The sequence below is a fragment of the Micromonospora sp. CNZ285 genome, assembly GCF_004637285.1.
Genome location: NZ_SPQD01000001.1, coordinates 5,303,247 through 5,359,061 on the forward strand (window position 1 = coordinate 5,303,247; position 55,815 = coordinate 5,359,061).

Sequence of the window (55,815 nt, forward strand, 5' to 3'; positions counted from 1 at the left end):
CCGGCTCGGCCGGCCGATCCAGGTGGCGGTCACCGTGCGGGTCGCCGACGACCCCGGTGCCCGCCCGGCCGGCACCGTCTACCGCAGCAGCCCGGAGCCGCTGCCCGAGCACGACGGCGCCGCTCCGCTGCCCGGCTTCGACCAGCCCGGCCCGCCCGTCTCCGCCCCGGCCTTCCCGTCGCCGCGCCCGGAACCCGGGTACGCCGAGGCCGGGTACGCCGAACCGCGCCCGGAGCATCCGCTCGACGAGCCGGCGCCGCGCCAGCGGTCCGCCGACGGCGGCCGCCCGCACCTCATCCCGGCTGGCCGGGACGCACAGGACACGCTCTTCAGCGCCGCGTTCGCCGAGCCGGTACGCACCGCGCCCGAGCGCCGCGCCTTCGACGAGCGCAACCGCATCGAGCCGCCCGTGCCCGACGCCGGCGGATACGAGCCCCGCTACCGGGAGAGCCCGCCCGCCGACCCCGCGCCGATGCGCGGCCTGCCCCGCGACGGCGCCACCGACAACGGCCCCGGCCGGGGTGGCGCCGACCACCGCCGTCCGGGTGGTGGCGGCCAGGCCGACCGCAGGCTCCCCGGCGGTACGGAGAGCGGCGGCAACCGGCTCAACCCGAAGTACATGTTCGAGACGTTCGTCATCGGCTCGTCCAACCGGTTCGCGCACGCCGCGAGTGTGGCGGTGGCCGAGTCACCGGCGAAGGCGTACAACCCGCTGTTCATCTACGGCAGCTCGGGGCTGGGCAAGACCCACCTGCTGCACGCCATCGGGCATTACGCCACGACGCTCGGCAACGCGCGCTCGGTCCGGTACGTCTCGACCGAGGAGTTCACGAACGACTTCATCAACTCGCTGCGCGACGACAAGACGAGCGCGTTCCAGCGCCGCTACCGGGACGTCGACATCCTCCTGATCGACGACATCCAGTTCCTGGAGAACCGGGAGCGGACGCAGGAGGAGTTCTTCCACACCTTCAACACCCTGCACAACGCCAACAAGCAGATCGTGATCACGTCCGACCGCTCGCCGAAGCAGCTGGCGACGCTGGAGGACCGGCTGCGTACGCGCTTCGAGTGGGGTCTGCTCGCCGACATCCAGCCGCCGGACCTGGAGACGCGGATCGCGATCCTGCAGAAGAAGGCGGCCCAGGAGCGGCTGTTCGCCCCGCCGGACGTGCTGGAGTTCATCGCGTCCCGGGTGTCGAACTCGATCCGCGAACTGGAGGGGGCGCTGATCCGCGTCACCGCCTTCGCCAGCCTCACCCGCTCGTCGGTCGAGCTGTCGCTGGCCGAGGAGGTGCTGCGGGACTTCATCCCGGACGGCGCCGGCCCGGAGATCACCGCGGACCAGATCATGGTGTCGACGGCCGACTACTTCGGCGTGAGCCTGGAGGACCTGCGCGGCCACTCCCGCTCCCGGGTGCTGGTGAACGCACGGCAGGTGGCCATGTACCTGTGCCGGGAGCTGACCGACCTGTCGCTGCCCCGGATCGGGCAGGCGTTCGGCGGCCGGGATCACACCACGGTGATGCACGCGGACCGCAAGATCCGTCAGCAGATGGCGGAGCGGCGCTCGCTCTACAACCAGATCGCCGAGCTGACGAACCGCATCAAGCAGAACACCTGACCGCTCCCGCCGCCCGGCTCCTCCAGCGGTGATCAAGGAGTTTGTGTAGGTAGAACGCCTCATCCCTGCCCCCAACTCCTTGGTCAACAAGAAGGGGCAGACGCGCGAGCGCACGTCCCCGCAGATCTTGGAAGCTTGACGCCCTCATAGGGGCCGTTTCGTACCAAGATCTCGCCGGAGCTGCGCGTCACACCTCAGAGGTGACCTGAACGCCGTCACGGTCCTGCCCTCGCCGGCCGACCGTTTGCGTCGATCATGAGGTTAGCGGCGACAAACCGGACGCCAGATGCCGCCAACTTCATGATCGACCCGAGCAGGGCTGGGCGAGGCAGGCGGAGTCGCGGGAGGGGCGGCGTGACCTACGCGACCTTTTCGGCGCCGACGCGGCGGGCTCGGGCGGGTGGCAAGTAGCCGACAGCGGAGAACTGTTGACCCTCGACCCGGTGGAGGGCCCAGGATCTGTCGTGTGTTCGTCCACAGCTCGTACCCATTGTCCACAGGCCCTGTGTCACAGGCGGTGGACAACCACGCTTCGCACTCGGCCGGTTACCCACAGACTGTGGACAACTCCTGGGGACGACGCTGTGGACGCCTGGGGATGACGGTCCCGTTGTCCCCAGACGGCGGGTCGCCTGTGGGCGAGCTGTTGAAGGTTCTGGGGACGACGGCTGTGAACGTCTCCGGCGCTGTCCACAGCGCTGGGGAGAAAACCGGTGGATTACCGGTGGACAACCGGTGGACAGCCGTGGAAAACCCGGCGGCCGGCGAGGGCTGTGGACCGGGACACGAGTTTTACCCCTGGTTCTCCACAGCCAAACCACCGGTGGATAACGTGTCTGACCTGCGCGGACGGCGGTTCTCCACAGTTTGCACAGGTGCGATGAAGACGATGAGTTATCTCTTCTAAACAACAAAAACCAATCATCACCGTTGGACTTCCTGTGGATCGGGCCGGAGCACTGCCGTCGGTAGTCGCCCGGGGCACCTGGATCCACGGGGTCGGGCGCACAGCCGATGCCCCAGCGCCTTAAGGTGCGATGGGTACCCGCACGGTCGGGCGGGACGGGTGGCAGCGGTCGGCATGAGAGAGTTGTCGCTGACGTCGACGCGGAGGCATTGATGAAGTTCCGAGTGGAGCGCGACGCGCTCGCCGAGGCGGTCGCGTGGACCGCCAAGAGCCTGCCCAACCGACCCTCCGTACCGGTGCTGGCCGGGGTGATGCTCCGCGTCACCGACGGCAACCTGCAGGTCTCCGGCTTCGACTACGAGGTCTCCAGCCAGGTGACGGTCGAGGTGCAGGGTGACGCGGACGGCGCCGCCCTGGTCTCCGGCCGCCTGCTCGCCGAGATCACCAAGGCCCTGCCGGCCAAGCCGGTGGACATCGCCGCCGTCGGCGCCCACCTCGAACTGGTCTGCGGCAGCGCCCGGTTCACGCTGCCCACCATGCCGGTGGAGGACTACCCGACGCTGCCGGAGATGCCGGAGAGCGCCGGCACCGTCGACGCCGCCGCCTTCGCCGCCGCCGTGGCCCAGGTGGCTGTCGCCGCCGGCCGCGACGAGACGCTGCCGATGATGACCGGCGTACGGATCGAGCTGAGCGGCAGCACGATGGCCATGCTGGCGACCGACCGTTACCGCCTCGCGCTGCGCGAGATGGAGTGGAACCCGGACGACCCGGAGGTCAGCCTCAACGCGCTGGTGCCGGCCCGTACGTTGCACGACACCGCGAAGGCGCTCGGCCCGCTCGGCGGCCACGTCACCATGGCACTGTCCTCCGGCGGCGCCGGTGAGGGCATGATCGGTTTCTCCGGTGGCACCCGCCGCACCACGAGCCGGCTGCTCGACGGCGCCAACTACCCGCCGGTGCGCTCGCTGTTCCCGGCCGACCACAACGCCGAGGCCCGCGTCGCCGTCTCCTCGCTCATCGAGGTGGTCAAGCGCGTCGCGCTGGTCGCCGAGCGCACCACGCCGGTGCTGCTCAGCTTCAGCGCCGACGGTCTCGTGGTCGAGGCGGGCGGCACCGAGGAGGCCCGGGCCAGCGAGGCCATGGAGGCCACCTTCAGCGGCGAGCCGCTCACCATCGGGTTCAACCCGCAGTACCTCATCGACGGCCTGGCCAACCTGGGCGCGCAGCACGCCCTGCTCCGGTTCGTCGACGCGTTCAAGCCCGCGGTCATCTCCCCGGCAGGCGAGGATGGCGAGGTCATCCCGGGGTACCGGTACCTCATCATGCCGATCCGCGTGTCCCGCTGATCGCCGCAGCACGACCCTGACGTACGGAGGTAGGAGCAGATGCAGCTCGGCCTGGTAGGACTCGGCCGCATGGGCGGCAACATGCGGGAGCGGTTGCGCGCCGCCGGGCACGAGGTGGTCGGCTACGACCGCAACCCGGAGATCAGCGACGCCGCGAGCCTGGCCGAGCTCGCCGAGAAGCTCCAGTCGCCCCGCGCGGTGTGGGTCATGGTCCCCGCCGGCGTCACCGACGCCACCATCGACGAGCTCGCCGGTGTGCTCGGCGAGGGCGACATCATCATCGACGGCGGCAACTCCCGGTTCAGCGACGACGCCCCGCGCGCCGAGCGGCTGAACGAGCAGGGCATCGGCTACATCGACGTGGGCGTCTCCGGCGGCGTCTGGGGCCGGCAGAACGGGTACGCGCTGATGGTCGGCGGCGCGCAGGAGCACGTCGAGCGGCTGATGCCGATCTTCGAGTCGCTCAAGCCCGAGGGCGAGTTCGGCTTCGTGCACGCAGGCCCGGTCGGCGCCGGCCACTACGCCAAGATGGTGCACAACGGCATCGAGTACGGCCTGATGCACGCGTACGCCGAGGGCTACGAGCTGCTTGCGGCCTCGGAGCTGGTGACGAACGTCCCCGGCGTGTTCAAGTCGTGGCGCGAGGGCACCGTCGTGCGTTCCTGGCTGCTCGACCTGCTGGACCGGGCACTCGACGAGGACCCGGAGCTGGCCGAGCTGAGCGGCTACACGGAGGACACCGGCGAGGGCCGCTGGACCGTGGACGAGGCGGTCCGGCTCGCCGTGCCGCTCAACGTCATCACCGCGTCGCTGTTCGCCCGGTTCGCCTCCCGGCAGGACGACTCGCCCGCGATGAAGGCCGTCGCCGCGCTGCGCCAGCAGTTCGGCGGCCACGCCGTCCACAAGCGCTGACCGGTATCCACAGGCTGTGTACGTCCGCCGGCTCGAACTGGTCGACTTCCGCTCGTACGAGCGCGTCGGCGTCGACCTGGAGCCGGGGCCGAACGTGCTCGTCGGCGCGAACGGCGTCGGCAAGACCAATCTGGTCGAGGCGCTGGGTTACGTGGCGACCCTGGATTCGCACCGGGTCGCCACCGACGCCCCGCTGGTGCGGATGGGCGCCGCCTCGGCGGTGATCCGCTGCGCCGTGGTGCACGAGGGCCGGGAGCTGCTGGTCGAGCTGGAGATCGTGCCGGGCAAGGCCAACCGGGCCCGGCTCGGCCGGTCTCCGGCCCGGCGTGCCCGGGACGTGCTCGGCGCGTTGCGCCTGGTGCTGTTCGCGCCGGAGGACCTGGAGCTGGTCCGCGGCGATCCGGCCGAACGCCGCCGCTACCTGGACGACCTGCTCGTCACCCGCCAGCCCCGCTACGCCGGTGTCCGCGCCGACTACGAGCGTGTGGTCAAGCAACGCAACGCGCTGCTGCGTACGTCGTACCTGGCTCGGAAGACCGGTGGCACACGCGGCGGTGACCTGTCGACGCTGGCCGTGTGGGACGCGCATCTGGCGCAGCACGGCGCGGACCTGCTCGCCGGCCGCCTGGAGCTGGTGGCCGCGCTGACCCCGCACGTGGCGAAGGCGTACGACGCGGTGGCGGCCGGCCGCGGCGCGGCGGGCATCGCGTACCGGCCCTCGGTGGAGTTGCCCGAACCCGGCGCCGACCGGGCGGCGCTGGCGGAGGCGCTCGCCGCCGCGCTCACCGCGAACCGGGCCGCCGAGATCGAACGCGGTACCACGCTCGTCGGCCCGCACCGCGACGACCTGGCGCTGACGCTCGGCCCGCTGCCCGCGAAGGGGTACGCGAGCCACGGCGAGTCCTGGTCGTACGCGCTGGCGTTGCGGCTGGCCGGGTACGACCTGCTGCGCGCCGACGGGATCGAGCCGGTGCTGGTGCTCGACGACGTCTTCGCCGAGCTGGACACCGGCCGGCGGGAACGGCTGGCCGAGCTGGTCGGCGGCGCGAGTCAGCTCCTGGTCACCTGCGCGGTGGACGACGACGTGCCGGCGACGCTGCGCGGCACCCGGTACGCGGTGGGCGAGGGGACGGTGCGGCGTGCCGGATGACGAGGTGCAGCTCCCGCCCGCACGGCTCGGGCCGGGACGCGACGCGCGTACCCCGGGGAAGCCCGCGGACGGTGAGCCGGCCGCGAACCTGCCGGAGGGCTCGACCGGGCCGGAACTGGCGCGGGCGGTGCTCGACGCGGCGAAGGCCCGGCGGCAGGCGGCGGCCCCGCGACGGCGCGGCGCGGTCCGCGGCGACGGCGAGAAGCGGCTGCGCGGCTACTCCGGCCCAGGTCCGGACCCGCGCGACCCGCAGCCGCTCGGCGCGGTGCTGGACAAGCTGATGAAGGCGCGCGGCTGGCAGCAGCCGGCGGCCGAGGCGACGGTGTTCGGCGCGTGGGAGAAGGTGGTCGGCCCGGAGGTCGCGCAGCACAGCCGCCCGGTCAAGCTGGAGAACGGCGAGCTGACCGTGGAGGCGCGTTCGACGGCCTGGGCGACCCAGTTGCGCCTGCTGGCGGGCTCGCTGTTGCAGCAGATCGCCCGCGAGGTGGGCCACAACGTGGTGCGGAAGCTGCACATCCACGGGCCGGCGGCGCCGTCGTGGTCGCGCGGCCCTCGACGGGTACGCGGGCGCGGCCCCCGCGACACCTACGGCTGACCGACACCGCCCGAACGCCGGGCCTCCCGCCGGGCGCGCTTGAGTTCGCGCTGCTCGCGGCTCCACTGCTTGCGGCGCTCCAGGTCTTCCTTCCACGCGTCGCGGGCCAGCTTCGAGCCGCCCTGCACCGCGCCCTGCACCTGGGACGGGCCGGCGAGGTTGCGGAACACCCAGCCCAACAGGCGGCCACCCTTGCCGGAGGCGTCGCCCACCTGCTCGTCGTCGCTCATCCCGCCGCCTCTCTGTTTGTGTGCAAACCATTGGTACACCAATCATTGCTACCATCGCAACGACGACGAGGAGGACGCCGGTGACCGACGGCATCGAGGAGGACCCGCTGGCGCTGGAGCAGCAGGTCTGCTTCGCGCTCTCCGTCGCCGCCCGGAGCGTCGTCGCGGTCTACCGGCCGTTGCTGGAGCCGATGGGGCTCACCCACCCGCAATACCTGGTCATGCTGGCGCTCTGGCAGCACGCGCCGCTGTCCGGGCGGGATCTGAGCCGGCTGCTCCAGCTCGACCCCGGCACGCTGTCCCCGCTGCTCAAGCGGCTGGAGGCGGCCGGCTACATCCGGCGGGAACGCGACGCCGCCGACGAGCGCAGCCTGGCCGTCTCACTCACCGCCGAGGGGCAGGCGCTGCGGGCGCGGGCCGAGCGGATCCCGCCGGCCATCGTGCAGCGCCTCGGCCTGCCGCTGGCCGACCTGCGGCACCTGCACACGGCGCTGACCGAGGTGATCGCGGCCGCCAACCAGGCCACGTCTTCTCCCGGCGCTGCGGCGCCCGGTCAGGCGTCGGCGTAGACCGCGAAGCCCCGCTCCGCGCAGCGCCGGTAGAAGGCCGCCAGCACGCTCAGCTCGGCGCAGGTGAAGTTCCACTGCGGCGGGTCGCCGTTCTCGTCCCGCAGCCGGTCGAGGCGGCTGTCCAGCCAGCGGAGCTGCTGCTCGGCCAGCCGACCGTCGCCGAGCAGCGCGCGCAGCACCTCGCTCACCGACTCGAACGTGACCGGCTCGCCGTACGGCCGGTGCCGGGCGACGAACTTCTCCACGCCCTCGGCGATCCAGGAGCAGCCGTCCGGGTCGATCACCGGATCCTCGTCCTCGACCGCGTTCTCCGTGGCGTAGAGCACATTCTCCAGCCCGAGGATCAGGTCGACCAGTTCGGTGTACGCGGTCGCGCGTACCGTGCCGGTCTTCGCGATCAGCTCGGCGAGCGCCGCGGTCGGCGCGGAGATCCGGGGCATGTCCACGATCTCGCCGAAGTCCACGAACTCAGCCGGCGCGACCGGGTCGTAGAAGCGGCCGGTCCGCGGCCAGTGCACCGCGACGTTGTCCAGCCCCATCTGGCGTCACCTCTCACCAAGCGTTTTCGGACCATCTCCGACGATCGTCCCGGTTCCGGGCGCAAAAGATCAAGACCGCAACGGCGGCGCCGCAAAAGCTACGGCACGCCGGGCCCGGCCGCGACCCCCGGTCGGGGCAGCCGCCGATCACCGGTCGGATGACCGTCGCGGCTCACGGTGGCCGGTGGCGCGGTACCGCCCCGTTGGCGTGTAGGGGGAGTCGCGGGCGACGCGGTTCGTCCGGCTACGGCATTCTCAGCCGCCCCGGAGAGGGTGCCGAGTGGCGGTTTGGTCGGCTCCGCACAGTAAGATTGAGGGCGAGACGAAAGACCCGAGACGGAGCGACGGACAGGGGCCCGCATGAGCCCTCGATCATAGTCCCGTATCAGGTCCGAGCCGATCGCGATCCGCGGGCAACCGCGGCGCCCGGCGCACATGATCCGAGCCTGGCGACCCCAGGGGCGGACCATGCGCGCCGACGTCGCGTCCTGTCCGCCGAACCCGCGCCCCCGCGCCCATGCGCGGCCGGTGCGAGAAAGTGGCCGAGCGTGGCAGCGGAGGACAACAAGAAGTACGGTGCCGAGTCGATCACCGTGCTCGAGGGCCTGGAAGCGGTCCGGAAGCGGCCCGGTATGTACATCGGGTCCACCGGCGAGCGCGGTCTGCACCACCTGGTGTGGGAGGTCGTCGACAACGCGGTGGACGAGGCGCTGGCCGGGCACTGCGACACCATCGACGTGGTGCTGCTGGCCGACGGCGGTGTCCGGGTGACCGACAACGGCCGTGGCTTCCCGGTCGACCTGCACCCCAAGCTGAAGAAGCCGGGTGTCGAGGTCGCCCTGACCGTGCTGCACGCGGGCGGCAAGTTCGACGGCAAGGCGTACGCCGTCTCCGGCGGCCTGCACGGCGTCGGCGTCTCCGTGGTGAACGCGCTGTCCACCCGGATGGCCGTGGAGATCCACAAGGACGGCTTCGTCTGGCGTCAGCAGTACCACCACTCCAAGCCGACGCCGCTGGAGAAGGGCGAGGAGACCGACCGCACCGGTTCGGCCGTCTCCTTCTGGCCCGACCCGGACGTCTTCGAGACCGTCGACTTCGACTTCCACACCATCTACCGGCGCCTGCAGGAGATGGCCTTCCTCACCCGGGGTCTCACCATCCACCTGCTCGACGAGCGGGTCCCGGAGGACGAGGACGGCAAGACCCGCGAGGTCACCTTCCACTACGAGGGCGGCATCGCCGACTTCGTCCGGCACCTCAACGCCTCCAAGAGCCCGATCCACAAGACGGTGGTCGAGTTCGGGGCCGAGGAGACGGGCATGTCGGTCGAGATCGCCATGCAGTGGAACGAGTCGTACGGCGAGTCGGTCTACACCTTCGCCAACAACATCAACACCCACGAGGGCGGCACCCACGAGGAGGGCTTCCGGGCCGCGCTGACGAGCGTCGTCAACCGCTACGGCGCCGAGAAGAAGCTGCTCAAGGGCGACGAGCGCCTCTCGGGTGAGGACATCCGCGAGGGCCTGGCCGCGATCATCTCGGTCAAGCTCACCGACCCGCAGTTCGAGGGTCAGACCAAGACCAAGCTGGGCAACACCCCGGTCAAGGGCTTCGTGCAGCGGGTCTGCAACGAGTCGCTCGTCGACTGGTTCGACCGCAACCCGGCCGAGGCGAAGATCATCATCCAGAAGGCGTCCCAGGCGGCGCGGGCCCGGATCGCCGCCCAGCAGGCGCGCAAGCTCGCCCGGCGCAAGTCGCTGCTGGAGTCCGGCTCGATGCCCGGCAAGCTGGCGGACTGCCAGTCCACCGACCCGCGCGAGTCCGAGGTCTTCATCGTCGAGGGCGACTCGGCCGGCGGCTCGGCCAAGCAGGGCCGCGACCCGCGCGTCCAGGCGATCCTGCCGATCCGCGGCAAGATCCTCAACGTGGAGAAGGCCCGGATCGACCGGGTGCTGAAGAACAACGAGGTGCAGGCGCTGATCACCGCGCTCGGCACCGGCATCCACGACGACTTCGACATCGAGAAGCTGCGCTACCACAAGATCGTGCTGATGGCCGACGCCGACGTCGACGGCCAGCACATCCAGACGCTGCTGCTCACCCTGCTGTTCCGCTTCATGCGGCCGCTGGTCGAGCTGGGCCACGTCTACCTGGCCGCGCCGCCGCTCTACAAGATCAAGTGGAACAAGAAGGGCGACGACGCCCAGTACGCGTACTCGGACCGCGAGCGCGACGGGCTGATCGCCCTGCGCCAGCAGAAGAAGCCCAACGCCCGCCCGGACGACATCCAGCGGTTCAAGGGTCTCGGCGAGATGAACTACCCCGAGCTGTGGGAGACCACGATGAACCCGGCCACGCGTACGCTGCGCCAGGTCACGCTCGACGACGCCGCCACCGCGGACGAGCTGTTCAGCGTCCTGATGGGCGAGGACGTCGAGGCCCGCCGGTCGTTCATCCAGCGCAACGCCAAGGACGTGCGGTTCCTGGACATCTGACGGACGCACCCGGGCCGGCCGGACATCCACCGGCCGGCCCGGCAGTCCACAGAGTTATCCACAGTCTGAACGCTTTCCACAGCCGTTATCCACAGCGAGACCACGACTGAAGAGTCTGATAAGGGTTAACAGTGACCGATACTCCCGAGTCCACCCCGAACGAGCCGGAGACCCCGGAGACACTGGCCGCGGTCGTCCAGCACGACCGGATCGAGCCGGTCGGCCTCGAGGTCGAGATGCAGCGCTCGTACCTCGACTACGCGATGAGCGTCATCGTCGGGCGGGCCCTGCCGGACGTCCGGGACGGGCTCAAGCCGGTCCACCGCAAGATCCTCTACGCCATGTTCGACTCCGGCTACCGGCCGGACCGCGGGTACGTGAAGTGCTCCCGCGTCGTCGGCGACGTGATGGGCCAGTTCCACCCGCACGGCGACTCGGCCATCTACGACGCGCTGGTCCGGATGGCGCAGCCGTGGTCGCTGCGCTACCCGCTGGTCGACGGCAACGGCAACTTCGGCTCGCCCGGAAACGACCCGGCCGCCGCCATGCGGTACTGCCTCGTCGGCGACGTCCGGATTCGTACCGCTGAGGGGTCCGTCCGAATCGCCGACGTGGTGCCGGACGCCGCGCCGAGCAGCGAGACCGACGTCGACCTCAAGGTCCGCGACCGCAACGGCGACCTGGTTCGTGCCAGCAGGTTCTTCCACTCCGGCGAGCACCCCACGCTGCGGCTGCGCACCCGCGAGGGGTACGAGCTGACCGGCACCCACAACCACCCGGTGCTCTGCCTGGTGAACGTGGCCGGCGTGCCGACCCTGCTGTGGAAGCTGCTCGCCGAGATCGCCCCGGGCGACCGGGTGGTCCTCCAGCGCACCGTGCCGGACGAGATCGGCTACCCGATGCTGGAGCACGTCGAGGCCGCCGTGCTGGCGGGCGCGTTCGTGTCCGAGGGGTGGGTGTCGGAGCAGCGGGCCGGCTTCAACAACGTGGACCGGGAGTTCTTCGTCCGGGTCCTCACCGCCTACGACCTCGCGGTCGGCGGCCCCCGGTACGTCGCCGAGCGGGTCATCGCCTCCGGCAGCACGCTGCACGAACTCGACGTACAGAACCTCTCCGCCCTGCGGGCGAGCGTGCTCGGCGAGATGGTGGGCGCACGGAGCGCCGACAAGTTCGTGCCGGAGTTCGTCTGGCGCGGACCGGCCGCGGTCAAGCGGGCCTTCCTCCAGGCGCTGTTCGAGGGCGACGGCTCGTCGTCGCTGCTGCCCCGCCACACGATCCAGGTCTCCTACTCGACCCGCAGCGAGCGGCTGGCCCGCGAGGTGCAGCAGCTGCTGCTGGAGTTCGGCGTGGTCAGCCGGCAGTGCCGGTACGACGACGGCGAGCTCAAGGTCGTCGTCACCAACCGGCGGGACGCCCGGATCTTCGCCGCCCACATCGGATTCCTCGGCCGTAAGCAGGCAAAGCTGGAATCCGAGCTGGCCCAGGTGCCGGCGAGTAGCACCGCGCTCTCCGGCGACCACGTGCCGTTCGTCGGCGACTTCGTCCGCGAGCACGGCGCGAGCCGCTGGACCGAGCGCGACTGGCTGCGCCGGCACAACGTGGACCGGATCGAGCGCTGGGAGCGGGACCGCGACGAGATCGCGGCCCGGATCACCGAGCCGGGCATCCTCGACGTGGTCGAGCCGCTTGTCGACGGGCGCTTCTACTACGCCGAGGTGACCGAGATCACCGACGCCGGTGTGCGGCCGGTCTACAGCATCCGGGTGGACACCGAGGACCACTCGTTCGTCTCCGACGGCTTCGTCAGCCACAACACCGAGTGCAAGCTCGACCCGCTGGCGATGGAGATGCTGCGGGACATCGACGAGGACACCGTCGACCTGCAGGACAACTACGACGGCCGGGCCAAGGAGCCCACCATCCTGCCGTCGCGGATTCCGAACCTGCTCATCAACGGCTCCGAGGGCATCGCGGTCGGCATGGCCACCAAGATCCCGCCGCACAACCTGCGCGAGATCGGCGCCGCGGTGCAGTGGTGCCTTGAGCACCCGGAGGCCGACGAGGCCACCACGCTGGAAGCCCTGCTGGAGATCGTCAAGGGCCCGGACTTCCCGACCCACGGCCTGATCGTCGGCCAGGCCGGCATCCAGGACGCGTACCGGACCGGGCGCGGCTCGATCCGGATGCGCGCCGTGGTCGAGGTCGAGGAGGACAAGCGGGGCCGGCCGGCGCTCGTGGTCAGCGAGCTGCCCTACCAGGTCAACCCGGACAACCTCGCCGAGCGCATCGCCGAGCTGATCAAGGAGGGCAAGCTCGCCGGCATCGCCGACATCCGCGACGAGTCCTCCGGGCGTACCGGCATGCGGATCGTGCTCGTGCTCAAGCGCGACGCGGTCGCCAAGGTGGTGCTGAACAACCTCTACAAGCACACCCAGCTCCAGGAGACGTTCGGCGCCAACATGCTGGCGCTCGTCGACGGCGTGCCGCGCACGCTCAACCTGGCCCAGTTCATCCGCTACTACGTCGAGCACCAGATCGAGGTGATCCGGCGGCGGACCGCGTTCCGGCTGCGCAAGGCCGAGGAGCGGGCACACATCCTGCGCGGTCTGTCCAAGGCGCTGGACGCGCTGGACGAGGTGATCGCCCTGATCCGGCGCTCGCCCACCGTCGAGGACGCCCGGCAGGGCCTGATCCGGCTGCTGGACATCGACGAGGTCCAGGCGACCGCGATCCTGGACATGCAGCTGCGCCGGCTGGCCGCACTGGAGCGGCAGCGCATCCTGGACGACCTGGCAAAGCTCGAACTGGAGATCGCCGACCTCAAGGACATCCTGGCCAAGCCGGAGCGGCAGCGGCGGATCGTCTCGGAGGAGCTGGGCGAGATCGTCGCGAAGTGGGGCGACGAACGCCGTACGAAGATCGTCCCGTTCGACGGCGAGGTCTCCATGGAGGACCTCATCGCCCGCGAGGACGTGGTGGTGACGATCACGCGCACCGGCTACGCCAAGCGGACCAAGGTCGATCTCTACCGGTCGCAGCGGCGCGGCGGAAAGGGCGTCAGCGGGGCGACGCTCCGCCAGGACGACATTGTCAGCCACTTCTTCGTATGCTCTACCCACGACTGGATCCTGTTCTTCACGAACAAGGGTCGGGTCTACCGGGCGAAGGCTTACGAGCTTCCCGAGGCCAGTAGGGTGGCCAAGGGCCAGCACGTGGCCAACCTGCTCGCGTTCCAGCCCGACGAGCAGATCGCGCAGATCATTGAAATCCCGAACTACCAGGTGGCCCCCTACCTGGTACTGGCCACGAAGAACGGCCTGGTGAAGAAGACGCGGCTCGAGGAGTTCGACTCCAACCGTTCCGGCGGCATCATCGCGATCAACCTGCGCGATGAGGACGAACTGGTCGGTGCGGTCCTGGTCGCTCCGGAGGACGACCTGCTGCTCGTCTCGAAGAACGCCCAGGCGATCCGCTTCAACGCCACCGACGAGGCGCTGCGCCCGATGGGCCGGGCCACGTCCGGGGTGATCGGCATGCGCTTCAGCGGCGAGGACGAGTTGCTCGCCGTCGAGGTGGTGCGAGAGGGTCTGGACGTTCTGGTCGCGACGAACGGGGGTTACGCGAAACGTACCCCGATCGAGGAATACCCGGTCCAGGGCCGGGGAGGTAAGGGCGTGCTGACCGCGAAGATCACCGAGCGACGCGGTGGCCTGGTCGGCGCGGTCGTGATCGATCCGGAGGATGAGCTGTTCGCCATCACGAGCAACGGCGGCGTCATCCGGACTCCGGTGAAGCCTGTACGCCGTACGCGTGACCGGAACACAATGGGGGTCAAGCTGATGGACCTCCCGGACGGCGTGACTATCGTGGCGATTGCTCGCAATGCCGACGAGCCTGACGAACAGGACTAGTTGATGACGGAGACACAGGCGAAGTCGGGGAACAAGGGGACCTCGGCCACTCCGGTCGAGGAGGAGGCCGCGCAGGGCGGCACACCAGCGACCGGCCGCGCGGCTGTGGGCCGGGCCACGGTTCCCGCCGACGCGCCTGCCCCGAAGTTCACCCGGGCTCCCGGCATGGCCCCGCCTCCGGACAAGCCGACCGAGGACTCCGGTTCCCGGGACTCGGCCGAGACCAAGGTCGACGCGCCGACGTCGGCCGACGGTCTGGCCGCCCCGGCCGCCAAGCCCACGAACGCCACGAGCACCCAGCCGATCAAGGCGCCGTCGGCCGCCGGCCGGGCCTCCACCGGTACGACCGGCACGCAGCCGCGGATCGGCGCCGGTCTGGGCACCGCCCCGAAGACGTCGCCCGACGGCTCGCGCCCGGGCGGCGCCGCGAACGCCCAGTCCCGGCCCGCCAACGGCGGCGGCCTGCCGCCGGGCATCAGCGGCGCGGCGGCAGTCGGCGCCGCGCGTGTGGGTGAGGCGGTACGCGCCGCGCGTACCTCGGTCAGCTCGGCCGCGTCGCGCGGACCGCGACGGGCCCGGCTGAACCTGAAGCGGATCGACCCGTGGTCGGTGATGAAGTTCGCCTTCGCGGTGTCCGTGGTGCTCTTCATCGTGGTCGTCGTGGCGACGTCGGTGCTCTACCTTGCGCTCGACGCGATGGGTGTGTTCAAGAGCGTCAACGACAGCCTGACCGACCTGGTGAACGCCGGCGGCGGCCAGGGCGGCGGTGGCTTCCGGATCACCGCCAAGGGCGTGATCCTGACGTCGTCGCTGATCGGCCTGGTGAACGTCGTGCTGTTCACCGCGCTGGCGACGCTCAGCGCGTTCGTCTACAACGTCTGCGCCGACCTGGTCGGCGGGATCGAGCTGACGCTCGCTGAGCGGGACTGATCGACCGGCGTCGGGGCACCGCGTAAAGCGGTCGCCCCGGCGCCGTACGTCCGGGTAGGTTCGAGATGGCGCGGGCGCTTCCACTACGTACCCCGATTTGGGCGCGGTGGAGGCGATGGGTTAACCTAGCTCGTCGCTACGCGGGGCTATAGCTCAGTCGGTTAGAGCGCAGAGCTGATAACTCTGAGGTCGCTGGTTCGATTCCAGCTAGCCCCACCGCACATCGTCCGACGACAGTCGAGCGCGAGGGGTCAAGCACATGTTCAAGAAGCTCCTGATCCTGGCCGGCATCGTCGGTGTGGCCGCCGTCGTGGCCAAGAAGGTCAAGGCCTCGAACGACGAGCGCGCCCTGTGGCACGAGGCGACCACGGCGCCCGACCTGCGCTGAACGCCGTCACGGGGCCCTAGCTCAACTGGCAGAGCACTGCCTTTGCAAGGCAGGGGTTAGGGGTTCGAGTCCCCTGGGCTCCACCAGCACTTTCCCCGGTTGATCTCGGTCCCGAGTACAGCCAAGGTCACGCCGTCCCCTCCTCGCCCAGCACCCGATCAAGCATCGGAACCGATGCCGCCGGCAGGGTTTTCGAGAGACGCGCTTGAGGCAGAGGAGCGGTGCGTGGCCGGCGGGGGGTTCCCCAGCGATCTTTCCGGCCACTTCTGGGCAACGCTGGAACACCGGCCTGAACTCGATCGATGGCGCTTCGAGATCATCGACTATCAGAACAACGTCCTGCTCAGTGGCTTGGCCTGTAGCGAGCGGCAGGCCGCAGCCATCGTCAACGCATGGGACGAAGTGATCGCTGCCTCGCCCGAGGACGAGGACGAGGACCCCAGCATGGATTGGGTCGACTACTCGGAGGATGGGTCACCCGCCGCGCCTTGATCGCCGGTTACCGGCGGGGGAACAGGCGCGCGAGGCGCGGCAGGCGTTGTGCGATCTCGGTGAGGCTGTCGCTGTCCCACTGCTGATCGTTCGGTTCCGGGCCGGCGTACGCGCGGTGACCTCGGGCGTCCAGCGCTTCGTGGAGCCCGTCGCCCTGGCCGGTGGCGCATTCGTACGCGCCGGCCGCCACGTAGGCGAGTTCCTCCCACTGTGGCCATTCCGCGTCTGCCCATTCCTCGTGACTGCGACCGGCGAGCACACGAACGGCGGGCAGTTGGAAGTACCAGAACGTGTCGCTGCTGCAGAGGCCGTCCAGGATCTGGGTCGCCGCACCCCACGTGGCGTACGTGTCGATCGGGCGACGGGCGGCTTCCAGGTTGAGCTGGAAGTCCGCGATGTGTGCGAGGGGACCCGGTGTCCTACCGTTCGGTACAGAACGTGATCCTGATCATGGACCGATCGGTACAGAAGCCTGTTACGGTCGTTGCAGAACCGAGCGGTACAAAAACTCGCTCCCGCGATCGGCCCGGGGACACGGGCCGGCATCAACAGATGAGGAAGACCGATCATGAGCTCCACCGCGACGGATGCAGGCATGTCCACACAGGAACTGCGGGACTTCTACCTGCGGTACGTCGAGCTGGCGAACAGGCGGGAGTTCGCCCGCATGGCCGACTTCGCCCACGAGGAGGTCGTCATGAACGGCACTCCGGTCAAGATGGCGGACATGGTGGCCGAGTTCTACAAGCACGTGGAGGCGGTGCCGGACCTCCACTGGGAGATCCAGGATGTCGTCGTCGAGGGTGATCGGATCGCCGCGCGGCTCGTGGACACGGGCACCCCGGTCAAGGAGTGGAACGGTCTGACGGCCACCGGCAAGTCGGTGTCGTTCACCGAAACCGCCTTCTACCGGGTCCAGGACGGCAAGTTCAAGTACATGTCGTACCTGATGGACACCGACTCGGTGCGGCGCCAGCTCGCCGGCTGACCCGTCATCCCGGACGCCGCGTCGCCACACCGCCGCCGGCCCTCGCTCGTCGAGGCCAGCGGCGGTTCCGCGTGTCGGCGTCCCGGTCCCTGAGCGCCGCAGCCGCAGCCGCAGCCGACGACGGCGCCGGCCCGGGCTCACCGAGCATCAGCGTGACCACCGCGGCGAGCAATACGACCGACCCGAGAAGGGCGGTCACGGTGAGCCGTTCGTCCAGCACGAGCACCGCGATGAGCGCCGCCGTCACCGGCTCGACGAGCGCGATGACCGACGCGGTGGTCGCCCGGACCGCGGCCAGACCGGCGAAGAACAGGGTGTACGCCACGGCGGTGGGCGCCACGGCGAGGAAGGCGAGCAGACCCACCGTCTGACGGGTGTCACCGGCTGTGGGCAGGATCCCTTCGAGCAGGGCCAGTGGGAGCAGGCAGAGCATTCCGACGGCGAATCCACCCAGGAGCGAGGTCTGCCCGTTGCCGTCCCGGCCGAGCTTCCGGTTGAGCAGGGTGACGGCCGCGTACCCGCCGGCGGACAGCAGCGCGCAGGCCAACCCCAGCACCGGCGCCGGGGCGCTGCCGGCGCTACCGCCGCCCAGCAGCAGGACCAGACCGACGAGTGCTGTCACGACTGTGACTCCGCCGGAACGGCCGAGTCGCTCGCCGAGGGTCAGGCGGGAACCGAGGGCGATGAGGACCGGCCCGGCACCCAGGGTGACCATGGTGGCGACGGCCAGGCCGGCGTACCCCACTGCGGCGAAGTACGCCGTCTGGTAGACGGCCAGACCCACGCCTGTCGTCACGACCTGCCGCCACCGGTGGCGCGGCCGGGTGCTGACGACCCGGGGACGCGCGGACCGTCGCCAGCGTGTCAGGTGTCCGGCGGCGAGCAGCACGACACCGCCCGCGAACCGCCAGAAGGAGACGGCGACCGGGCCCAGCCCGCTGGTGTCGTAGAGGACGGCCGCCGCGGCGCCGCCGGTGCCCCAGGCGATCGCCGCCAGGAGGATGTACAGGGTTCCTCGCCCCACGGTCGGGGGCAGATTTGTGTGCACGGGATTCTCCGTTGTCGTCGCCGCCCGGGCACCGCGAACGCACCCGGGCTCTGGATCGGGAGCCGGGTTCGGTGAACGGCGTCGTTACCGGGTGACCGGTGGCGGCGAGACAACGCGGAACGTCATGACCGCACCCTAGCGGCGCGCAGTCGGTCGACCGCCTGCTTTATCGCCGCCACCCGCGTCGCGAGCGGTCCCGCCGGCACGTCGACGAGGTCGAATCCCGCCTCGCGGTACGTCAGTTCGTGGACCCGCTCGAAGACGAGTGACTCCTCGAAGGTGATGCGACGCGCGGCGGTCGCCTCGACGAAGCCCTGATTCCGTACGAAGAAGACGGTCCGCTCCGTCGTCATGCGCTCGATCTCGTCGAGCAGGGCGGGCGGCGGCGTCAACCCCAGGTGGCGGCACAACGCGAGCGTGCAGACGGGTGAGCGGTCGTGGAACACCACGTCGCCGCCAAACAGCTCGGCTCGGCGCCTACGCCTCCGCTGGAGATCCAGCACCTGCTCGGCGAAGTCCGGCTCACGCCACGGCTCGGGCCGGCCGAGCGCCTGGTGCAGCGCGATCACGTCGGTCGCCGCTTCCTCCACCACGGAGTGGCCGTCGATCTCCAGGTGGCGCAGGATCGCGGTCTTACCGGAGCCGGGAGCGCCGGTGAGGATGTATCCGGGCATGGCGTCCTCCGATTGCGGGCAACCCCTTGATAGGCAAGCCGTTACTTGCCTATGGTGGTGACGTGGGCGATCTGTACCAGGCGCTGGCCGATCCCACCCGCCGCCTGATCCTCGACGAGCTGACCGAGCGCGACGGTCAGACCCTGTTCGAGATCTGCGGCCGGCTGGCCACGAAGCACCAGGTCGGTTCGTCCCGGCAGGCGATCTCCCAGCACCTCGACGTCCTGGAGGCCGCCGGCCTGATCGTCACGCGGCGGCAGGGCCGCTACAAGTTCCACCACCTCGACACCCGGCCGCTGCGGTCCATCACCGAGCGATGGCTCAGGTCCGACGCACCCACCCAGGAGAACCCATGAGAATCAACCTCACCAGCGTGTACGTCGACGACCAGGACAAGGCCCTGCGCTTCTACACCGAGGTGCTGGGCTTCGTGAAGAAGACGGACGTGCCGACCGGCGAGTACCGCTGGCTGACCGTGGTCTCGCCGGACGCCCCGGACGGCGTGGAGCTGCTGCTGGAACCCGACGCGCACCCGGCCGCCAAGGCGTTCAAGGAGGCGCTCGCGGGCGACGGGATCCCGCTGACGCAGTTCGCGGTGGACGACGTGGCCGCCGAGCACGACCGGCTGCGGGGCCTCGGCGTGCTGTTCACCCAGGAGCCGGTCGACATGGGCCCGGTGACCACAGCGGTGTTCGACGACACCTGCGGCAACCTGATCCAGATCGCACAGTACCGGTAGCGGGTCGACAGTGGCCGGACCGTGGCGTAGCCCGGCGCTGGCGGCCGCGGTGGCGCGCCTGGAGGACGAGATCCGGGACGCCTGGGCGCGGCTGCGCGGTGAGCTGGACGTGGCGCCGGGCTCGCCCGAGGAGAGCGAGCTGGCCTGGCTCGTCGTCGACGATCCGGGGGCGTACGACTGGCGGACCGTGGACGGCGCGGTGGACCGGCTGACCTGTCCCGACTGCGGGGAACGGCTGACCGCCGGACCGGCGACGTGCGAGACGTGCGGGTTCCGTCACCGGATGCGGTTCGGCGCCCGGGAGCGCGACCGCCCGCACGTGCCGCCCGGCAACGAGCACGCTCTGCGCGTCGCCACGGCGGTGACCCGCAGCCGGCACCGCTACTCACCCCGGGCGCGGGTCGGCTACGAGCTGGTCCTGCCGGACCTGCTGGCCGGTGCCCTGCCCACGACTCCCCAGGCCCAGGCCGCCAAGGCACTCATCAACACGTTGACCGACGACGAGTGCGACCGGGTCGCGAGCCTCGCCGAGGTCGTGGAGTTGGCGAGAGGGCGTTGACTCGGCGCGGAACCGCTGGACACGATCGGTCACCCTGGCGGCATGACGGTGTGGCGGCGCCCGTACTCGCTGGACCTGACCACCTCCGACTCCATGGTCGTGGCGGGGCTGGCGGTCGGCTTCTTCGTGCTCATCGTGTTCGGGATCCGCAGCGGCAGTTTCCTGGAACGGGAGGCGGTGGTCCTCGGAGTGTGGAACGCCGGCGTCCTCGCCGTCGCGGTCCGCCGCGCGATGCTCGGCGTCTGGGTGAGCCCTGTCGGCGTCCGCTCGCGCTCGCTGCTCCGCACGACCACAGTGCCGTGGGCGTCGGTTGCGGAGATTCACAGCGGTACGGCTTCGATAGCGGGTCTGGACATGGGACGCGACGCGATCGTCATCGAGCGGATCGATGGCGAGCCGGTGCAGACGCCGATCCAGTCCGGCGCCATCGTCCGGCCGTTCCGCCTGGAGCTGACCCGGCTGGTCACCTGGCCGGAGCACTACGACGAGATCCTCGCGACCCTGCGGGAGTGCCACCGGAACGCCCGGCCCCCGGAGCAGCGCGCGCCGGTGAGCCCGGCGCCGGATCCGGTCCGCGCCGACCGTCCGGACCCGCCGGAGCAGATCCGGCGGCCCGCTCCGAGCGCCGCGCAGCGGCGTGACATGCACGCGTTGACCAGGCAGTACGAGCGTGGAGTGCTGACCGACGCGGAGTACGCGGCCGCGTTGGCGCGGCTGCGCGGGGACGAGTAGGCGTCAGCCGAGCCGGTCGAGCAGCTCGCGGCTGCGGCTCACCACCAGCGCGGTGGCCTCGGCGTCGTACGAGGGCAGTGAGCTGTCGGTGAACAGGTGCCGGTCGCCGGGGTAGACGTACAGCTCGCCGCGTTCGGGACCGACGATCGACACCAGCTCGCGCGCGGCGTCCACGTCGCCTTCGAGCCCGAAGAACGGGTCCTGTTCCATGCCGTGCACCTGCACCGCCACCCCGTCGGGCCAGGGGCCGATCGCCCACTCGCCGGTCACCGGCAGGCAGGCCTCGTAGAGCAGGGCGGCCCGGGCGCCGGCCCGGGTCTGGGCGAGCCGCTGGGCGATGGCGGCGCCCCAGGAGACGCCCGCGTAGACGAGGCCCGCGGGCAGGCCGGCGACGTACGCGTCGGCGCGCTGGTCGAGGACGTCGCCGCCGATCCGCTTGATCAGCGCGGCCCCGTCCTCGATGGTGGCCGGCCGTTCGCCGTCAAAGAAGTCGGGGGTGTGGACGGTGTGCCCGCCGGACCGGAGGGAGTCGGCGAGCGCGCGGACGCCGTCCGTGAGCCCTTGAATGTGGTGGAAGAGCGCGATCTCGGCCATCACTACACTCCTGAGTTGTCAGACCAGAGTTATCGAACGAACCAGAATCTTAGAACGGTCGAGAAATGTCGGTCAATGAGCGAATCCCGGACTACGACCTCGACGACCTGCTCGTGGTCACCGCTCCGGAGCAGTTGCGCGCGCTCGCCGACCCGCTGCGGAGCACGCTGCTCGAACTGCTCCTGGAGCGCGCCGCCACAGTGAACGAGATGGCCCGCGCCGTCGACCGGCCGAAGAGCAGCGTGGCGTACCACGTGAACCAACTGGTTGACGCCGGTCTGCTGCGCGTGGTGCGGACCCGACGGGTACGCGCCATCGAGGAGCGGTTCTACGGGCGGGTGGCCCGCACCTACTACGTCGGCGCGCTCAACCGGGCCGAGGACAAGCAGGTGGTGTCCCGGATCAACGGGCTCGCCGAGGCGGCAGCCGAAGCGGCGGCCGCGCACGCCGCCGACGAGTTGCGGTGCACGCTCGTGCACGCGCGCATCCCGATCGAGGACGTCCGCGAGTTCTGGGCGGAGGTGCAGGCGCTGGCCCGGCGGTTCGCGCAGATCCCCCGCGCCGGCGACCAGGTGTACGGCTTCGCCGCCGGCCTCTACCCCACCGACGCGCCCACGCTCCCCGACACGGAACCTGCCACCGACCCACGTGACTGAAGGCCGCACCACGCGACGGCAGGGTCGTGCCGGGACGGCGAACCGGGCAGGCTAGCGTCGGAAGCGTGAGCACCGGATCCCCGCGCGTCCTCCCGGCCGAGCGCGGCATCGACGAGGCAGCCGCCGTCCTGCGCGCCGGCGGGCTGGTCGCCTTCCCCACCGAGACGGTCTACGGGCTGGGCGCCAACGCGCTCGACGCGCGGGCCGCCGCGCGGATCTTCGAGGCGAAGGCCCGGCCCAGCTTCGACCCGCTGATCAGCCACCTGGCCGACGCCGCCGACCTGGCCGCGCTGGTGGGCGAGGTGCCCGCGGCGGTGGCCGAGCTGGCGAAGCGGTTCTGGCCCGGCCCGCTCACCCTGATCGTGGACCGGCCGGAGATCATCCCGCCGATCGTCACCTCCGGCCTGGACACCATGGCGGTACGCGTACCGGACGAGCCGTCGGCGCGGGCGCTGATCGCGGCGGCGGGCGTGCCGGTGGCGGCGCCCAGCGCGAACCGGTTCGGCCAGCTCAGCCCCACCCGCGCCGAGCACGTGGTGGCCGGGCTGGGTGGCGCGGTGGACGTGGTGCTCGACGGCGGGCCCACCCGGTGCGGCATCGAGTCGACGATCGTGGACGCGCGCGGTGAGCGGCCGGTGGTGCTGCGGCTGGGCGCGCTGCCCGTCGAGGCGATCGTCGACGCGGTCGGCCCGGTCGAGGTGCGCCAGGGCAGCTCCGGTCAGCCGGTCGCGCCCGGGACGCTCGCCGCGCACTACGCCCCGCGTACCCCGCTTCGGTTGGGCGCGGCGGCCGAGCCCGGCGGCGGCCGGCGGGGATTCCTGGCCTTCCGGGAGCCACCGGCGGACGGCGACTGGGCGGCGGTGGAGGTGCTGTCGCCGGACGGCGACGTGACGGCGGCGGCGGCGCGCCTGTTCGACGCGCTGCACCGGCTCGACGCGGCCGGGGTGACCGAGATCGTCGCCGAGCCGGTGCCGGAGACCGGCGTGGGCCGCGCGATAAACGACCGGCTGCGCCGGGCCGCCGCCACCTGGCGCTAGGACTGGTCGGCGTCGGGTCGCCGATGCGAGCCGGGCTGCGGCAGGCGGTCGACCAGCTTGGTCAGCGCGCCGTTGGCGAACGTGGCACCGAGCGCCGAGCCGGTGGCGATGGTCCAGCCCACCGGGCCGAGCGGGGTGCAGCCGAAGAAGTGGCTGACGCCCGGAGTCTGCACCACCGCCACGAGCACGCCCACCGACGCGGCGGTGGCGACGAGCACGCTGGGGCTGGTGCCGCCGGCCAGCACGGTCTGGCCGAGCTGGGTGCCGATCAGCGAGGCGAGCGCGACGGTGCTGGCGCGTCGCTGGGTGCCGGTCCACCTGGCGATCGTCCAGCCGGCGGTCGCGCCCAGCGTGGTCGCCGCCGCGCGGAGCCCGATCTCCCGGGTCATGGTGACGCCGAGCGAGGAGTCCGGGCCCTCCCGCAGCAGGTGGTCGGCGCTGTCGTCGGCGGGCGGGCGGACCGCGATGGCGAGCGCCGGTGCCAGGTCGGTGAGCAGGTTGACCAGCAGGAGTTGCCGGCCGTTCAGCGCGGACCGGCCGGTCGCGGCGGCGGTCAGCACGCTGAACGCGATCTCGCCGAGGTTGCCGCCGACCAGGATGCTCAGCGCGTGCCGTACCGACGACCACATGGCCCGTCCCTCGACGAGCGTGGCGATGATCGTCTCCAGCCGGTCGTCGGTGACCACCAGGTCGGCGGCGGCGCGGGCGGCGGGAGTGCCCCGTTGACCGAGAGCGATACCGACGTCGGCGAGCCGGATCGCCGGGGCGTCGTTGGCGCCGTCACCCGTCATCGCGACGGTGCGGTCCTGGCGCTGCAACGCCTGGATGATCCGTACCTTGTGGGCGGGCGTGCAGCGTGCCACCACGTCGGTCGCCATCAGGCGCTCGGCGAGCGCGGCGTCGTCCAGCCGGTCCAGGTCGCTGGCCGTGACCACGCGCTGCCCGCCGTCGTCCGGGCTGATCGCGGCGGCGATCGCCTCGGCGGTGGCCGGATGGTCGCCGGTGATCATGACGGTGTGCACGCCCGCGGCCCGGATCCGGGCCACCGCTGGCCGGGCGCTCTCCCGCACCCCGTCGGCGAGCGTCAGGAAACCCACGAAGACCAGGCCGTCGACCTGCTCGTCGCTGACCTGCTCGGTGGAGACCGGGCACTCGGCCACGGCGAGGATGCGGTGCCCGGCGCCGGCCCGCCCGGCCAGCATGGCCTGCACCTCCTCGCGTCCGGCCGCGTCGAGCGGCCGGTCCCCCTCAGCGGTTCGGCGGGACGCGCAGCGCGGCAGCACCGACTCGGGGGCGCCCTTCACGCTCAGCAGCAGCCCGCCGGCGGCACGCCCGACAGCGGCGCTGTAGCCGCGGGACGGCTCGAACGGCAGCCCGGCCGTGGCGGTCCAGTCCGCCGCTCCGGTCCGCTCGTCCACCCCGGCGGCGTCCGCGCCGTGACGTACCGTCCGGTCGGTCTGCTGCGGCAACTCGTCCGGGTCGGCGGCGGACGGGGTGGCCCGCACCGCGGCGGCCAGCGTCGACCGGAGCGGCTCGTCCAGGTCGTCCAACGCGGCGTACCGGCCGTCGCCCGTACCCACCCCGGCCAGCAGCAGCTTCCCCTCGGTGAGCGTGCCGGTCTTGTCGAAACAGAGCACGTCGACCCGGCCCAGCGCCTCGATGGTCCGGGGGTTGCGGACCAGGGCGCCGTGTTCGGCCAGCCGCCGCGCCGCCGCCAGCTGCGCGGCGCTGACCAGGAACGGCAGCCCTTCCGGCACCGACGCCACGGCCAGGTTCGCGGCGGTCGCCGCCGTTTCGGCAAGGGGTACGCCCCGAAGCAGTCCCGCTCCGGCCACCGCGATCGCCGACGCGGCCGCCAGGGGTACGGCGCTGCTTGTCAGCTTGCCGAGTCGCGCCTCCACGCCACTGGCGGGCGGGGCCTCACGGGCCATGGCGAGGCTCCGCCCGGCCTCGGTCTCCGCGCCGGTGGCCACCACCACCGCGGTGCCGTGGCCGGCGGCGACAGTGGTGCCCTCGAACAGCATCGAGCGCCGTTCGGCGATGGCCGCCGCCACCACCGGATCCGGGCTCTTCGCCACCGGCAGCGACTCGCCGGTCAGTGACGACTCGTCCGCCTCCAGCCCGTCGCTGGTCAGCACCCGGCAGTCGGCCGGTACGGCGTCCCCGGAGCTGACCGTGATCACGTCGCCGCGTACCAGCTCCTCGGCGGGCACCACCCGCTCCTCGCCGTCGCGCACCACCCGGGCGGTGACCGCCGAGCGGGACAGCAACTCGGCCAGGGACCGTTCGGTGTTGCGCTGGTGCACGGCGCCGACCAGCGCCGAACCGCCCACCACGCCGCCGACCAGTGCGGCGTCGACGAGGGAGCCGAACGCGGCGGAGAGCACCGCGCCGGCGGCCAGCACCGGGGTGAGCGGGTTGGACAGCTCCTCGACGAACGAGCGGAGCAGCCCGGCCGGGCCGTGCTCGTCCCCGACCTCGACCCGCCGGCGGCGGGCCGCCTCCTCGTCGGTCAGCCCGGACGGGCCGGTGTCGAGCTGGTCCAGGACGGTCTGCGTCGGCATGAGATGCCAGGCGGTGAGCGCGGGCATCGGTGCGCCGGTCCGGTCCGGCAGCCGGTGCGCCCGGAACACGCCGTGCGCGAACGCGAGCGCCGCCGCGCCGTTCACCGCCGCCAGTGTGGGGCGGGGCAGCCGTCGCCGGTCGGCGGTGAACGCGGCGAGCGCACCGAGCCCGCTGCCGGCCATCGCGATCCGGACGTTCTGCGCGGTCATCCGGCGGGCCACCCCGGCGGCGTCGACGAGCAGCGCGGGTACCCGCAGGTCGTCACCGACCAGCAGGTGCGCGCCCCACGGCGGCAGGTCGTCCGGGCCGTACACGCCGAGGCCGCAGTCGGACGCGGCGAGCGCCGACCGCTCACCGGACACCACCATCACCACCGCGCCCTCGCGTTGCAGGTCGTGCACCGCGTCGGCGAGCCGGGCACCCCCGGGTACGAGCAGGTCCGCGAAGTCGTACCGGCCGTCGTCCGGGCCGCCGACCACGAGCCGCAGGCCCGCCTGGCGGGCGGCCGACGCCAGCGCGTCCACGCCGGGCGCGGGCTCCGGCTCGACCCGCAGTACGGCGGCGAGCCGGCCGTTCTCGGCCAGCCCGAGCAGCCGTCCACCGTCGGCGCGCAGCCGGGCGCTGTCCGGGGTGTCCCCGGGATCGTCGGCGCCGAGGCGGTCCAGCGGGCCGATCCGCCAGCCGCCGTCGGCGCGTACCGCGTCCGGCTCGGCCGGGTCGAACAACGCGAACGCCCGGGCGGAGACCCGCCCGGTGTCGGCGTCGGCCAGCGGCGCGAGGTCCGCCAGGACCCCCCGGTCCGAGCCGAGCACCGCGGCGTCCAGCACCACCGTGTCGATCCGGTCCAGCTCACGCAGCACGCTGCGGTCCATCGCGATCACACCGCGTCGGGCGAGCATCCGGCCGAGCTGGGCGCCGTACCCCTCGCGGCCGGAGCCGGGTGCCTTCGGCAGCGAGGACAGCGCCAGCGCGGCGGCCCGCTTCGGTCCCAGCACCGGCAGCGCCGCCGCCCCGGCGACCGCGCCGGCCGGGAGCACGCGCTTGGCGTACCGCTCGGGCTGGCCGTCCGGCACCGGGCAGGGCCGCTCGCCGTCGGGCACCCGGGCCACAGCCCGCTCCGGGTCACCGGTCAGGTGCGGTTCGGCCCGCCGCCACGCGGCCAGTTGCGCGGCGCCCTCGCCCCACTGCACCACGCGCTGCGCGCCGTCGAGCACGATGCCGGCCCAGCCGCCGGTGAGACCCTGCACGACGGCCTCGGCCAGCGGGAACAGCAGCTCGGCGCGCGGGTCGGCGCGGATGCCCAACCCGGCCAGCGCGTGCAGCTTCGGGTGCAGGTCGACAGCGCCCAGCAGACCGGCCACCTCGGCCGGAATCGGGGTCAGCGGCAGCACGCGGGTGGCCGCGGAGATGCCCAGCCCGAGCACGTCGGACAGCAGCGCGCCGAATGTCCGCGCGGTACGCGGACCGTCCTCGGGCGGCTGCGGCGGTTCGATCTCCGGGTCCGGCTCGTACGGGCAGGTCCGCTCGACACGGGCCACCGTGGCGATCAGGTCGCGCAGCTTCGGCGCCGGATGCCCGGTCGCCACCACCACCCGGCCGGACGGCGCGTTCACCCGCGCCCAGGTGACGCCCGGCATCGACTCCAGCGCCGCCTCGACCTGGCGGGCCAGCCGGTCACCGCCGTCCTGGCAGACGCCGTGCACCTCGATGTGGTGGCGGCCGTCCTGCGACCACACGCGACGGCTGGTCAGCCCGGTGAGTCGGGCCAGCCGGGCCGCCGCCGTACCGACGCTGCCCGCCACCTCGCTGACCCGGGCCGGCACGGCGTCAGTGGGCAGGGCCGAACCGACGGTACGCGCGACACGCGCGGCGGTCTCCGGTACGACCGTCGGCGACAGCAGGAGGCCGGCGAACCGTCCCAGCGAGGTCATCGAGTCGTACGGCCGGGCAGTCGGTTGAAGGTGTCGCAGCCGTACGCCATCTCGCCTCCCGGTCTCGTCCCGGCGGCCCGACTTCCCGGCGCGGCGTCCGTTATGCCACCTCGACGGCAGAAGTTTCCGGGCCGCAACCCGCCGTTCCCGGGTGACGAGACGCGCGACACAGTTGACCTCAACCGGGGGTGAGGTCCGAGGCTGAACGCCATGACCAGCACCACCGCCGTTCCGGCTGACCCACCCGTCGACCTCTGGTCGCCGCGCCTGCGGGCGATGACTGTGGGCAGTGTCGCCCTGGTGTCCCTGCTCGCGTTCGAGGCGCTGGCGGTGGGCACCGCCATGCCGACAGTGGCGCGCAGCCTCGACGGGCTCGGCCTGTACGCGCTGGCGTTCGGCGGTTCGTTCGCCTCCGGCGTGGTGGCGATGGTCGCCTCCGGCATCTGGTGCGACGCGCGCGGGCCGCGCCCGGCCATGTGGCACGGGGTCGTCTGGTTCGTCGCCGGGCTGGTGGTGGCCGGCGCCGCGACGACGATGGAGGTGCTGGTCGTCGGGCGGGTGGTGCAGGGCTTCGGCTCCGGGCTGGTCTCGGTGGCGCTCTACGTGGTCGTCGGTCAGGCGTACCCGGAGCAGTTGCGGCGGCGGATCTTCGCCGCGTTCGCTGCGGCCTGGGTGGTGCCGTCGCTGGTCGGTCCGGCCCTGGCCGGACTGATCGTGGAACATCTCGGCTGGCGGTGGGTGTTCCTCGCGGTGCCGGCGGTGGCGATCCCGGCGGCGCTGCTGGTCCAGCCGGGGCTGCGGGCGCTGACCGCCACCGTGGCGACCCGCCCGCCGGCGGGTGCCCTGGCCCGGATCGGCTGGGCCTGCGGGGCGGGGGCGAGCGCCGCACTGCTGCACTACGGGGGGCAGCAGCGCGGCGTTCTCGCCGCCGCCCTGATCGCCGGGGCGCTGGCCGGGCTGTTCGTCTGCGTGCCGCACCTGCTGCCGGCCGGGTTCCTGCGCGCGGCGCGGGGACTGCCGACGGTGATCGGCCTGCGCGCGCTGGCGTCGGCGGCGTTCGTGGCCGCCGAGGTGGTGATCCCGCTGATGCTGTCCCGCGAGCGCGGCTTCTCGCCCACCGGCGCCGGTCTGGTGCTGACCGTCGGGGCGCTGTCCTGGTCGGTGGGCTCGTGGATCCAGGGGCGGATCGGGTCGCCCCGCTCGGCGGCGACGCTGCCCCGGGCCGGGCTCGCCTGCATCACGATCGGTACGGCGGGCGTGGCGTCGGCGCTGGTGCCCGGGCTGCCGGTGCTGCCGGCCGTGCTGAGCTGGTCGGTGGCCGGGCTGGGCATGGGCCTGCTCTATCCGTCGCTGTCGGTGCTGACCCTGGAGCAGTCCGCCCCGGCCGAGCAGGGCCGCAACAGCTCCGCGCTGCAACTGGGCGACTCGCTCGCCGCCGCCACCGTGCTGGCGCTCACCGGCGCGGTCCTGGCCGCCGGCGCGTCCCCCGGCCCGGCCGGCTTCGCGACCACGCTGGCCGTGGCAGCCGCCTGCGGCCTGCTGGGCCTGCTGCTGGCTGGCCGGGTGGTCCTCCGCCCCACCACCTGACCCCCGTCCCCTGCGCTGCTCTGCCGCCGCCCCGCCTCTGCCCCGTTGATCAAGGAGTTTGGGTCAGATTTCGAGCCTCCATCCGACACGAACTCCTTGGTCAACAACGGGAGGGCGGGGCCGGGGTGGCCGTCGAGGGCGCAGGATCGGGGTGAAAAGGGGCGGGGCGGGCGGCTGTCACGATCCGGGTCGGCGTCCCGTCCCATCGTGGAGCCGCGGTGTGGCGGCTGCGCGGGTGTGGGAGGAGTGGCGATGCGGGTGCTGGTGACCGGGGCGACCGGGCGGCTCGGGCGGGTGGCGGTGCCGCGACTGCGGGACGAGGGCTTCACGCTGCGCGCGATGAGCCGCGGGACGCGTACCGGGGACGGGGTCGAGTGGGTGACCGCCGACCTGGCCACCGGCGCCGGGCTGGCGGAGGCGGTCGCCGGGGTGGACGCGGTGCTGCACCTGGCCTCGTCGCCGCAGCGGCGCACACACGACATCGACGTGCTCGGCACCCGCCGGCTCGCCGTGGCCGCCGGTCACGCCGGGGTGCGTCACCTGGTCTTCGTCTCGATCGTCGGCGTCGACCGGGTGCCGTTGGGCTACTACCGGCACAAGCTCGCCGCCGAGCAGGTGGTGGCCGCCGGGCCGGTGCCGTGGAGCGTGTTGCGGGCGACCCAGTTCCCCGAGTTCCTTGAAGGGCTGCTGAGCGGCGCGAGCCGCCTCGGCCCGGTGATCGGGGACCGGGCGGTGCTCGCCCAGCCGGTCGACCCCGGCGAGGTGGCGGACCGCCTCGCGGTCCTGCTGCTGGCCGGACCGTCGAACCGGGTGGAGGACTTCGGCGGACCGGAGGTGCTGCGTTACGACGACGCGGCCCGCGCCTGGCTGGCGGCCCGGCGGGTACGCCGTCCGCTGCTGCCGGTCCGGATCCCCGGCCGGCTCGGGCGGGAGCTGCGGGCGGGTGGTCTCACCACGACCGCCACGCCGACCGGCGTCCGGACCTGGGCCGACCACCTCGCTGACACGTACGGGGGAACCGCCGGAAGATGAGAAACGGTCGGGTCCGCACCGGCCTACGGTGACCGCATGCTGGTCTTCGTCGCCACAGTGGTCCTGTACGTCTTCGGTTTCGTCTTCCTCTACGGCGTGATCCGGGTCGGCGTCCGGCACGGCATCGAGGACGCCGAGGCGAACCGTCCCGAGGTGCTCCGCCGCCGGCAGCTCACCACCACCGAGAGCCGGGACTTCGCGCAGGAGAACGCGTTCCTCACCAATCCCAACTGAAGGGCGGGGGCGGGGTCCGGCCGGTCGATCCGCCGGGCGGGTGCGAGGATCGCGGCATGATGGGGACGCTGAAGACGGAGCCGGCCCGGACCCGGCTCGACCTGCTGGCCCCGCCGGTCGCCGCGGCCCTGCAGGAGTGGCCGGTCGAGGCCCCGGTGGACGTGGACGACGTACTGGTCGCCCCGATCGACGCCGACCTGGCCGACACCGCTGCCTTCTGCGAGGCGTACGAGGTGGGGCTGGAGGAGTCGGCCAACTGCGTGGTGGTCGCCGGCAGGCGCGGCGGCGAGATCCGGTACGCGGCCTGTGTCGTGCTCGCCACCACCCGCGCCGACGTGAACGGCGTGGTCCGCAAGCTGCTCGACGTGCGCAAGGCGAGCTTCGCGCCGATGGCCGAGGCGGTCGAGTCGAGCGGCATGGAGTACGGCGGCATCACGCCGATCGGCCTGCCGGCGGACTGGCCGATCCTCGTCGACTCGCGGGTGATCGCCACGCCGCACGTGATCATCGGGTCGGGCGTACGGCACAGCAAGATCGCCCTGCCCGGGCCGGCGCTCGGCGCGCTGCCCGGGGCGAGGGTGGTGGAGGACCTGGCCCGGCCGGCCTAGGTTCTCATCCGCATCGATCTTGTTCCACGTGAAACATCAGGCTGCCGCTTCGCGCTGCGCCACCTCGCGCAGCGCGGCGAGCAGCGTCTCCGGCTCCTGGGCGCCGGTGACCGCGTACTTCCCGGCCAGCACGAACGTCGGCACGCTGGAGACGCCGAGTTGGTGGGCGGTGCTCAGGTCGGCGGCGACCTCCCGGCGGCCCAGGTTCGACTCCAGGTACTGCCGCGCCGCGGTCTCGTCCAGCCCGGCCTCGCCGGCCAGCGTGACGAGCGCGTCGATCGAGCCGACGTCGACGCCGGCGTGGAAGTGCGCCCGGTAGAGCCGCTCGACCATCTCGGCGGAGCGCCCGTGCTCGGTGGCGAACCGCACCAGCCGGTGCGCGTCGAACGTGTTCGCGGCCACCGCCCGGTCGAACCGCAGGTCGAGGCCCGCGCCCGCGGCGACGCCCGTGACGTGCGCGGCCATGCCCTCGGCCTTGTCCCGCCCGCCGAACTTGTCGCCGAGCGCCTCCAGCAGCGGCTTCGGCTCGGTGACCGGCGTCGGGTCCAGCTGGAACGGCCGGAACCGGACGTTCACCTCGCCGTCGTACGACTCCAGGGCCTGTTCCAGCCGGCGCTTGCCGATCCAGCACCAGGGGCAGACCACGTCGGCGTAGATCTCGATGTCCATGACCAGCGACAACCCGCGGGTCAGGAGATCTGTTCCCGGACCTGGCGCTTGAGCCGGGCCAGGATGGCGGTGCCGCCGCGTACGCGCAGCGGGCTGATCGCCTGCGCCAGGCCCATCCGCTGGTAGAGGTCGTCCGGTACGGCAAGCACCTCCTCGGCGCTCGCCCCGGCCAGCCCTTCGGCGAGGATGCCGGCGAACGCCCGGGTGGTGGGCGCCTCCGGCGGGCAGTCGAAGACGGTGCTCACGGTCTTGTCCGCGTTTACTTCGGCGCGCAGGAAGAACGCGGTCTGGCACTCGGGGACCTGCTCCAGCTCCTCCCGGTTCACGCCCTCGGGCAGGGGCGGGATCACGTCGGCGAACTCCAGCAGCATCTCCAGGACGACGTCGCGGGGCGCGGCGGCGAACTCGTCGACGATCTCGGCCAGCTTGGTCGGCATCTCGGGCATGGGTCGAGGCTATCCGCCGCCGAGCGCCGCCACCCGGCGGTGCCGGGCGGGGCCCCGCGTCACGCGAGCAGGGCCCGCCCTCACGCGTTCGGTGCGGCCTCGCTGATGTCGCTGAGCGCCGACTGGGGGTCGAGCTGCATGGCGAGGTCGCCGAGGGAGACGATGCCGACGAGCTTGCGGTCGCTGTCGCACACGAGCACCCGGCGGATGTTGCGTTCGCGCATCAGCGCCGCCGCCTCGTTCGCCGTGCAGTTCTGCTCGATCATCACCACCTCGCGGGTGATGATCGAACCGATGGTGGTGGTGCCGGGGTCGGCGCGTTCGGCCACCGCCCGGACCACGATGTCGCGGTCGGTCAGCATGCCGGCGAGCGTGGCGCCGTCGGTCACCACCACGTCGCCGATGTCCGACTCCTTCATCACCCGGGCCGCCTCGTCCAACGGGGTCTCCGCCGGGAGGTAGACCACCTGCCTGGTCATCACGTCACTGACGCGGAACATGAGAGCCTCCGAACGCTTCGGTCGATCCGTCTGCGGTACCCGGTGGCGCGATCGCTACACCCCGTCGCGGCGCGTTGCGCCCACCTCGTCGCGCAGGCGCTCCACGATGGCCTCCACCGGCAGCTCGGTGCGCTCGCCGGTGGCCCGGTCGCGCAGTTCCACGTACCCGTCGGCCAGGCGGCGGCCCACCACGACGGCGCGCGGGATGCCGATCAGCTCGGCGTCGGTGAACTTCACCCCGGCGGACACGTGCGTGCGGTCGTCGACAAGCACCCGCAGGCCGGCGGCGGCGAGGCGCCCGCCGAGGTCGAGCGCCGCGTCGAGCTGCGGTCCCTTCCCGGCAGCGATCAGGTGTACGTCGCACGGCGCGACCGCCGCGGGCCAGACCAGCCCCCGGTCGTCGTGGTGCTGTTCGGCCACCGCGGCGACCGCCCGGGAGACGCCGATGCCGTAGCAGCCCATCGTGGGCCGGACCGGCTTGCCCTCGGGGCCGAGCACGTCGACCGCGAACGCGTCGGTGTACCGGCGTCCGAGCTGGAAGATGTGCCCGACCTCGATGCCCCGCCGGATGGTCACCTCGCCGTCGGCGCAGGCCGGGCAGCTGTCGCCGGGCCGCACCTCGGCGGCCTCGATCGTGCCGTCCGGTACGAAGTCGCGCCCGCACACCACGTCGGTGGCGTGCCGGCCCGGCTCGTTCGCGCCGGTCAGCCACGTGGTGCCGGGCACCACGCGGGGGTCGACCAGGTAGCGGATGCCGTGCTTGGCCAGGATCTGCGGCCCGATGTAGCCGCGGACCAGTTCCGGGTGCGCGTCCCAGTCCTCGAAGATCGCCACCGTCGCCGGGGCGAGCACCGCCTCGACCCGCTTGAGGTCCACCTCGCGGTCGCCGGGCAGGCCGATCACCAGCGGCTCGCCCTGTTCGGCGCCGGGCCGGCGGACGGTGAGGACCACGTTCTTCAACGTGTCGGCGGCGGTCCAGCCGGTGCGCCCGCCCAGCTTCCGGGCCTCGGCCAGCTCGACCAGGGCGGCGATGGTCGGCGTCTCCGGGGTGTCGTGCACCTCGGCGGGCGGGTGCGCGTCGGGGTCACCGGCGGCCGGGGCACGTGTGACCACCGCCTCGGTGTTCGCCGCGTAGTCGCAGGCGGTGCAGCCGACGAACGTGTCCTCGCCGACGGGCGTGGCGGCCAGGAACTCCTCCGAGGCGGACCCACCCATCGCGCCGGACATCGCGTGGACGGTGGTGAAGTCCAGGCCGAGCCGGGTGAAGACGCGCTCGTAGGCGGCCCGGTGCCGGTCGTACGCCGCCTGGAGCCCGGCCTCGTCCAGGTCGAACGAGTAGGCGTCCTTCATCAGGAACTCGCGCCCGCGCAGCAGACCGGCCCGGGGCCGGGCCTCGTCGCGGAACTTGGTCTGGATCTGGAACAGCGTCACCGGGAAGTCCCGGTACGACGTGAACAGGTCCTTCACCAGCAGCGCGGCCAGTTCCTCGTGGGTCGGTGCGAGCAGGTGCTCGGCGCCCTTGCGGTCGGCGAGCGTGAAGATGTCGTCCCCGTATTCCGTCCACCGCCCGCTGGTCCGGTACGGCTCGGCCGGGAGCAGCGCCGGGAAGTGCACCTCCTGGTCGCCGATCGCGGTCATCTCGTCCCGCACGATCGCGGTGATCCGGTCCAGCACGAGCTTGCCCAGCGGCAGCCAGGTGTAGCCGCCCGGCGCGGCCCGGCGGACGTATCCGGCGCGCAGCAGCAGCCGGTGGCTCGGCACCTCCGCGTCGGCCGGGTCCTCGCGCAGGGTCCGGAGCAGCAGGGTCGACATGCGCAGCAGCATTGGCGCAGCTTATGGCGCGAGCGGACGACCGGGCGATCCCTTTCCGCGCTCGTGTCGGGTGAGGTTGTCGCAGGGGCGGGGTAGGAAGGGTGGCATGGTGGATCGACCGACGTTGGAGCTGAGCAGTTTCGTGCTCGACGCACCGTCCGCACAGGATCTCGCCGCGTTCTACGAGCGGCTGCTCGGCTGGCACCGGCGGGAGGACGAGCCGGACTGGGTGGTGCTCGCTCCGCCGGGCGGCGGCACCTGGCTGGCCTTCCAGGACGAGCCGGCCTACGTGCGCCCGGTGTGGCCCGCCGGGCCCGGCGACCCGCCGATGATGACCCACCTGGACATCAAGGTCGACGACCTGGAGGCCGCCTCGGCGTACGCGGTGTCGGTGGGCGCGACACCGGCCGACTTCCAGCCGCAGGACGACGTCCGGGTGCACCTCGACCCGGCCGGTCACCCGTTCTGCCTCTACCTCTCGTGACCGGCGGCGCCACCGCGTCGGCGCGCGCCACGAGCCAGTACGCGACGACGACGGGCAACCTGACCGCCCGCATCGCACTGCACTCGTACGGCACGAACCCGCAGGGCTGGTTCGCCTGGCTGGGCGAGCGGCTGCCGCTGTCCGGCGTCGTGCTGGAGGTGGGCGCTGGCACCGGCGAGCTGTGGCACCGGATCGGCCACCGGCCCCGGCTCACCCTCACCGACTTCTCGCCCGCCATGTGCGCGCGGCTGCGCGAGGTGCCCGGCGCGCGGGTGCTGCGCTGCGACGCCACGTACCTGCCGTTCCGTGCCGGCGTCGCCGACGCGGTGATCGCCAACAGCATGCTCTACCACCTGGACGACCCGGATGCCGCGCTGCGCGGGTTCGCCCGGGTGCTGCGTCCCGGCGGCCGGCTGGCCGTCGCCGTGAACGGCCGCGACCACATGGCCGAGCTGAACAGGCTCGGCCCGGTGATCGGGCGTCCCGACCTGGCCGTCCGGTTCCACGACCGGATCGACGTGACCGCCGAGGCGACACCCGCACGGGTCGCCGCCCACTTCGACGACGTGACTGTCGAGCGCTACCCGGACGAGCTGGTGGTGCCCGCCGCGGAGCCGATCCTGGCGTACGTCGCCAGCATGATCGGGCCGCTGACCGCCGCGCAGGAGGCGGCGGCCCGCGCCGCGATCGAGGCCCGCATCGACGCCGAGGGCGCCTTCCGGGTACGCAAGCACACGGTGCTGATCAGCGCTGCGCGCGGCTCCCGCTGACGCGGACGAAGGTGCGCCAGGCGTCGGGCGTGAAGGTGAGCACGGGTCCGGCCGGGTCCTTGCTGTCCCGCACCCCGACCACCCCGGCCAGGTTGTCCGCCACCTCGACACACTCGCTCTGCCCGCTGCGACTGGACTTGCGCCAGAGCGCGCCGATCAGCTCCATGACTCGACCACTTCCTTCATCAGCTCGATCGACTGGCGGCGAGACAACGCCTCACTTCGGACGCTCTCCCATCTGGACAGCAGGATAGCCACGTGCTCATCTTTGTCGATCACTGTTCCGCCGAGCTGGTTCTCGAGATAGCCGATCCAACCGCCGTCACCACCTCGGGCAAGGGTGAACGGTCCGGTCAGTCCGATGTGCAGTCCCACGTCGGCCGGAATGACGTGTACCGCGATATGAGGATGGCTGCTCGCCTCGATCAGGTGCGCGACCTGCTGACTCATCAACCCGCGAAAGCTCTCGTCGGCGCGGCGCAGCACGGTTTCCTCGATCACCGCGACGAACTTGGGTGGGTCGGCGCCGGCCAGAACGGTCTGCCGGTCGAGCCGGACCGCGAGCCGCCGTTCGGCCTCCTGCTCGGCGAGCATGTCGTCCGTGCGGATCATCGCGCGGGCGTAGTTCTCCGTCTGTAACAGGCCCGGGATGAGGCTCGGCTGATAACAGCGCAACTGCTGCGCCTGGCGTTCGGCTTCGAGCCAGGGGCGGAACCAGCTCGGCTGGCCGTCACGCTCGGCGAGCTTGAGCAGCGACATCAACAGCCCGCCGGTGCCGAGCACCTCGTCGGCCCGGGCGAGGAAGAACCTGTCGAGCGGCCGGTGGCCCAGCTCGACCGCCGACACCTGGGAGCCGGAGAAGTGCACGAGCCTCCCGAACTCCTCCTGGCTCAGCTCGGCCCGCACCCGCAGCCGCCGCAGTTGCGCGCGGATCAGCTCGGCGGTCGGCTCGTTCTCCACACGCCCTCCCCAGTCGGCCGGCGGTCTCCCGGCCTCTCCCCGGACCGGCCGCGACGACTTCCGAGAGTAGTGGTCAGCTCAGCAGACTGTCACGCATGAACCTTCCCGTACTGCGGCTCGGGCCGTACCCCGATCGGCCCCGCCCCTACCCGCCGGACCACCCGGCCCACCTGCCGATCCGGCCGCTCTGGCTCTGCCGCGCCTGCGGCGGCCCGTGGCCCTGTGCGCAGACCCGCCTGCTGCTCAAGGTCGAGTACGCGGACCACCCCGTCGACCTGGCCGTCTACCTGTCCGGGCTCTACCACGAGGCCACCCACGACCTGTTCCGCCTCAACCCGCAGGACGGGCCGACCCCGCGCGAGCTGTTCGAGCGGTTCGTCGGCTGGGGCCCGTACCGGCGCGGCATCACCGATACGATGCCCGCGACATGACTGCGCCCGGGGACTTCGACCTGACGATGGACGAGTTGCGCGAGGTGGCGCGGTACGCGGTCCGGCACGCGGAGGACGTCCTCCCGGTCTACGAGCGGGCGGTCCCCGATGACCCGCGTCCCCGCGCGGCCGTCGACGCGGCGTGGACGTTCGCGCGCGGCGCCGCCCGGACGAGACTCCAGCGGGTCACGTCCCTCGACGCGCACCGGGCCGCCCGGTCCGCGCCCACCGAGGCCGCCTGCCTGGCCGCCCGGGCCGCCGGTGACGCCGCGGCGGCCGCGTACCTACACCCGATCGCGAAGGCCACCCAGGTCGGTCACATCCTGCGGGCCGCCGCCAACGCCGCACGCGTCGCCGAACTGGAGGCCGACGGCGACGAGACCGTAGGCACGGCGGTGCTGGACGGATACCGGCGGCTCGCCACCCCCGTGCTTGTCGACGTGCTGCGCCGCTATCCGCCGCTGACCGGCGGCGGCAGCCGGGTCGCCCGGCTGATGAGCACACTGGACCACGACCTGCGCCAGGGCGCCGCCGGGCCGGAGGCCGCGTCGTGATCCTGCCGAAGGTCCGCGATCCCCGGTTCACCACGATCCGCCGGGGCGGCACGCTCACCGACGAGCACCACCACCTGCTGGCGCTCTGGGCCGCCACCTGCGCGGAGCACGTCCTCGGCCTGTTCGAGGCGGTCCGGCCGGACGACAGCCGCCCACGTGAGGCGATCGAGCACGCCCGCGCATGGGTGCGGGGCGAGGTCAGGATGATGGAGGCGCGTGCGGCGGGCGGGCACGCCATGGGCGCGGCCCGGGACCTGCGCGGCGCTGCCCGCAACGCCGCGTACGCCGCCGGTCAGGCCGCCGTCGTGGCCCACGTCGCCGCCCACGAACTCGGCGCCGCCGCGTACGCGATCAAGGCGGTACGCGCGGCGGCGCCCGCCGGTCTCGCCGAGACGGCCGGGCGGGACGAGTGCCGGTGGCAGCGCGACCAGCTCCCGGCCGAGATCCGCGAGCTGGTCCTGGACGACCAGCGGCTGCGCAACGACATCTGCTGGTCGGTCTTCGACTGCTGACGCCGGCCGGGTCCTGTCGGGAAAGTGCCACAGGTGGCGGCAACCATGGTGCGGGCGGGTGGCGTCTCGGAAGGCGTCACGCCGATGCACCAGCTGACCCCAAGGACCGGCTCGTGTGGATCTTCTCCTGACTGAGTTCGACCTGTTCGTCCGAACTCGTGCGCCCGCGCTACTGCGCTCCGCCTACCTGCTGACCGGCGACCAGCACCTGGCCGAGGATCTCGTCCAGTCCGCGCTGGCCCGTACACACCGTGCCTGGAACCGGTTGCACGAGACCGGCAACGCGGAGGCGTACACCCGGAAGGTCATGTACCACCTGCAGGTCTCCTGGTGGCGGCGCCGCCGGGTGGCCGAGTCGATGCCTCGACTCCTGTCCCCAAAAGTTGTCGTACCCAGCGACTACGCTCAATCGCGCTCGGCAACGAGAGAGCGGCGGCGATGGACTGGCTGGACCTCAACGGAGGACGGGCGTTCCGCAGGTGGCGTCGCTATTCAGATGCGCGGAGATGTAGATGGCAGATAGCTCCACCCGTTCGAACGACCCGTCGGCAATCCAGCCGCCGGCGCCTTGTGCCGCGCTGCCTGGAGCCCGGGTGCTTCGGTGATTCCTGCCCATCTACAACCGGGAGGTTCCCCGATCACGTCGAGCGTGTCCACGCCCAGTTTTCCGCCTAATTCACCCGGAGTGGATTTTGAAACACACGGACTACTTCAAAAACTTTCTTGACAAAACCGTCAACCTGTCCAAGTTCAAGCTTGAGTTGCTGACCGAGCGGGTAGACAGCATCTACGGCGTCCTGAAGGACGACGAGGATCTCGGTCCGCTGATCAAGAAGAAGATCCCGCAGGGCTCTTGGCCCCAGAGGACCATCATCAACCCGCAGAACGGGAAGCCGTTCGACGCTGACTTCATGGTGCAGATGGTCGAGGACCCCGACTGGGCCGACGACCTGAGGAAGTACGGCGATGCGATTTACAAGGTGATCCACAACATGTCGCCCTACAAGGACATGCCGCATGGCCGGAAGTGCCGGTGCGTCTACGTCACCTACGCGAACAACGCGATGCACGTCGACATCGTTCCGTTCGTGGTCCGCGCTGACGGGACTCAGTGGATCATTAACCGAGACACCAACGTGTGGGAGCGCACCGACACCGACGGTTTCACTAGCTGGATGAAAGAGAAGGACGCGATCGCGGGAAACCATCTTCGTGAGGTCATTCGCATCATGAAGTTCTTGCGCGATCACAAGAACTCGTTCACCGGGACAAAGTCGATCCTGCTCACGACAGTGCTGGGTATGCAGGTCGAAGCCTGGCGCAAAGTCCTGGAGCCCGGATATTACGCGGACCTACCGACCGCGCTGCTGCACATCGTCTCCGACCTCGACAAGTGGCTTCAGGCTAACCCGACCAAGCCAGTGATCATGGACCCGTCCGGTTCGGGCACCTCGTTCGACCACCGGTGGTCGCAGGAGACCTACGCGTATTTCCGGGACCGCATCCACACTCACGCCGCCGAGATCAAGGCCGCCTACGATGAGACCGACTTCGACGAGAGCGTGAAGAAGTGGCAGGGCTTGTTCGGTGACGGCTTCACGGCCCCGAGTTCCTCTACGTCGAGCGGGAAGTACAGCACCGTAGGAACGGGTGCTGGCACGGCCGGCGCCGCAACCGTCAACCTCTCCGGAAGAGCGGGGTGAGTAAGCGGGGCCTCAGCGACTGGCAACGCCAGGTACTGGCCGAGCTAAATGCCATCGCGGAAGCGTTCCCGGGAGACGTCGAAGTGATGGGACGCCATCGCATTGACCAATCCGGGGCATTACGGTTGCGCCTGCGGCTTTGGACCGCCGACCTTCCTCGCGTTGCTCGCGGCATGCCGTTGGGCGAGCATGAGGAGTTCATCGTCACCGTCGGGGCGTCCAGTCTGACACCGCCACGTGTAGAGGTCGATCACCTTCGGTTTCTTCATCATGCGCACGTACTCCAGGGACATCGCCTGTGCCTCTACCTCGACCCGTCGAGGGAGTGGGACCCGATCAACGGCTTTGGCGGTTTCCTCGACCGCCTTGTCGACTGGCTCGCCGACGCGGCGGGCGGTCGTTTCGACGCCCAAACCGCGCTGTACCACGCCGTCGGCGGCGTGCTTCACGCCGCCGACGGCGCTCCCACCGTCGTCGTGCGAGACACGATTCAAACCGGCAAGCGCGCGCGCCACGCATGGCTGGTGGCTCGCACGCCGCACCGATTCGACCTGCACCTCAACCGTCCCGCAGAGCCCGACCAAGGCGACCACATCCCCGTAGTCATACTCGACGCCGATCTCCCCTTCGGCGCAGGGATTGATCTCGGCGCGCTTCTGCAGACGGTCGACGACCCCTACCATGGCCGTCCTGCCCCCGACGGAGCGTTCCTGCAGCGGCGCAGCACCTCCCGCACTTCAGCGGCGATGTTGACCGTGCTCGGGGCAAGCGCCATCCGAAAGGCCACCGGCACACCGCAACGAATACTCATCGCTGTCCCTCACCCGACTGGCGGCCCTCCGCACCTGCTCGCCGCAAGCATCCCGGGCGTCGGAGCCGATCACATCCGAACACTCGTCAAGGCGGGCAGGAAGAAGAGTTCCATGATCGACATCGATCCGGTAAAGATTGACCCGGCGACGCCGCTGGAGTGGTTGCCGGTCTCTGACGAGCGTGAGGAGGTCACGACGCGTCGCGACTCGGCGCGGCCGGTCGCCGCTTACGCGGGTAGGACAGCTCACGTCTGGGGCTGCGGTGGCCTCGGCTCATGGATCGCGGAGTATCTCGTCCGCGCTGGAGCCAAGAAGGTCATCCTGTGCGACCCGGGCACCATCTCAGGCGGCCTCTTAGTCCGACAGAACTTCGTGGAGGCCGATGTCGGCAACACGAAGGTCGAAGCGCTTGCTCAGCGTCTGCGCGCCATCAGTGACACGGTCGAGGTAGTTGCGACACGGGCCCTGGTCCCCGGCGAAGAGGATCTCGCCGAGGCTGACCTGATCATCGATGCCACCGTCAGCATTGCGATCAGCCGACTTCTCGACAGTTTCGCTGCCGCTTCTGGCCAGCGGCCGGTGATGGCCCAGGTCGCTGTCGACGCTCGGACAGGAACGCTAGGCATCATGACTGTTTCGATGCCGCCACTGAGGGCTGGCCCACTGACCATTGACCGGAAAGCTGGAGCGCAAATCCTCCAGGATGGAGCGCACGAGGCATTCCACTGCCTGTGGAAGACTTCGGCATCTGGCGACGAGATCATCCCAACGCGAGGATGCTCGACACCTACGTTCCACGGGTCTGCCGCCGACCTGGCCGGGGTGGCCGGGAGTCTGATCAGCATTCTCGGCGCTCATCTGAACGCCGGAACGGCCGTCTCCGGCACGCACCTGATCTCGCTCCCGCACGGCGAAGCCGGGCCATTGCGCGCCTTCGTGCCGGCCCAGGCGCCAGCCCTCGGAAGGACGCCGGCCGACGACGCTGATTGAGGACCCACCGGTCCTCCTTTCACCCGTTGATCACGAGCACACCTTCATACAAATCGCGGCCGCGTTCATAGACTGTCACTGGCGGGTGGGCGTCCCGCATGACCGCGCGGCCGGCCTCAATGGCAACCGAGACCGGCGCCGACGCGACGAGGTGCCACCGCCGTGCGGCCGGGTACCGCGACTCGGCAGTGGCGAGAGCTGCTCGCCATTGCTCGGCGAAGTTGGCCAGCGATTGCTCGTGCGAAATCAATGAGCCATTTTCATCGTGACGGCGCAGGTCACGGGCGGTGTGGGAGGCCGGTGTCCAGGTAGGACGAGGCTCCCGGTAAGACAGCAATCGACCAAGATCAGATGCCCCAACCGGGAGCCTCGCTGTGCTGTCTTACCCTGCCGCGATTCCGTTGTCCACCCGCAGCCTGAACCACCTCGCCGCCCTCATCCGAACCCGCCGCCAGCAGCAACGGTCTCGGTGGCGACGCCTCGACCCCGGCCGGCAAGCCCTGCTCGCCCTGGCCCACCTGCGCAACGGCGACACCTACACCCGCCTGGCCGCCGGATTCGACATCGGCGTCACGACCGCCTGGCGTTATGTCCGCGAGGCCATCGACCTGCTCGCCGCGACCGCCGACGACCTGGCCACGGCCATGACCAGGATCCGTCTGCTCGCCTACGCAATCCTCGACGGCACCCTGATCCCGATCGACCGGGTCGCCAACCAGAAGCCGTACTACTCCGGAAAACACAAGCGTCACGGCGTGAACGTGCAGGTCATCGCCGACGCGGCCGGGCGTCTCGTCTGGGCCTCGGCCGCGCTGCCCGCCTCGACGCACGACCTGACCGCCGCCCGCACCCACGGCATCATCGACGCCCTGGCCAGCACCGACGTGATGACCTTCGCGGACAAGGGCTATCAAGGCGCCCCCGGCAGCGTGCGCACCCCGTTCAAGCGGCGCCGCTTCCGGCCGAAGCTGTCACGCCGGCAGAAGGCCGTCAACCGAGCGCACGCGAAGATCCGCGCCCGCGGCGAACGCGCGATCGCCACCCTCAAGACCTGGAAAATCCTGGTCAAGCTGCGCTGCTGCCCACGCCGAGCGACCGCGATCGTGCAGGCCATCCTCGTCCTGCACCGCGTCGAAGCCGACCGCTACGCAGGATGAAAATGGCTCAATGTAGGGTCCGGAGGGATGTCGACCGGTCGGATCTCAACACGCGGCGCTCCTGCGATCTCGTCAGGCAAAAACGCCAGATTCACGTCACTCGTGATCGCACACACGAGCACGACGTCCTCGACGTCGCCCTGTGAGTTGGTAGCAGACACCTCAAACTCCACCGGCTCACCCTGATTCGTCCAAGACCAACCGACGAACTGATCTCGGTGCTTCTGGAAAATCCGGGTCGGCGTCTTGTCGTCCAGTTGCCAACCCAGGTAGACAAGCAGCGGGATCGGCGCGATCGCAAAGACAGATATGTGCTCGACATCGCCGCTGTCGACGGCCTGGCGCACGAGATTCAACGTATCGTCGATAGCCTGCTGGCCCGCATCCCAGAATCCGCGGCCTCCTGCTGCACCGTGGATGCGGCACGTGAAGTCGCCGCTCCGCTGGGTTTCAACAAGGCCGAGGTAATTTACCGCCAAGAGCGTCTCCCCGACCTCACGCTGGGAAGCGAGCGCGAGCGAGCCTCGGATTTGACTGCCGACGCGGAGCGCTGCGGTCCGGGTCAACCCGCCGTTCTCGGTGACCATCTCAATACGCCGTTCGAACGACTCCTTGATCTCGCGAAGTTTCTCGGGAGGAAAGAAGTCGATGTGTTCGGGATGATCGATGACCTTGTGACAGTCGTGGCACAGGAGGAGTAGATTCTCCTCGGACTCGGTATCCACGACTCCGTCGTCATCCTTGCGGCGCGGCGAGCCGGAGCCTTCGGTGGCACCGATGTTGTGCGCGAGTTCGGCAAGAAGGACCGAGTGAAAGTACGTTCTGGAGTCACCGAGAAGACGTCGGTTACAGATCGTGCACCGACCTGCCGTACGTGCCCACAGGGCATTGCGGACGGTGTCCTTGATGGCGCCGCGCTTGATGGTCGTGTCGCGCCGATCGGCAGTAGTCACGGTGAGCCTTGCTGTAGTCGACGAGAGTGGTGTCCTAGCGTGGTCTCGATTGAGGCTCGCCGCCTACACCTGTGATGACGGCGGGTGCACGAGTCTCCGACTCAACCCCTTCCGCCTACTGAGATATATGTCACTCGATGTGACCAGTCCTGAAAGTTTATTCAGCGGTGAGTGGGCGGACCTGAAGGGACTGCGAGCGACCTGAACGGACTGGATAGCACTCCACCGGACTGGAGTCAAGACCTGGTGGCCGTTCCGCCCGGAATTGGGGCTTGGCTCGACGGGTGTTTCCGGGGCGTACTGGTTGTACGTCCCGCATCGCCAGCTGGCGCGGGCGGCCACAGAAGGGGGCGGGCAGGCACTCCTGAGGTTCCCCCGGTAGCTCGGAGGCTTTCGATCATGCTCTGATGGAGCTAAAGGGAGTCATCCGTGGCAGCACCGAAGAAGTACCCCGATGAGCTGCGTGAACGTGCGGTGCGTTTGTATCGGGAGTCGGACCCGAAGCCCGTGATCCGCCAATTGGCCCGCCAGCTTGGGGTGCATCACGAGGCGTTGCGGAACTGGATCCGCCAGGACGAGGCCGACCGCGGGCAGCGTGACGACCGGCCGACCAGCGGGGAGTTGGAGGAGTTGCGCCGGCTGCGGCGGGAGAACGCCGAGTTGAAGCGGGCGAATGAGATCCTCAAGGCCGCCTCGTCAACGCCGTGCTCGACACCCGGACCGGCGCGGAGGTGCCGCTGCCGCTGGACGGACGTCAACTGCGGCAGGTCTTCTTCCAGCCGGACGGGTCGATGGTGGTCCGGGTCCGCAGCGGTGACCGCTACACGGTGGTACTGGTGGACGCGACCGGCAGGAAGATCACGGAGCGGGCGGAGCCCTCGGCTCTGCGGGACATGCAGATCGTCAGCGCAGGACGGTGATCGCGGCGTCCGCCGTGACCTGCTTCCACGGCACCAGCACCACGGTGCCGTCGCGTTCCAGCACCTTCGCGTCGCTGCCCTCCGTGCCGGCCGACAGCGGCGCCTCGGCCACCACGCTCACCTTCCCGGTGGCCGGGTCGATCCGGACCAGCCGCGGGGCGAGGTCACGCCGGTCACCCACCTCCCACGCCAGCACGCCCTGCTCGTCGAGGCGGACGAGTTCCACCTCGCTGTCGGTGTGCCCGGACGACACCCAGCGCCGCTTCCCGGTGGCCAGGTCGATCGCCACCACCTGGTTGGCCTGGCGCATCTTGCCGCCCACCGGAGAGGCTTCGGTGGGCAGGTAGAGCGTGTCCGCGTCGGCCAGGTGCGGCCGGATCCCCGGCCCGCTCACCGTGTTGGAACGGTTGACCGGCAGGTCGCTGAACCGCGTACCGTCGACGGGGTTGCCGAACGTGGCGCGCGCCTTGCCGGCGGCGTCGCGCGCGACGAACGTCTCGGTGCTCAGACCGGGCAGGCTGACCAGCGGGTCGACGCTCAGCACCCCGTCGCTCTGCTGCGCAGCAGGCAGTTGCTGCTGCCAGCGCGGCTTGCCGGTGGCCGGGTCCAGGCCGAGCAGCGCACCCCGGTCGCCGTCGCAGAGCGCGGTGACCACGGCCTGGTCCCCGGTGGCCTGCGCGTCGGTCAGGCGGCAGTCGCGGCCGGGCAGCAGCCGGTCGGCGTCGGTCTGCCACAGCCGCTTGCCGTCGGCCAGCGCGTAGCCGAGGACGTTCTCGCCACTGCGGACGACGACCTGCCCGGCGGCGACCGACAGGTCCGGGGCGACGATCTCGGACCGGCCCGTCCGGCGTTCGACGGGGAACGTCGCTCGCCACGTCTGCGTGCCGGCGGCAGCGTCGAACCCGACGAGCGTGTCGCACGACTCGGCGGAACCGAGCGCCACCACGCCGCGCCCCTCGGCCAGCGTCTGCGCGGCCGTGCACAGCGAGGTCGCCTGCGGCGCGGGCACGCCCCACGCCTGGGCGCCGTCGTCGAGCCGGTAGGCGATGACGCCGTCCGGCTGGGCCCGCACCACCGCGTCGCCGATCAGCCAGGCGCCGAACATGTCCTGCCCGTCGTACGTCTTCAGCCCGTTGCGCTGCAGCTCCGGGAAGTCGAGCACCCACGCGGTACGCAGCTTCGTCCCGTCCTCACCGCCGCCGACCAGCCGGGACACGCCGTAGGCGGTGCCGGCCGCGACCGCGAGCACCGCCACCAGGCCACCGGCGACCAGCAACGCCACGCGTCCGCGCCGCTTCGGCGCCGCCGGCGGCGCACCGGCCGGACCCGGCCAGCCCGCCGGTGGGTACGCGGGCGGCGGCTGCTGGTGCTGATGCTGGTACGTCATCGGTCGTCTCCGTTCCCGTCAGCGCGCCTGCGCGCGGACGTAGTCGGCCCAGCCGGCCTGGAACTCGTCGAGCGACACGCCCAGCACGTCCCGGGCGGCGCGGTCGGTCGGGGTGCCGGCGTAGACGGCCTCGACGAAGCGGAACAGCTTCGGCTCACCGTGCTTCTCGGCGAGGTGGTTCATCGCGGTGTGCCCGAGCCAGTAGTGGAAGCTCAGCCGGCCGGGGTCGTCCCAGTCGCCGTTGCCGGGCAGCGTGCCGTTCCACCCGTCGCGGACCAGCTTCCGGGCCTGCGCGGTGCGCTCGCTGGCACCGAGCGGGCGGCCGTGGAAGGCGACGTACTCGGCGAAGCCCTCGACCACCCACTCGTCGAGCTTGCTGAACTCGTCCACAGCGGCCAGGTCGGTGCGGGGCGTCATCATCGAGTGCGCGATCTCGTGCCGCAACACCATGCCGGCGTCGTTGTCCCCGCCGGAGCGGGTGAAGTAACGGTCGCTGGTGTCCACCACGATGCGGGTGCCGCCGATCGTGGCCCTGCCGTCCTTCTGCTCGGCCGCGACCATGCCCAGCGAGAAGCCCGCCTCGGTGGCCTTCTCGGTGCCGATCCGGTAGAGCGAGGTCATCTCGTCCTTGCCGTCGGCGAGCGTGACCACGAACCTGTCCGACACCGGGCCGGGCGGCGCGCTGGCCCGCCACACGGCCAGGTTGCTCGTCACCGACCTGTCGACGGCCGGGGCGTACCGCCTCGCCAGGTCGGCCCGGGCCGCGTCGGTGATGATCAGGGCGAACGGGGTCCGCTCGACGTGGATGTCCCGCCACTTGTCCCACGGCCCGGGGTAGTAGACGGTCTTCGAGCCGCCGTTGCCGGCGGCCGGCGCGCCGGTCACCTCGGTGACCCGGATCGGCGCGTCCCGGCCGGCGCGGACGACCGTCCAGCGGTACCACTCGGCGACCGGGGCCCGGTCGAAGCCGTCCAACTGGTGCACGAAGGAGACGTCGAGCTGGAACGTGACGCCCTGCCCGAAGGCGTCGCCGGCGCGGCCCTGCCGCTCGACCGTCTCGTAGCGGGCCACCGACAGCGGCAGCTTCGCCAGGTTGCGGAACAGCTGGGTCTGCCCGGTGACCAGCTCCTTGCGGGCCGGGTCGAACGCGGCCAGGTAGCCGTCCAGGTCCTTGGCCGCGAGCGCCTTGCTGTGCCGGTCGAGCAGGGCGGTCAGCTCGGCGTTCGTGACGGTGACGCCGTTCGCGCCGGCTGCCGCCTTCGGCGCCGGGCCGTCCTCGTCGTCGCCGCGCAGGCCCAGCCCGACACCGACCGCCGTGCCGGCGCAGACCGCCAGCGCGAGCGCCCCCGCCGCGAGCCCGATCCAGAGCCCACGGCGGGACTTCGGCGCCGGGGGCGGCGGCGCCCACGGCACCGGCTGCGCGGGCGGCGGCGCCGCGCCGTACCGGGGGTCGGCGTGGCCGGGCGGTGGGTGCCCCTGCGTCATGTGGTTCCTCGCTCGTGCCGGGTGCGGGACCGGCCGGACGGTTCGCGCGGCCGGATGACGGCAGACATCATCCCCGGTCCGGGCGACGGATTCTGCCCCGCCGGTCGTGTCCGGCGGATTTGTCCCCTCGGGTGACTGTCGTGAACAGGACGTCGAGACATCCGCCACGTCCGGGGTTCAGGGTCAGCGGGACCGGTCCGCGCGGTGACAGACTGTGCGACGCACTTCTGCCGGGACGTCTGAGGGAGGCGCCGTGCGCTGGCGCAGCTACGTGGCGGTGGGCGACAGCTTCACCGAGGGCATGGACGACGCGTATCCGGACGGCAGCTACCGGGGCTGGGCCGATCTGGTCGCCACCCGTCTCGCCGTCGAGGCCGGGCCCGACTTCGGCTACGCCAACCTGGCCATCCGCGGCCGGCTGTTCCCCAACGTGGTGGCCGAGCAGGTGCCGTCCGCGCTGGCCATGAAGCCCGACCTGATCAGCTTCGCGGCCGGTGGCAACGACGTGCTGCGCCGCAGCTTCGACCCGGACACGTTCGTCCCCCGCTTCGACTCGGTCGTGCAACGGCTGCGGTCCGGCGGCAGCGACGTGGTGCTGTTCCGGTTCGCCGACGTGATGGCCCGGCTGCCCGGTCAGCGCCTGGTGGCGCCCCGGGTCGCGCTGCTCAACCGGGCGGTCGGCGAGGTGGCCGAGCGGCACGGCGCGATCCTGGTCGACCTGTACGCCGACGACACCTACCTCAACCCGCTGCTCTGGAGCACCGACCGGCTGCACCTGTCGGCCGCCGGGCACCGCCGGGTCGCCGCCCAGGTGCTCACCGCGCTCGGCGTCGGCTGCGACGAGGAGTGGCTGATGGTCCCGCCGCACCCGGCGCCCAGCCCGTGGCTCGCCGCGCGCGCCGCCGACCTGCGCTGGGCCGGCCGGCACCTGGCACCGTGGATCAAGCGCCGGCTGACCGGGCGGTCCTCCGGCGACTTCATCACCGCCAAGCGGCCGGTGCTCGGCCCGGTCGACGCCGGCTGAGCGTGCGTACCGTCCACGCCGCGGACCTGCTGCGGCTGACACCCGACGACCCACCCCGCGCCGGGCTCGCCGTCGTGGTCGCCGGGGACCGGGTCGAGGCGATCGTGCCCACGGCCGAGCTGTCCGGCGCGTACCCCGGGGTGCGGGTGCGGCGGTGGGCCGGCACGCTCGGGCCGGCGCTCGTGCACGACGGTCCGCTGCCCCCGGCGCCCACGCCCCGCGAGCGGGTGCACGCGCTGTTCCGGCTCGGCGTCGCCGCGGTGGTCGAGGAGCACGTGGCCGATCCGGCGCTGCGTTCCGCCGCAGCCCGCAACGAGGTGGCGGTGCTGCCCGCCGCCCGGCCGCCCGCGCTGGTGACCGGCGGGCGGGCCGACCTCGCCGTGTTCGACGCGGACGGCTCCTGCCTGGCGACAGTGGTCGCCGGCCGCCTGGTGCACCGCCGCGCCTGACCGGCACCGCGCTCCGCGGATCCGGCGTACCTTGGGGATCATGCCTGTGCCGAGCGATCCGCATCCCCACCTCCAGTCGTACGCCGACCCGCAGCGCCTGGTCACCACCGAGTGGCTGGCCGAGCACCTGGGCGACGAAGGGCTCGTGGTGGTCGAGTCCGACGAGGACGTGCTCCTCTACGACACCGGCCACATCCCCGGCGCCGTCAAGGTCGACTGGCACACCGAACTCAACGACCAGGTCACCCGCGACTACCTGGACGCCGCGAGCTTCGCCGAGCTGTGCGCGGCCAAGGGCATCGGGCGGGACGACACAGTCGTCTTCTACGGCGACAACTTCAACTGGTGGGCCGCGTACGCCCTCTGGGTCTTCTCCCTCTTCGGTCACCGGGACGTGCGGCTGCTCGACGGCGGCCGGCAGAAGTGGATCGCCGAGGGGCGCGAGCTGACCCGGGACAAGGTGAGCCGGCCCCGCGCCTCGTACCCGGTGCCGGAGCGCAACGACGCGCCGATCCGGGCGTACCGGGAGCAGGTCATGGCGCACGTGGCCGCCGGCCGGCCGCTGGTGGACGTGCGGTCGCCCGGCGAGTACACCGGCGAGATGCTGCACATGCCGGACTACCCGCAGGAGGGCGCGCTGCGTGGCGGGCACATCCCGGGCGCGGTGAGCAAGCCGTGGAAGTCCGCCGCGAACGACGACGGCACGTTCAAGTCCGCCGACGAGCTGCGCGCCATCTACGCCGACCAGCTCGGGCTGAGCCCGTCCGACGACGTGGTGGCGTACTGCCGGATCGGCGAGCGGTCCAGCCACACCTGGTTCGTGCTGCACCACCTGCTCGGGTTCCCGCAGGTGCGCAACTACGACGGCTCGTGGACCGAGTGGGGCAACCTGGTCCGGGCCCCCGTCGTGAAGGGCGACCAGCCCGGCGGCCTGACCCGCTGAGCGTCCCGGCCGGTCCCGCTCGTCTCCGCGCGGCGGGACCGGCCGGGTTCCAGGCTGGTCAGCGGGCGGCTATCGACAGCCGGCCGGGGACGTTGCTCGCCACCCAGTCGACGGCGCCGGTCTCCGGCCGCCACCGGGCCAGCCCGGCGTCGTAGCGGAACAGCAGGTCACCGTCGGCGGTCCAGCCGTACACCTCGCAGCACCCCTTGGTCCGGCCCTCGCGTCCCAGGTCGAGCAGGCGGGTCACCGCCCCGGTGCGGGCGTCCAGCACCGCCACGCCCTCGGCGCCGCTCATCGTGCCGGCGGGGCCCGCGGTGGTGGTCCAGCCGGCCTGGCCGATCAGGTCGCCGCGCTGCCAGCCCCGCCCGTAGACCTCGTTCACCTGGTAACCGGGGGGAAGCGCCCCGGCGGTCACCGGCCGCCGCTCCGGCGCGCCACCGGAGGCGGGGAAGCGGCGTACGGCCAGGCCGCCGTCCCCGGACCAGCCGCCCACGGTGAACAGGTCACCGGGCCGGGCGGGCTCGGGCACGACGAGCGTCCACGGGTCGACCGGGAGCTTCCGCGCCGACCCGGTGCGCCGGTCCAGCTCGTACGTGGTGTCGTTGTCACCGACCAGCAGCCGGTCCCCGGCCCAGAGCACGTGTTCCAGATAGCCGGTGAGCGGATAGCGGCGGACCTCGCCGTCGGTCAGGCCGATCACGACCACTTCGCCGGTCTGCGCGAACGCGGCGGTCCGGCCGTCCGGCGACAGGCTGCCCGGCTTGAGCGGGGTGGCCTCGTTGCCCTCGGCGTCGCGGGTGGGCGCGAGCGTCACCACGTCGAGTTCCCGGACCATGCCGTCGTCACCCAGCACCCGGACCGGGCCGGCGTCGCCGGTCTCCGGGTCGACCGGCTGGTACAGCGCCAGCGCCCGGCTCACCGGCCGGCCGGAGAGGCGGTAGGCGACCCGGTCGCCGAGCCGGCCCAGCGGGTCGCCCGCCTCGCCGAGCCGGTCCGGGGGCCGCTGCACCACCGGCGCGCTCGGTGCCGCCGTCACAGTCGGGCGGGGCGGTGCGGCAGGTGGCGGGCCGGAGCGGTGCAGGAGTGCGGTCGTACCGCCGCCGAGCAGGACCACGGCGACGGCTGCGGCGCCGGCGGCCCGGCGGGCGCGGCGGACCTGCCCGGCCCGGTCCCATCCGGCCTCGGCCGGCCGGGTCGGCCGGATCTCCTCGGCGGCCCGGGTCAGCAGCCGGGTCAGCTCGGGTTCGCTCACGGGTTCGCCTCCATCCCGGTCACCAGGCCGTCTCCGGACGTGCCGGGGGCGGGTACGGCGTCGCGCAGCTTGCGCAGCGCGTCGTGGCACTGGCTCTTGACGGTGCCGACGGTGATGCCGAGCGCCTCGGCGGTGGCGACCTCGGTCAGGTCCTCGAAGTAGCGCAGCACCACCACGGCCCGCTGGCGTGGTGGCAGCCGGTCCAGCGCCGCGCGCACGGTGAGCCGCAGCGCGGCGTCGGCGTCGGCGCCCGGCCGGTCCGGTGGGTACGCGCTGAGCCACTCCCGCCGCCGGCGCCGCCACCAGGAGACAGCGTCGCGGTAGAGGATGGCGCGCACGTACGCGGCCGGGTCGCCGTCGCGCACCGACGACCAGCGCAGCGCCAGCTTGAGCAGCGCGTCCTGGAGCAGGTCCTCGGCCTGGTGGCGGTTCCCGCAGATCAGGTACGCGGCGCGCAGCAGCCGGTGCTGGTGCGACTCGACGAAGGCGAGGTAGTCCGCCCGCCCGTCGTCCGCGTCCCGCCCCATCCGGCTCCTCCCTCCGTCACCCGCCAGACGCGCGGGACGGGGGTAAAGGTTGGGTCAGGTAGCGCTGAATCGTCGGGCCGACCCAGTCGGCCAGTTCCTCGGGGTCGAGGTCTGCCACCGGTGGCAGCCGGACGACGTACCGGGTGAGCGCGAGCCCGAGGATCTGACTGGCCACCAGGCCGGCCCGGCGGTCGGCGGTCGCCGGGTCGGCACCGGACCGGGCCACCGCGGCGGCGAGCTGGCCGGCGAAGATCCCGCGCATGCGTTCGGCCGCGCCGGGGTTGGTGGCGGCGGCCCGGAGCAGGGCGACGAGTGTCCCGTCCGCCTCCCAGCGGCGTACGAAGTGCCGGGTCAGTGTCTCGCCGAGCCGGTCCGGCGGCACCTCGGCCAGGTCGGGCAGGCGCAGGTCGAACTCGGCCGCCGCGGCGAACAGCCCCTCCTTGCTGCCGTAGTAGCGCATCACCATCGACGGGTCGATGCGGGCGTCGGCGGCGATGGCCCGGATGGTGGCCCGGTCGTAGCCGTCGGCGGCGAAGCGTTCCCGGGCGGCGCGCAGGATGGCCGCCCGGGTGGCGTCCGAGCGGCGGGTGCGGGTGGCGGGTTCGGTCACGTCCACGACTGTAGGCCAACACGTGTTGACATCGGCTCTACAGTGAAGTCAACACGCGTTGGCAAACAGTTGTTGACCGAGTCCGGAGGTGGAAGCGATGCTGCCCGAACACACCGACGTCCTCGTGGTGGGAGCCGGGCCGACCGGCCTGGCCGTGGCGGTCACGCTCGCCCGGCACGGGGTGACCGCTACCGTCGTCGACCGGCTCGCCGAGCCGCCGGTCACCTCGCGCGCCGCAGTCGTGCACGCCGGCACCCTGGAGGTGCTGGACCGGATCGGGGTCGCCGCGCCGCTGGCCGCGCGAGGGCTGCACTCGGCCCGGTTCAGCGTCCGCGACCGGGACCGGGTGCTGGTCTCCGTCCCCTTCGACGGGTTGCCGTCGCGCTACCCGTACGCGCTGCTGATCTCCCAGGCCGACACCGAGGCGGTGCTCACCGACCGGCTCGCCGCGCTCGGCGGGCGCGTGCTGCGGCCGTACGAGATGACCGGCCTGGACCTCGACGGCGACGGCGCCGTCGCCCGCTTCGACGGCGGCCGCGCGGTCCGGGCGCGCTGGGTCGTCGGCGCCGACGGGATGCACAGCCGGGTCCGCGAGCTGGCCGGCATCGGCTTCGGCGGCCCGGCCGACCCCGGGGAGTCGTTCCTGCTCGCCGACGTCCACGTGGACAGCGCGCTCCCGCGCGACCAGGTGAGCCTCTTCCTGTCCCGCCGGGGCCCGCTGGTCTGGGCGCCGCTGCCCGACGGCACGGTCCGGCTCGTCGCCACTGTGGACGACGCGCCGCGCGACCCGCAGGCGCACCACTTCCAGGCGCTGCTCGACGAGCGCGGACCGGCGCGCCGGCCGGACCGGGTCACCGGCATGGCGTGGGCGTCCCGGTTCCGGATCCACCACCGGATCGCGAGCACCTACCGCTCCGGGCCGGTGCTGCTCGCCGGGGACGCGGCGCACGTGCACAGCCCCGCCGGTGGGCAGGGGATGAACCTCGGCCTGCGGGACGCGGTCGCGCTCGGCGACGCGCTCGCCGCCGGGCCGCAGGCCCTCGACGGGTACGCCGCCGACCGCCGTCCCCGCGCCGAGGAGGTGCTCGGCTTCGCCGCCGGCCTGACCCGCCTGGCCGCCGCCCCGTCTTTCGTGCGCCCCCTACGAAACCTGCTGCTCCGCACGCTCTCCGCGTTCCCGCCCGCCCGCCACCGCCTCGCCGTCCGCCTGGCCGGCTTCGAACCCCCACCCCGCTGATCTTGCAGTTGGGGCCCCTTGTCAGTCTCTTTTGGGCGCCTTCGCCCGGGCGGAAAGCGCAAGATCGGCGCGGAGGGGGAGGGGTGAAACGGGACGGACACTGTCGGCGCTGACCGGTACGGTGAGCGCCGAAAATCCGAACCGGGAGCGCGATTGGACCGCACCTTCCAGGTGGACCTCCGTGGCGTGGTCGACCTGCTCAGTCATCACCTCTACGGCAGTCCGCGAGTCTACGTGCGCGAGCTGCTCCAGAACGCCGTCGACGCGATCACCGCACGGCGGTCCGCCGACCCGAAGGCCCCCGCGCGGGTCCGCATCGAGCCGCCCGAACTGACCGGCGATGGGACGCTCCGCGTACACGACACCGGCATCGGCCTGACCGAGGCGCAGGTGCACGAGCTGCTCGCCACCATCGGCCGCAGCTCCAAGCGCGACGAGCTGGGCTTCTCCCGGCACGAGTTCCTCGGCCAGTTCGGCATCGGCCTGCTCTCCTGCTTCCTGGTCGCGGACGAGATCCGGGTGGTCACCCGGCACGCCGACGAGCCCACTGTGCTCTGGACGGGCTGGTCCGACGGGCGGTACGCGGTGCGGCTCGCCGAGCCGGACCAGGCCCGCGACGAGCCCGGCACCACAGTCACGCTGGTGCCCCGGCGCGACGCCGACCAGTGGCTCGGCGTACCCACTGTCACCGAACTGGCCCGCCTCTACGGCAGCCTGCTGCCGGTCGACGTCCGGGTCGGTGACACGCCCACCACGTCCGGCCCGCCGCCGTGGCCGACCACGCCCGGGGCGCCTGTCGACCGGGCCGCCCTCCAGCGGTACGCGCAGGAGCTGCTCGGGTTCGCCCCGTTCGACGTGGTGCCGCTGTCGGTGCCCGAGGCCGGCCTGACCGGCGTGGCGTTCATCCTGCCCGCCGCGGTGAACCCGGCGGCCCGGGCCGGGCACCGGGTCTACCTCAAGCGGATGCTGCTCAGCGAGCACGCCGACGGGCTGCTGCCCGAGTGGGCCTTCTTCGCCCACTGCGTGGTCGACGCCGGCGAGCTGCGGCCCACCGCCAGCCGCGAGGCGCTCTACGAGGACGCGCTTCTCACCTCCGTCCGGGACGCGCTCGGCGACCAGATCCGCGGCTGGCTGGTCCGGCTCGCCAAGCACGACCCGCGCCGGCTCGGCGAGTTCCTCCAGGTGCACCACCTCGGCGTCAAGGCGCTCGCGATGCACGACGACGAGATGCTGCGGCTGGTCGACCAGTGGTGGCCGATGGACACCAACGTCGGCACGATGACGCTTGCCGAGTTCCGGCAGCGGCACGGCGTGCTCCGGTACGCCGCCAGCCTGGACGAGTTCCGCCAGCTCGCCGCCGTGGCCGCCGCGCAGGACCTGGCAGTGGTGAACGGCGGCTACACGTATGACACCGAGCTGATCGAACGGCTGCCCACAGTGGACCGGTCGGTGCTGATCGAGCGGCTGGAGCCGAGCGACCTGACCACCCGGTTCGAGATCCTCGACCCGGCGACCGAACTGGCCCTGCGGCCGTTCCTCACCGCCGCGCAGCGGGCCCTGGAACGGCTCGGCTGCGAGGTCGTGATCCGCGCGTACGACCCGGTCTCGCTGCCGGCGCTCTACCTGGTGTCCCGGTCGGCCGCGTTCCACGACCAGCTCGCCGCCAGCCGGGACAAGGCCGACGAGCTGTGGGGCGGCGTGCTCGACGCGCTCGCCGCCTCCGCCCCGCCGGACCGCCCGCAACTCGTGCTCAACCACCGCAACCCGCTGGTCCGCCGGGTCACCACGCTCGCCGATCCGGAGCTGGTCGGGCTGGCCGTCGAGGCGCTCTACGGGCAGGCCCTGCTGCTCGGGCACCACCCGATCCGGGCGGCCGACGCCGCACTGCTGAACAGTTCCTTCCTCGGCCTGCTCGGCCGGGCCGTACCGGGAGAGATCCGTGACTGACGACGACCTCTGGCGGATGCACCACGAGATCGAATCCATGCCGTACGGCCCGGGGCAGATCGCCGCGCTGGAACAGTTGCTGCGCCGCGCCGACGCGGGCGACGACAGGCACCTCGCCTTCGCCGCCCGGGTCACCGGCACCACCGCGTACGTCTACGGCGGCGAACCGGCGAAGTCCTTCGTCACGTTCTCCTGGTGCCTGGCCGAGT

57 protein-coding genes, 2 tRNA genes and 2 pseudogenes (2 of these 61 running past the window's edge) are annotated in these 55,815 nt (G+C 71.8%); 41 read left to right on the top strand and 20 right to left on the bottom strand.

Going from position 1 to position 55,815, the window contains the following annotated elements:
* From dnaA to CLT75_RS24175, 5 genes are all read left to right on the top strand, one after another.
* Positions 1-1,624 carry the 3' portion of a chromosomal replication initiator protein DnaA gene (dnaA, locus tag CLT75_RS24155; RefSeq protein WP_135242597.1) on the top strand. Its footprint begins 212 nt before the window's first position, so 1,624 of the gene's 1,836 nt are visible here — the last part of the coding sequence; the start codon falls outside the window, past its left edge; its stop codon occupies positions 1,622-1,624.
* 1,119 nt (positions 1,625-2,743) lie between these two features.
* A complete protein-coding gene (gene dnaN, locus CLT75_RS24160) occupies positions 2,744-3,877 on the top strand; it encodes a DNA polymerase III subunit beta (protein ID WP_135242598.1) in 1,134 nt (377 codons plus the stop codon).
* A 39-nt stretch (positions 3,878-3,916) separates the two neighbouring features.
* Positions 3,917-4,789: a phosphogluconate dehydrogenase (NAD(+)-dependent, decarboxylating) gene (gene gnd, locus CLT75_RS24165; RefSeq protein WP_135242599.1), complete on the top strand. Its 873-nt coding sequence runs from the start codon at positions 3,917-3,919 to the stop codon at positions 4,787-4,789.
* Between the two features lie 16 nt (positions 4,790-4,805).
* Positions 4,806-5,939: a DNA replication/repair protein RecF gene (gene recF / locus CLT75_RS24170; protein WP_030269563.1), complete on the top strand. Its 1,134-nt coding sequence runs from the start codon at positions 4,806-4,808 to the stop codon at positions 5,937-5,939.
* Entirely contained in the window at positions 5,929-6,534 is a 606-nt protein-coding gene (locus tag CLT75_RS24175) for a DciA family protein (protein ID WP_135242600.1), read from the top strand. Before recF ends, CLT75_RS24175 begins: the two co-directional genes overlap by 11 nt.
* Here CLT75_RS24175 and CLT75_RS24180 read toward each other — a convergent pair.
* Complete coding sequence (locus CLT75_RS24180; RefSeq protein ID WP_013283216.1) at positions 6,525-6,764, bottom strand: hypothetical protein; 240 nt, start codon at positions 6,762-6,764, stop codon at positions 6,525-6,527. The genes CLT75_RS24175 and CLT75_RS24180 overlap by 10 nt on opposite strands.
* An 80-nt stretch (positions 6,765-6,844) precedes the next feature.
* Between CLT75_RS24180 and CLT75_RS24185 the strand changes: the two genes are divergently transcribed.
* Complete coding sequence (locus tag CLT75_RS24185) at positions 6,845-7,333, top strand: MarR family transcriptional regulator (RefSeq protein ID WP_135242601.1); 489 nt, start codon at positions 6,845-6,847, stop codon at positions 7,331-7,333.
* Here CLT75_RS24185 and CLT75_RS24190 read toward each other — a convergent pair.
* Positions 7,318-7,872: a hypothetical protein gene (locus tag CLT75_RS24190; RefSeq protein ID WP_120572509.1), complete on the bottom strand. Its 555-nt coding sequence runs from the start codon at positions 7,870-7,872 to the stop codon at positions 7,318-7,320. The two genes, CLT75_RS24185 and CLT75_RS24190, sit on opposite strands and share 16 nt — an antisense overlap.
* 548 nt (positions 7,873-8,420) lie before the next feature.
* Between CLT75_RS24190 and gyrB the strand changes: the two genes are divergently transcribed.
* The 7 genes from gyrB (at position 8,421) to CLT75_RS24220 (ending at position 16,088) form a co-directional block, all read left to right on the top strand.
* On the top strand, positions 8,421-10,367 hold the full coding sequence (gyrB, locus tag CLT75_RS24195) for a DNA topoisomerase (ATP-hydrolyzing) subunit B (protein ID WP_135242602.1): 1,947 nt from the start codon (positions 8,421-8,423) through the stop codon (positions 10,365-10,367).
* Between the two features lie 131 nt (positions 10,368-10,498).
* On the top strand, positions 10,499-14,278 hold the full coding sequence (gene gyrA, locus CLT75_RS24200) for an intein-containing DNA gyrase subunit A (protein ID WP_135242603.1): 3,780 nt from the start codon (positions 10,499-10,501) through the stop codon (positions 14,276-14,278).
* A 3-nt stretch (positions 14,279-14,281) separates the two neighbouring features.
* Positions 14,282-15,208, top strand: coding sequence for a DUF3566 domain-containing protein (locus CLT75_RS24205; protein ID WP_135242604.1), 927 nt, complete (start codon positions 14,282-14,284; stop codon positions 15,206-15,208).
* Between the two features lie 142 nt (positions 15,209-15,350).
* A tRNA-Ile gene (locus CLT75_RS24210) sits at positions 15,351-15,424 on the top strand.
* Positions 15,425-15,467: 43 nt separating this feature from the next.
* Complete coding sequence (locus CLT75_RS32900) at positions 15,468-15,596, top strand: DLW-39 family protein (protein WP_013283222.1); 129 nt, start codon at positions 15,468-15,470, stop codon at positions 15,594-15,596.
* Between the two features lie 10 nt (positions 15,597-15,606).
* A tRNA-Ala gene (locus CLT75_RS24215) sits at positions 15,607-15,682 on the top strand.
* A 139-nt stretch (positions 15,683-15,821) separates the two neighbouring features.
* On the top strand, positions 15,822-16,088 hold the full coding sequence (locus CLT75_RS24220) for a hypothetical protein (protein ID WP_135242605.1): 267 nt from the start codon (positions 15,822-15,824) through the stop codon (positions 16,086-16,088).
* 7 nt (positions 16,089-16,095) lie between these two features.
* On the opposite strand, the gene CLT75_RS24225 is transcribed toward CLT75_RS24220, so the two are convergent.
* The gene (locus CLT75_RS24225; protein ID WP_135242606.1) at positions 16,096-16,485 is read right to left on the bottom strand and encodes a DUF4240 domain-containing protein; all 390 of its coding nucleotides are present in this window, start codon (positions 16,483-16,485) and stop codon (positions 16,096-16,098) included.
* A gap of 198 nt (positions 16,486-16,683) precedes the next feature.
* Here CLT75_RS24225 and CLT75_RS24230 point away from each other — a divergent pair, with 198 nt between their 5' ends.
* Entirely contained in the window at positions 16,684-17,076 is a 393-nt protein-coding gene (locus CLT75_RS24230; protein WP_135242607.1) for an ester cyclase, read from the top strand.
* 4 nt (positions 17,077-17,080) lie between these two features.
* On the opposite strand, the gene CLT75_RS24235 is transcribed toward CLT75_RS24230, so the two are convergent.
* Both CLT75_RS24235 and CLT75_RS24240 read right to left on the bottom strand, forming a co-directional pair.
* A complete protein-coding gene (locus CLT75_RS24235) occupies positions 17,081-18,124 on the bottom strand; it encodes a DMT family transporter (RefSeq protein WP_135242608.1) in 1,044 nt (347 codons plus the stop codon).
* A 122-nt stretch (positions 18,125-18,246) separates the two neighbouring features.
* The gene (locus CLT75_RS24240; RefSeq protein ID WP_135242609.1) at positions 18,247-18,798 is read right to left on the bottom strand and encodes an ATP/GTP-binding protein; all 552 of its coding nucleotides are present in this window, start codon (positions 18,796-18,798) and stop codon (positions 18,247-18,249) included.
* Between the two features lie 62 nt (positions 18,799-18,860).
* On the opposite strand from CLT75_RS24240, the gene CLT75_RS24245 reads away from it, so the two are divergent.
* Genes CLT75_RS24245 through CLT75_RS24260 form a run of 4 tightly spaced genes read left to right on the top strand, consistent with a single transcriptional unit; the run spans position 18,861 to position 20,828 of the window.
* A complete protein-coding gene (locus tag CLT75_RS24245; RefSeq protein ID WP_167796954.1) occupies positions 18,861-19,154 on the top strand; it encodes a helix-turn-helix domain-containing protein in 294 nt (97 codons plus the stop codon).
* Positions 19,151-19,537, top strand: a complete 387-nt coding sequence (locus tag CLT75_RS24250; RefSeq protein ID WP_013283243.1) for a VOC family protein — start codon at positions 19,151-19,153, stop codon at positions 19,535-19,537. The genes CLT75_RS24245 and CLT75_RS24250 overlap by 4 nt, the downstream gene beginning before the upstream one ends.
* A gap of 10 nt (positions 19,538-19,547) precedes the next feature.
* A complete protein-coding gene (locus CLT75_RS24255) occupies positions 19,548-20,096 on the top strand; it encodes a hypothetical protein (protein WP_135242610.1) in 549 nt (182 codons plus the stop codon).
* A 42-nt stretch (positions 20,097-20,138) separates the two neighbouring features.
* On the top strand, positions 20,139-20,828 hold the full coding sequence (locus tag CLT75_RS24260) for a PH domain-containing protein (protein ID WP_135242611.1): 690 nt from the start codon (positions 20,139-20,141) through the stop codon (positions 20,826-20,828).
* A 3-nt stretch (positions 20,829-20,831) separates the two neighbouring features.
* Here the strand turns inward: CLT75_RS24260 and CLT75_RS24265 are convergent, their stop codons facing one another.
* Positions 20,832-21,422, bottom strand: coding sequence for a dienelactone hydrolase family protein (locus CLT75_RS24265; protein WP_135242612.1), 591 nt, complete (start codon positions 21,420-21,422; stop codon positions 20,832-20,834).
* Between the two features lie 65 nt (positions 21,423-21,487).
* Between CLT75_RS24265 and CLT75_RS24270 the strand changes: the two genes are divergently transcribed.
* The gene (locus CLT75_RS24270) at positions 21,488-22,078 is read left to right on the top strand and encodes a winged helix-turn-helix domain-containing protein (RefSeq protein WP_135242613.1); all 591 of its coding nucleotides are present in this window, start codon (positions 21,488-21,490) and stop codon (positions 22,076-22,078) included.
* Between the two features lie 65 nt (positions 22,079-22,143).
* Positions 22,144-23,115, top strand: coding sequence for an L-threonylcarbamoyladenylate synthase (locus CLT75_RS24275; protein ID WP_135242614.1), 972 nt, complete (start codon positions 22,144-22,146; stop codon positions 23,113-23,115).
* On the opposite strand, the gene CLT75_RS24280 is transcribed toward CLT75_RS24275, so the two are convergent.
* Entirely contained in the window at positions 23,112-27,611 is a 4,500-nt protein-coding gene (locus CLT75_RS24280; RefSeq protein WP_135242615.1) for a cation-translocating P-type ATPase, read from the bottom strand. The genes CLT75_RS24275 and CLT75_RS24280 overlap by 4 nt on opposite strands.
* Positions 27,612-27,821: 210 nt before the next feature.
* On the opposite strand from CLT75_RS24280, the gene CLT75_RS24285 reads away from it, so the two are divergent.
* The 4 genes from CLT75_RS24285 (at position 27,822) to CLT75_RS24300 (ending at position 31,072) form a co-directional block, all read left to right on the top strand.
* Complete coding sequence (locus CLT75_RS24285) at positions 27,822-29,198, top strand: MFS transporter (protein ID WP_135242616.1); 1,377 nt, start codon at positions 27,822-27,824, stop codon at positions 29,196-29,198.
* Positions 29,199-29,450: 252 nt separating this feature from the next.
* A complete protein-coding gene (locus CLT75_RS24290; protein ID WP_135242617.1) occupies positions 29,451-30,230 on the top strand; it encodes an NAD(P)H-binding protein in 780 nt (259 codons plus the stop codon).
* 36 nt (positions 30,231-30,266) lie between these two features.
* Positions 30,267-30,464 (top strand): hypothetical protein, encoded by a 198-nt coding sequence (locus CLT75_RS24295; protein WP_013283252.1) that lies wholly within the window; start codon positions 30,267-30,269, stop codon positions 30,462-30,464.
* 59 nt (positions 30,465-30,523) lie between these two features.
* Positions 30,524-31,072 carry a YbaK/EbsC family protein gene (locus CLT75_RS24300; RefSeq protein WP_135244116.1) on the top strand — a complete coding sequence of 183 codons (549 nt, stop codon included), beginning with the start codon at positions 30,524-30,526 and terminating at the stop codon, positions 31,070-31,072.
* A 36-nt stretch (positions 31,073-31,108) separates the two neighbouring features.
* On the opposite strand, the gene CLT75_RS24305 is transcribed toward CLT75_RS24300, so the two are convergent.
* From CLT75_RS24305 to CLT75_RS24320, 4 genes are all read right to left on the bottom strand, one after another.
* Complete coding sequence (locus tag CLT75_RS24305; protein ID WP_135242618.1) at positions 31,109-31,741, bottom strand: DsbA family oxidoreductase; 633 nt, start codon at positions 31,739-31,741, stop codon at positions 31,109-31,111.
* 20 nt (positions 31,742-31,761) lie between these two features.
* A complete protein-coding gene (locus tag CLT75_RS24310; RefSeq protein ID WP_013283255.1) occupies positions 31,762-32,187 on the bottom strand; it encodes a SufE family protein in 426 nt (141 codons plus the stop codon).
* 80 nt (positions 32,188-32,267) lie between these two features.
* Positions 32,268-32,687 carry a CBS domain-containing protein gene (locus tag CLT75_RS24315; RefSeq protein WP_135242619.1) on the bottom strand — a complete coding sequence of 140 codons (420 nt, stop codon included), beginning with the start codon at positions 32,685-32,687 and terminating at the stop codon, positions 32,268-32,270.
* 54 nt (positions 32,688-32,741) lie between these two features.
* Positions 32,742-34,511, bottom strand: a complete 1,770-nt coding sequence (locus CLT75_RS24320) for a proline--tRNA ligase (protein ID WP_135242620.1) — start codon at positions 34,509-34,511, stop codon at positions 32,742-32,744.
* A 94-nt stretch (positions 34,512-34,605) separates the two neighbouring features.
* Between CLT75_RS24320 and CLT75_RS24325 the strand changes: the two genes are divergently transcribed.
* Positions 34,606-34,983: a VOC family protein gene (locus tag CLT75_RS24325; RefSeq protein ID WP_135242621.1), complete on the top strand. Its 378-nt coding sequence runs from the start codon at positions 34,606-34,608 to the stop codon at positions 34,981-34,983.
* Positions 34,980-35,753, top strand: a complete 774-nt coding sequence (locus CLT75_RS24330) for a class I SAM-dependent methyltransferase (protein WP_486485262.1) — start codon at positions 34,980-34,982, stop codon at positions 35,751-35,753. The genes CLT75_RS24325 and CLT75_RS24330 overlap by 4 nt, the downstream gene beginning before the upstream one ends.
* On the opposite strand, the gene CLT75_RS24335 is transcribed toward CLT75_RS24330, so the two are convergent.
* Both CLT75_RS24335 and CLT75_RS24340 read right to left on the bottom strand, forming a co-directional pair.
* The gene (locus CLT75_RS24335; RefSeq protein ID WP_135242622.1) at positions 35,728-35,919 is read right to left on the bottom strand and encodes a DUF397 domain-containing protein; all 192 of its coding nucleotides are present in this window, start codon (positions 35,917-35,919) and stop codon (positions 35,728-35,730) included. The two genes, CLT75_RS24330 and CLT75_RS24335, sit on opposite strands and share 26 nt — an antisense overlap.
* Complete coding sequence (locus tag CLT75_RS24340; protein ID WP_013283265.1) at positions 35,910-36,713, bottom strand: helix-turn-helix domain-containing protein; 804 nt, start codon at positions 36,711-36,713, stop codon at positions 35,910-35,912. Before CLT75_RS24340 ends, CLT75_RS24335 begins: the two co-directional genes overlap by 10 nt.
* 95 nt (positions 36,714-36,808) lie before the next feature.
* On the opposite strand from CLT75_RS24340, the gene CLT75_RS24345 reads away from it, so the two are divergent.
* The 6 genes and pseudogenes from CLT75_RS24345 to CLT75_RS24370 all read left to right on the top strand — a co-directional run bounded on the left by CLT75_RS24345 (position 36,809) and on the right by CLT75_RS24370 (position 41,715).
* Positions 36,809-37,144 (top strand): hypothetical protein, encoded by a 336-nt coding sequence (locus CLT75_RS24345; RefSeq protein WP_135242623.1) that lies wholly within the window; start codon positions 36,809-36,811, stop codon positions 37,142-37,144.
* The gene (locus CLT75_RS24350; RefSeq protein WP_135242624.1) at positions 37,141-37,698 is read left to right on the top strand and encodes a putative immunity protein; all 558 of its coding nucleotides are present in this window, start codon (positions 37,141-37,143) and stop codon (positions 37,696-37,698) included. Before CLT75_RS24345 ends, CLT75_RS24350 begins: the two co-directional genes overlap by 4 nt.
* Positions 37,695-38,210: a putative immunity protein gene (locus CLT75_RS24355; RefSeq protein WP_135242625.1), complete on the top strand. Its 516-nt coding sequence runs from the start codon at positions 37,695-37,697 to the stop codon at positions 38,208-38,210. Before CLT75_RS24350 ends, CLT75_RS24355 begins: the two co-directional genes overlap by 4 nt.
* A gap of 115 nt (positions 38,211-38,325) precedes the next feature.
* Positions 38,326-38,574, top strand: a pseudogene (locus tag CLT75_RS24360) (sigma factor); the annotation flags it as partial.
* Positions 38,575-38,902: 328 nt separating this feature from the next.
* Positions 38,903-39,913, top strand: a complete 1,011-nt coding sequence (locus CLT75_RS24365; protein ID WP_135242626.1) for an SMODS domain-containing nucleotidyltransferase — start codon at positions 38,903-38,905, stop codon at positions 39,911-39,913.
* On the top strand, positions 39,910-41,715 hold the full coding sequence (locus CLT75_RS24370) for a ThiF family adenylyltransferase (RefSeq protein ID WP_135242627.1): 1,806 nt from the start codon (positions 39,910-39,912) through the stop codon (positions 41,713-41,715). Before CLT75_RS24365 ends, CLT75_RS24370 begins: the two co-directional genes overlap by 4 nt.
* Positions 41,716-41,734: 19 nt before the next feature.
* On the opposite strand, the gene CLT75_RS24375 is transcribed toward CLT75_RS24370, so the two are convergent.
* Complete coding sequence (locus tag CLT75_RS24375) at positions 41,735-42,052, bottom strand: SAVED domain-containing protein (RefSeq protein WP_486485263.1); 318 nt, start codon at positions 42,050-42,052, stop codon at positions 41,735-41,737.
* Between the two features lie 37 nt (positions 42,053-42,089).
* On the opposite strand from CLT75_RS24375, the gene CLT75_RS24380 reads away from it, so the two are divergent.
* A complete protein-coding gene (locus tag CLT75_RS24380) occupies positions 42,090-42,872 on the top strand; it encodes an IS5/IS1182 family transposase (RefSeq protein WP_013283918.1) in 783 nt (260 codons plus the stop codon).
* Here the strand turns inward: CLT75_RS24380 and CLT75_RS24385 are convergent.
* On the bottom strand, positions 42,860-43,825 hold the full coding sequence (locus CLT75_RS24385; RefSeq protein ID WP_486485264.1) for an SAVED domain-containing protein: 966 nt from the start codon (positions 43,823-43,825) through the stop codon (positions 42,860-42,862). The two genes, CLT75_RS24380 and CLT75_RS24385, sit on opposite strands and share 13 nt — an antisense overlap.
* A 474-nt stretch (positions 43,826-44,299) precedes the next feature.
* Between CLT75_RS24385 and CLT75_RS33455 the strand changes: the two are divergent.
* Together CLT75_RS33455 and CLT75_RS24395 are read left to right on the top strand one after the other, a co-directional pair.
* Positions 44,300-44,437 (top strand): annotated as a pseudogene (locus CLT75_RS33455) (transposase); the annotation flags it as partial.
* 92 nt (positions 44,438-44,529) lie between these two features.
* Complete coding sequence (locus CLT75_RS24395) at positions 44,530-44,745, top strand: hypothetical protein (RefSeq protein ID WP_135242628.1); 216 nt, start codon at positions 44,530-44,532, stop codon at positions 44,743-44,745.
* Here the strand turns inward: CLT75_RS24395 and CLT75_RS24400 are convergent.
* Positions 44,729-46,132, bottom strand: coding sequence for an outer membrane protein assembly factor BamB family protein (locus CLT75_RS24400; RefSeq protein ID WP_135242629.1), 1,404 nt, complete (start codon positions 46,130-46,132; stop codon positions 44,729-44,731). The genes CLT75_RS24395 and CLT75_RS24400 overlap by 17 nt on opposite strands.
* 18 nt (positions 46,133-46,150) lie before the next feature.
* Positions 46,151-47,617, bottom strand: coding sequence for a gluzincin family metallopeptidase (locus CLT75_RS24405; protein WP_135242630.1), 1,467 nt, complete (start codon positions 47,615-47,617; stop codon positions 46,151-46,153).
* A 253-nt stretch (positions 47,618-47,870) separates the two neighbouring features.
* Here CLT75_RS24405 and CLT75_RS24410 point away from each other — a divergent pair, with 253 nt between their 5' ends.
* From CLT75_RS24410 to CLT75_RS24420, 3 genes are read left to right on the top strand one after another with little or no spacing between them, the layout of a single operon-like run.
* The gene (locus CLT75_RS24410; RefSeq protein ID WP_135242631.1) at positions 47,871-48,641 is read left to right on the top strand and encodes an SGNH/GDSL hydrolase family protein; all 771 of its coding nucleotides are present in this window, start codon (positions 47,871-47,873) and stop codon (positions 48,639-48,641) included.
* 2 nt (positions 48,642-48,643) lie between these two features.
* Positions 48,644-49,090 carry a hypothetical protein gene (locus tag CLT75_RS24415; protein ID WP_135242632.1) on the top strand — a complete coding sequence of 149 codons (447 nt, stop codon included), beginning with the start codon at positions 48,644-48,646 and terminating at the stop codon, positions 49,088-49,090.
* A gap of 40 nt (positions 49,091-49,130) precedes the next feature.
* The gene (locus CLT75_RS24420; RefSeq protein WP_135242633.1) at positions 49,131-50,033 is read left to right on the top strand and encodes a sulfurtransferase; all 903 of its coding nucleotides are present in this window, start codon (positions 49,131-49,133) and stop codon (positions 50,031-50,033) included.
* Between the two features lie 58 nt (positions 50,034-50,091).
* Here CLT75_RS24420 and CLT75_RS24425 read toward each other — a convergent pair whose 3' ends face one another.
* Genes CLT75_RS24425 through CLT75_RS24435 form a run of 3 tightly spaced genes read right to left on the bottom strand, consistent with a single transcriptional unit; the run spans position 50,092 to position 52,428 of the window.
* Positions 50,092-51,285 (bottom strand): hypothetical protein, encoded by a 1,194-nt coding sequence (locus CLT75_RS24425; RefSeq protein ID WP_135242634.1) that lies wholly within the window; start codon positions 51,283-51,285, stop codon positions 50,092-50,094.
* On the bottom strand, positions 51,282-51,812 hold the full coding sequence (locus tag CLT75_RS24430) for a SigE family RNA polymerase sigma factor (RefSeq protein WP_135242635.1): 531 nt from the start codon (positions 51,810-51,812) through the stop codon (positions 51,282-51,284). The genes CLT75_RS24425 and CLT75_RS24430 overlap by 4 nt, the downstream gene beginning before the upstream one ends.
* 16 nt (positions 51,813-51,828) lie before the next feature.
* Positions 51,829-52,428 (bottom strand): TetR/AcrR family transcriptional regulator, encoded by a 600-nt coding sequence (locus CLT75_RS24435; protein ID WP_135242636.1) that lies wholly within the window; start codon positions 52,426-52,428, stop codon positions 51,829-51,831.
* Positions 52,429-52,519: 91 nt separating this feature from the next.
* Here CLT75_RS24435 and CLT75_RS24440 point away from each other — a divergent pair, with 91 nt between their 5' ends.
* The 3 genes from CLT75_RS24440 to CLT75_RS24450 all read left to right on the top strand — a co-directional run.
* Positions 52,520-53,659, top strand: a complete 1,140-nt coding sequence (locus tag CLT75_RS24440) for an FAD-dependent monooxygenase (protein ID WP_135242637.1) — start codon at positions 52,520-52,522, stop codon at positions 53,657-53,659.
* Between the two features lie 153 nt (positions 53,660-53,812).
* The gene (locus CLT75_RS24445; protein WP_135242638.1) at positions 53,813-55,606 is read left to right on the top strand and encodes an HSP90 family protein; all 1,794 of its coding nucleotides are present in this window, start codon (positions 53,813-53,815) and stop codon (positions 55,604-55,606) included.
* Positions 55,599-55,815: the 5' portion of a hypothetical protein gene (locus CLT75_RS24450; protein ID WP_135242639.1), read on the top strand. It continues 2,627 nt past the right edge of the window; the window shows 217 of its 2,844 coding nt (coding positions 1-217); the start codon lies at positions 55,599-55,601; its stop codon lies beyond the right edge, outside the window. The genes CLT75_RS24445 and CLT75_RS24450 overlap by 8 nt, the downstream gene beginning before the upstream one ends.

Coding starts and splice junctions, on each gene's coding strand:
- dnaN (WP_135242598.1), top strand. CDS start 2,744: ATGAAGTTCCGAGTGGAGCGCGACGCGCTCGCCGAGGCGGTCGCGTGG.
- gnd (WP_135242599.1), top strand. CDS start 3,917: ATGCAGCTCGGCCTGGTAGGACTCGGCCGCATGGGCGGCAACATGCGG.
- CLT75_RS24180 (WP_013283216.1), bottom strand. CDS start 6,764: ATGAGCGACGACGAGCAGGTGGGCGACGCCTCCGGCAAGGGTGGCCGC.
- CLT75_RS24190 (WP_120572509.1), bottom strand. CDS start 7,872: ATGGGGCTGGACAACGTCGCGGTGCACTGGCCGCGGACCGGCCGCTTC.
- CLT75_RS24205 (WP_135242604.1), top strand. CDS start 14,282: ATGACGGAGACACAGGCGAAGTCGGGGAACAAGGGGACCTCGGCCACT.
- CLT75_RS32900 (WP_013283222.1), top strand. CDS start 15,468: ATGTTCAAGAAGCTCCTGATCCTGGCCGGCATCGTCGGTGTGGCCGCC.
- CLT75_RS24230 (WP_135242607.1), top strand. CDS start 16,684: ATGTCCACACAGGAACTGCGGGACTTCTACCTGCGGTACGTCGAGCTG.
- CLT75_RS24240 (WP_135242609.1), bottom strand. CDS start 18,798: ATGCCCGGATACATCCTCACCGGCGCTCCCGGCTCCGGTAAGACCGCG.
- CLT75_RS24250 (WP_013283243.1), top strand. CDS start 19,151: ATGAGAATCAACCTCACCAGCGTGTACGTCGACGACCAGGACAAGGCC.
- CLT75_RS24260 (WP_135242611.1), top strand. CDS start 20,139: ATGACGGTGTGGCGGCGCCCGTACTCGCTGGACCTGACCACCTCCGAC.
- CLT75_RS24265 (WP_135242612.1), bottom strand. CDS start 21,422: ATGGCCGAGATCGCGCTCTTCCACCACATTCAAGGGCTCACGGACGGC.
- CLT75_RS24270 (WP_135242613.1), top strand. CDS start 21,488: ATGTCGGTCAATGAGCGAATCCCGGACTACGACCTCGACGACCTGCTC.
- CLT75_RS24280 (WP_135242615.1), bottom strand. CDS start 27,611: ATGACCTCGCTGGGACGGTTCGCCGGCCTCCTGCTGTCGCCGACGGTC.
- CLT75_RS24285 (WP_135242616.1), top strand. CDS start 27,822: ATGACCAGCACCACCGCCGTTCCGGCTGACCCACCCGTCGACCTCTGG.
- CLT75_RS24290 (WP_135242617.1), top strand. CDS start 29,451: ATGCGGGTGCTGGTGACCGGGGCGACCGGGCGGCTCGGGCGGGTGGCG.
- CLT75_RS24295 (WP_013283252.1), top strand. CDS start 30,267: ATGCTGGTCTTCGTCGCCACAGTGGTCCTGTACGTCTTCGGTTTCGTC.
- CLT75_RS24300 (WP_135244116.1), top strand. CDS start 30,524: ATGGGGACGCTGAAGACGGAGCCGGCCCGGACCCGGCTCGACCTGCTG.
- CLT75_RS24305 (WP_135242618.1), bottom strand. CDS start 31,741: ATGGACATCGAGATCTACGCCGACGTGGTCTGCCCCTGGTGCTGGATC.
- CLT75_RS24310 (WP_013283255.1), bottom strand. CDS start 32,187: ATGCCCGAGATGCCGACCAAGCTGGCCGAGATCGTCGACGAGTTCGCC.
- CLT75_RS24315 (WP_135242619.1), bottom strand. CDS start 32,687: ATGTTCCGCGTCAGTGACGTGATGACCAGGCAGGTGGTCTACCTCCCG.
- CLT75_RS24320 (WP_135242620.1), bottom strand. CDS start 34,511: ATGCTGCTGCGCATGTCGACCCTGCTGCTCCGGACCCTGCGCGAGGAC.
- CLT75_RS24325 (WP_135242621.1), top strand. CDS start 34,606: ATGGTGGATCGACCGACGTTGGAGCTGAGCAGTTTCGTGCTCGACGCA.
- CLT75_RS24335 (WP_135242622.1), bottom strand. CDS start 35,919: ATGGAGCTGATCGGCGCGCTCTGGCGCAAGTCCAGTCGCAGCGGGCAG.
- CLT75_RS24345 (WP_135242623.1), top strand. CDS start 36,809: ATGAACCTTCCCGTACTGCGGCTCGGGCCGTACCCCGATCGGCCCCGC.
- CLT75_RS24350 (WP_135242624.1), top strand. CDS start 37,141: ATGACTGCGCCCGGGGACTTCGACCTGACGATGGACGAGTTGCGCGAG.
- CLT75_RS24400 (WP_135242629.1), bottom strand. CDS start 46,132: ATGACGTACCAGCATCAGCACCAGCAGCCGCCGCCCGCGTACCCACCG.
- CLT75_RS24405 (WP_135242630.1), bottom strand. CDS start 47,617: ATGACGCAGGGGCACCCACCGCCCGGCCACGCCGACCCCCGGTACGGC.
- CLT75_RS24420 (WP_135242633.1), top strand. CDS start 49,131: ATGCCTGTGCCGAGCGATCCGCATCCCCACCTCCAGTCGTACGCCGAC.
- CLT75_RS24430 (WP_135242635.1), bottom strand. CDS start 51,812: ATGGGGCGGGACGCGGACGACGGGCGGGCGGACTACCTCGCCTTCGTC.
- CLT75_RS24440 (WP_135242637.1), top strand. CDS start 52,520: ATGCTGCCCGAACACACCGACGTCCTCGTGGTGGGAGCCGGGCCGACC.